50 protein-coding genes and 1 pseudogene (1 of these 51 cut by a window edge) are annotated in these 56,965 nt (G+C 70.3%); 16 read left to right on the top strand and 35 right to left on the bottom strand.

Annotated features, from left to right (window positions below):
- Positions 1 to 716, bottom strand: the 5' portion of a protein-coding gene (locus ACFT7S_RS29330) for an amino acid ABC transporter permease (protein ID WP_382736999.1). The gene continues 160 nt to the left of window position 1, outside the view; only the first 716 of its 876 coding nucleotides appear in the window; the start codon lies at positions 714 to 716; the stop codon falls past the left edge of the window.
- A 461-nt stretch (positions 717 to 1,177) separates the two neighbouring features.
- Between ACFT7S_RS29330 and ACFT7S_RS29325 the strand changes: the two genes are divergently transcribed.
- Complete coding sequence (locus ACFT7S_RS29325) at positions 1,178 to 2,119, top strand: ABC transporter substrate-binding protein (protein ID WP_382736998.1); 942 nt, start codon at positions 1,178 to 1,180, stop codon at positions 2,117 to 2,119.
- 15 nt (positions 2,120 to 2,134) lie between these two features.
- Here ACFT7S_RS29325 and ACFT7S_RS29320 read toward each other — a convergent pair whose 3' ends face one another.
- Positions 2,135 to 3,418 carry a DUF5685 family protein gene (locus tag ACFT7S_RS29320; RefSeq protein WP_382736996.1) on the bottom strand — a complete coding sequence of 428 codons (1,284 nt, stop codon included), beginning with the start codon at positions 3,416 to 3,418 and terminating at the stop codon, positions 2,135 to 2,137.
- Between the two features lie 308 nt (positions 3,419 to 3,726).
- Between ACFT7S_RS29320 and ACFT7S_RS29315 the strand changes: the two genes are divergently transcribed.
- The gene (locus ACFT7S_RS29315; RefSeq protein ID WP_382736994.1) at positions 3,727 to 4,167 is read left to right on the top strand and encodes a cell division protein SepF; all 441 of its coding nucleotides are present in this window, start codon (positions 3,727 to 3,729) and stop codon (positions 4,165 to 4,167) included.
- Positions 4,168 to 4,210: 43 nt separating this feature from the next.
- On the opposite strand, the gene ACFT7S_RS29310 is transcribed toward ACFT7S_RS29315, so the two are convergent.
- Both ACFT7S_RS29310 and ACFT7S_RS29305 read right to left on the bottom strand, forming a co-directional pair.
- Positions 4,211 to 5,431 carry an acyl-CoA dehydrogenase family protein gene (locus ACFT7S_RS29310; protein WP_382736992.1) on the bottom strand — a complete coding sequence of 407 codons (1,221 nt, stop codon included), beginning with the start codon at positions 5,429 to 5,431 and terminating at the stop codon, positions 4,211 to 4,213.
- 74 nt (positions 5,432 to 5,505) lie between these two features.
- A complete protein-coding gene (locus ACFT7S_RS29305) occupies positions 5,506 to 7,191 on the bottom strand; it encodes an MFS transporter (protein ID WP_382736990.1) in 1,686 nt (561 codons plus the stop codon).
- A 535-nt stretch (positions 7,192 to 7,726) separates the two neighbouring features.
- On the opposite strand from ACFT7S_RS29305, the gene ACFT7S_RS29300 reads away from it, so the two are divergent.
- Positions 7,727 to 8,719, top strand: coding sequence for a phosphatase PAP2 family protein (locus tag ACFT7S_RS29300; protein WP_382736988.1), 993 nt, complete (start codon positions 7,727 to 7,729; stop codon positions 8,717 to 8,719).
- A 110-nt stretch (positions 8,720 to 8,829) separates the two neighbouring features.
- Here the strand turns inward: ACFT7S_RS29300 and ACFT7S_RS29295 are convergent, their stop codons facing one another.
- From ACFT7S_RS29295 to ACFT7S_RS29280, 4 genes are all read right to left on the bottom strand, one after another.
- Positions 8,830 to 9,045: an I78 family peptidase inhibitor gene (locus ACFT7S_RS29295; protein WP_382736986.1), complete on the bottom strand. Its 216-nt coding sequence runs from the start codon at positions 9,043 to 9,045 to the stop codon at positions 8,830 to 8,832.
- Positions 9,046 to 9,438: 393 nt separating this feature from the next.
- Positions 9,439 to 10,398: a helix-turn-helix transcriptional regulator gene (locus ACFT7S_RS29290; RefSeq protein ID WP_382736984.1), complete on the bottom strand. Its 960-nt coding sequence runs from the start codon at positions 10,396 to 10,398 to the stop codon at positions 9,439 to 9,441.
- A gap of 101 nt (positions 10,399 to 10,499) precedes the next feature.
- A complete protein-coding gene (locus ACFT7S_RS29285) occupies positions 10,500 to 11,783 on the bottom strand; it encodes a glycosyltransferase family 4 protein (RefSeq protein ID WP_382736982.1) in 1,284 nt (427 codons plus the stop codon).
- A gap of 105 nt (positions 11,784 to 11,888) precedes the next feature.
- Positions 11,889 to 12,491, bottom strand: a complete 603-nt coding sequence (locus ACFT7S_RS29280) for a transglycosylase family protein (RefSeq protein ID WP_382736981.1) — start codon at positions 12,489 to 12,491, stop codon at positions 11,889 to 11,891.
- A 266-nt stretch (positions 12,492 to 12,757) separates the two neighbouring features.
- On the opposite strand from ACFT7S_RS29280, the gene ACFT7S_RS29275 reads away from it, so the two are divergent.
- Positions 12,758 to 13,540, top strand: a complete 783-nt coding sequence (locus tag ACFT7S_RS29275) for a hypothetical protein (RefSeq protein ID WP_382736979.1) — start codon at positions 12,758 to 12,760, stop codon at positions 13,538 to 13,540.
- Positions 13,541 to 13,677: 137 nt separating this feature from the next.
- Positions 13,678 to 13,974 (top strand): hypothetical protein, encoded by a 297-nt coding sequence (locus ACFT7S_RS29270; protein WP_382736977.1) that lies wholly within the window; start codon positions 13,678 to 13,680, stop codon positions 13,972 to 13,974.
- Positions 13,975 to 14,046: 72 nt separating this feature from the next.
- On the opposite strand, the gene der is transcribed toward ACFT7S_RS29270, so the two are convergent.
- The 5 genes from der to aroH all read right to left on the bottom strand — a co-directional run bounded on the left by der (position 14,047) and on the right by aroH (position 18,545).
- Positions 14,047 to 15,516, bottom strand: coding sequence for a ribosome biogenesis GTPase Der (der, locus tag ACFT7S_RS29265; protein WP_382736975.1), 1,470 nt, complete (start codon positions 15,514 to 15,516; stop codon positions 14,047 to 14,049).
- Between the two features lie 68 nt (positions 15,517 to 15,584).
- Positions 15,585 to 16,286 (bottom strand): lysophospholipid acyltransferase family protein, encoded by a 702-nt coding sequence (locus tag ACFT7S_RS29260; protein WP_382736973.1) that lies wholly within the window; start codon positions 16,284 to 16,286, stop codon positions 15,585 to 15,587.
- Positions 16,283 to 16,999 carry a (d)CMP kinase gene (gene cmk, locus ACFT7S_RS29255; RefSeq protein ID WP_382736971.1) on the bottom strand — a complete coding sequence of 239 codons (717 nt, stop codon included), beginning with the start codon at positions 16,997 to 16,999 and terminating at the stop codon, positions 16,283 to 16,285. The genes ACFT7S_RS29260 and cmk overlap by 4 nt, the downstream gene beginning before the upstream one ends.
- 101 nt (positions 17,000 to 17,100) lie before the next feature.
- Entirely contained in the window at positions 17,101 to 18,186 is a 1,086-nt protein-coding gene (locus tag ACFT7S_RS29250; protein ID WP_382736969.1) for a prephenate dehydrogenase, read from the bottom strand.
- Positions 18,183 to 18,545 (bottom strand): chorismate mutase, encoded by a 363-nt coding sequence (gene aroH, locus ACFT7S_RS29245; RefSeq protein ID WP_382737064.1) that lies wholly within the window; start codon positions 18,543 to 18,545, stop codon positions 18,183 to 18,185. Before aroH ends, ACFT7S_RS29250 begins: the two co-directional genes overlap by 4 nt.
- Before the next feature lie 213 nt (positions 18,546 to 18,758).
- On the opposite strand from aroH, the gene ACFT7S_RS29240 reads away from it, so the two are divergent.
- Positions 18,759 to 19,184 (top strand): Rieske (2Fe-2S) protein, encoded by a 426-nt coding sequence (locus tag ACFT7S_RS29240; protein WP_382736967.1) that lies wholly within the window; start codon positions 18,759 to 18,761, stop codon positions 19,182 to 19,184.
- 42 nt (positions 19,185 to 19,226) lie between these two features.
- A complete protein-coding gene (locus tag ACFT7S_RS29235) occupies positions 19,227 to 19,925 on the top strand; it encodes a DNA polymerase beta superfamily protein (protein ID WP_382736966.1) in 699 nt (232 codons plus the stop codon).
- 203 nt (positions 19,926 to 20,128) lie between these two features.
- Here the strand turns inward: ACFT7S_RS29235 and ACFT7S_RS29230 are convergent, their stop codons facing one another.
- The 13 genes from ACFT7S_RS29230 to ACFT7S_RS29170 form a co-directional block, all read right to left on the bottom strand.
- Positions 20,129 to 21,151, bottom strand: coding sequence for an ADP-ribosylglycohydrolase family protein (locus tag ACFT7S_RS29230; RefSeq protein WP_382736964.1), 1,023 nt, complete (start codon positions 21,149 to 21,151; stop codon positions 20,129 to 20,131).
- Positions 21,148 to 21,879, bottom strand: a complete 732-nt coding sequence (locus ACFT7S_RS29225; protein ID WP_382736962.1) for an NUDIX domain-containing protein — start codon at positions 21,877 to 21,879, stop codon at positions 21,148 to 21,150. The genes ACFT7S_RS29230 and ACFT7S_RS29225 overlap by 4 nt, the downstream gene beginning before the upstream one ends.
- Positions 21,876 to 22,955: an AAA family ATPase gene (locus ACFT7S_RS29220; RefSeq protein WP_382736960.1), complete on the bottom strand. Its 1,080-nt coding sequence runs from the start codon at positions 22,953 to 22,955 to the stop codon at positions 21,876 to 21,878. The genes ACFT7S_RS29225 and ACFT7S_RS29220 overlap by 4 nt, the downstream gene beginning before the upstream one ends.
- Positions 22,952 to 23,605 carry a nicotinamide riboside transporter PnuC gene (gene pnuC, locus ACFT7S_RS29215; RefSeq protein ID WP_382736958.1) on the bottom strand — a complete coding sequence of 218 codons (654 nt, stop codon included), beginning with the start codon at positions 23,603 to 23,605 and terminating at the stop codon, positions 22,952 to 22,954. The genes ACFT7S_RS29220 and pnuC overlap by 4 nt, the downstream gene beginning before the upstream one ends.
- Positions 23,606 to 23,726: 121 nt before the next feature.
- Positions 23,727 to 24,941 carry a pseudouridine synthase gene (locus ACFT7S_RS29210; RefSeq protein WP_382736956.1) on the bottom strand — a complete coding sequence of 405 codons (1,215 nt, stop codon included), beginning with the start codon at positions 24,939 to 24,941 and terminating at the stop codon, positions 23,727 to 23,729.
- Entirely contained in the window at positions 24,941 to 25,597 is a 657-nt protein-coding gene (gene scpB / locus ACFT7S_RS29205; protein WP_382736954.1) for an SMC-Scp complex subunit ScpB, read from the bottom strand. Before scpB ends, ACFT7S_RS29210 begins: the two co-directional genes overlap by 1 nt.
- Positions 25,594 to 26,640 carry a segregation and condensation protein A gene (locus ACFT7S_RS29200; RefSeq protein WP_382736952.1) on the bottom strand — a complete coding sequence of 349 codons (1,047 nt, stop codon included), beginning with the start codon at positions 26,638 to 26,640 and terminating at the stop codon, positions 25,594 to 25,596. The genes scpB and ACFT7S_RS29200 overlap by 4 nt, the downstream gene beginning before the upstream one ends.
- 106 nt (positions 26,641 to 26,746) lie before the next feature.
- Positions 26,747 to 27,337 (bottom strand): hypothetical protein, encoded by a 591-nt coding sequence (locus tag ACFT7S_RS29195; RefSeq protein ID WP_382737062.1) that lies wholly within the window; start codon positions 27,335 to 27,337, stop codon positions 26,747 to 26,749.
- The gene (locus ACFT7S_RS29190; protein ID WP_382736950.1) at positions 27,334 to 28,452 is read right to left on the bottom strand and encodes a ParA family protein; all 1,119 of its coding nucleotides are present in this window, start codon (positions 28,450 to 28,452) and stop codon (positions 27,334 to 27,336) included. The genes ACFT7S_RS29195 and ACFT7S_RS29190 overlap by 4 nt, the downstream gene beginning before the upstream one ends.
- A gap of 401 nt (positions 28,453 to 28,853) precedes the next feature.
- Entirely contained in the window at positions 28,854 to 29,969 is a 1,116-nt protein-coding gene (gene ald, locus ACFT7S_RS29185) for an alanine dehydrogenase (protein ID WP_382737060.1), read from the bottom strand.
- A 143-nt stretch (positions 29,970 to 30,112) separates the two neighbouring features.
- Positions 30,113 to 32,251, bottom strand: a complete 2,139-nt coding sequence (locus ACFT7S_RS29180; protein ID WP_382736948.1) for a tetratricopeptide repeat protein — start codon at positions 32,249 to 32,251, stop codon at positions 30,113 to 30,115.
- Between the two features lie 183 nt (positions 32,252 to 32,434).
- Entirely contained in the window at positions 32,435 to 33,061 is a 627-nt protein-coding gene (locus ACFT7S_RS29175; protein WP_382736946.1) for an NUDIX domain-containing protein, read from the bottom strand.
- A gap of 81 nt (positions 33,062 to 33,142) precedes the next feature.
- Positions 33,143 to 34,792 carry a CTP synthase gene (locus ACFT7S_RS29170; RefSeq protein ID WP_382736944.1) on the bottom strand — a complete coding sequence of 550 codons (1,650 nt, stop codon included), beginning with the start codon at positions 34,790 to 34,792 and terminating at the stop codon, positions 33,143 to 33,145.
- A 429-nt stretch (positions 34,793 to 35,221) separates the two neighbouring features.
- On the opposite strand from ACFT7S_RS29170, the gene ACFT7S_RS29165 reads away from it, so the two are divergent.
- The 7 genes from ACFT7S_RS29165 (at position 35,222) to ACFT7S_RS29135 (ending at position 46,437) form a co-directional block, all read left to right on the top strand.
- Positions 35,222 to 37,024 (top strand): glycoside hydrolase family 15 protein, encoded by a 1,803-nt coding sequence (locus ACFT7S_RS29165; protein WP_382737058.1) that lies wholly within the window; start codon positions 35,222 to 35,224, stop codon positions 37,022 to 37,024.
- Between the two features lie 218 nt (positions 37,025 to 37,242).
- Positions 37,243 to 37,971 carry a TnsA-like heteromeric transposase endonuclease subunit gene (locus tag ACFT7S_RS29160; protein ID WP_382736942.1) on the top strand — a complete coding sequence of 243 codons (729 nt, stop codon included), beginning with the start codon at positions 37,243 to 37,245 and terminating at the stop codon, positions 37,969 to 37,971.
- Positions 37,968 to 40,118, top strand: a complete 2,151-nt coding sequence (locus tag ACFT7S_RS29155; RefSeq protein ID WP_382736940.1) for a transposase — start codon at positions 37,968 to 37,970, stop codon at positions 40,116 to 40,118. The genes ACFT7S_RS29160 and ACFT7S_RS29155 overlap by 4 nt, the downstream gene beginning before the upstream one ends.
- Positions 40,105 to 41,247, top strand: a complete 1,143-nt coding sequence (locus ACFT7S_RS29150) for an ATP-binding protein (protein WP_382736938.1) — start codon at positions 40,105 to 40,107, stop codon at positions 41,245 to 41,247. The genes ACFT7S_RS29155 and ACFT7S_RS29150 overlap by 14 nt, the downstream gene beginning before the upstream one ends.
- A complete protein-coding gene (locus ACFT7S_RS29145; protein ID WP_382736936.1) occupies positions 41,244 to 43,127 on the top strand; it encodes a TniQ family protein in 1,884 nt (627 codons plus the stop codon). The genes ACFT7S_RS29150 and ACFT7S_RS29145 overlap by 4 nt, the downstream gene beginning before the upstream one ends.
- A 110-nt stretch (positions 43,128 to 43,237) precedes the next feature.
- Positions 43,238 to 44,629, top strand: coding sequence for an FAD-binding oxidoreductase (locus ACFT7S_RS29140; RefSeq protein WP_382736934.1), 1,392 nt, complete (start codon positions 43,238 to 43,240; stop codon positions 44,627 to 44,629).
- Positions 44,630 to 44,811: 182 nt separating this feature from the next.
- The gene (locus ACFT7S_RS29135) at positions 44,812 to 46,437 is read left to right on the top strand and encodes a PucR family transcriptional regulator (RefSeq protein WP_382737056.1); all 1,626 of its coding nucleotides are present in this window, start codon (positions 44,812 to 44,814) and stop codon (positions 46,435 to 46,437) included.
- Positions 46,438 to 46,458: 21 nt separating this feature from the next.
- Here ACFT7S_RS29135 and ACFT7S_RS29130 read toward each other — a convergent pair whose 3' ends face one another.
- The 5 genes from ACFT7S_RS29130 to ACFT7S_RS29110 form a co-directional block, all read right to left on the bottom strand.
- Positions 46,459 to 47,553, bottom strand: coding sequence for a glycosyltransferase family 4 protein (locus ACFT7S_RS29130; protein WP_382736932.1), 1,095 nt, complete (start codon positions 47,551 to 47,553; stop codon positions 46,459 to 46,461).
- A 307-nt stretch (positions 47,554 to 47,860) separates the two neighbouring features.
- Positions 47,861 to 49,606, bottom strand: coding sequence for a DNA repair protein RecN (recN, locus tag ACFT7S_RS29125; protein WP_382736931.1), 1,746 nt, complete (start codon positions 49,604 to 49,606; stop codon positions 47,861 to 47,863).
- Between the two features lie 96 nt (positions 49,607 to 49,702).
- Entirely contained in the window at positions 49,703 to 50,608 is a 906-nt protein-coding gene (locus ACFT7S_RS29120; RefSeq protein WP_382736929.1) for an NAD kinase, read from the bottom strand.
- On the bottom strand, positions 50,605 to 51,420 hold the full coding sequence (locus ACFT7S_RS29115) for a TlyA family RNA methyltransferase (protein WP_382736927.1): 816 nt from the start codon (positions 51,418 to 51,420) through the stop codon (positions 50,605 to 50,607). Before ACFT7S_RS29115 ends, ACFT7S_RS29120 begins: the two co-directional genes overlap by 4 nt.
- A 7-nt stretch (positions 51,421 to 51,427) precedes the next feature.
- Complete coding sequence (locus tag ACFT7S_RS29110) at positions 51,428 to 51,730, bottom strand: hypothetical protein (protein WP_382736925.1); 303 nt, start codon at positions 51,728 to 51,730, stop codon at positions 51,428 to 51,430.
- Positions 51,731 to 51,774: 44 nt separating this feature from the next.
- On the opposite strand from ACFT7S_RS29110, the gene ACFT7S_RS29105 reads away from it, so the two are divergent.
- Complete coding sequence (locus tag ACFT7S_RS29105; RefSeq protein WP_382736923.1) at positions 51,775 to 52,122, top strand: SCP2 sterol-binding domain-containing protein; 348 nt, start codon at positions 51,775 to 51,777, stop codon at positions 52,120 to 52,122.
- Between the two features lie 9 nt (positions 52,123 to 52,131).
- On the opposite strand, the gene ACFT7S_RS29100 is transcribed toward ACFT7S_RS29105, so the two are convergent.
- Positions 52,132 to 52,935, bottom strand: a complete 804-nt coding sequence (locus tag ACFT7S_RS29100) for an ABC transporter ATP-binding protein (RefSeq protein ID WP_382736921.1) — start codon at positions 52,933 to 52,935, stop codon at positions 52,132 to 52,134.
- Between the two features lie 152 nt (positions 52,936 to 53,087).
- On the bottom strand, positions 53,088 to 54,116 hold the full coding sequence (locus ACFT7S_RS29095) for an HAD hydrolase-like protein (RefSeq protein WP_382736919.1): 1,029 nt from the start codon (positions 54,114 to 54,116) through the stop codon (positions 53,088 to 53,090).
- Positions 54,117 to 54,187: 71 nt separating this feature from the next.
- On the opposite strand from ACFT7S_RS29095, the gene ACFT7S_RS29090 reads away from it, so the two are divergent.
- Entirely contained in the window at positions 54,188 to 55,465 is a 1,278-nt protein-coding gene (locus ACFT7S_RS29090; RefSeq protein WP_382736917.1) for a DUF1015 family protein, read from the top strand.
- A gap of 60 nt (positions 55,466 to 55,525) precedes the next feature.
- On the opposite strand, the gene ACFT7S_RS29085 is transcribed toward ACFT7S_RS29090, so the two are convergent.
- On the bottom strand, positions 55,526 to 56,290 hold the full coding sequence (locus tag ACFT7S_RS29085; RefSeq protein WP_382736915.1) for a hypothetical protein: 765 nt from the start codon (positions 56,288 to 56,290) through the stop codon (positions 55,526 to 55,528).
- A pseudogene (locus ACFT7S_RS29080) lies at positions 56,287 to 56,965 on the bottom strand (hypothetical protein); the annotation flags it as partial. The gene ACFT7S_RS29085 and the pseudogene ACFT7S_RS29080, both read right to left, overlap by 4 nt.

Here is a 56,965-nt window from a genome sequence, read left to right as displayed (position 1 = left end):
TCCTGCACGGCGATGATGCTGACGATCGAGGTGCCCTTGAGCGTGCCGATCAGCATGTTCCCGGCGGGCGGGACGATGGAGCGCATCGCCTGCGGCAGCACGATCCGGCGGAGCCGGCGCCAGGGTCCGAGGCCGAGCGAATGGGCGGCCTCCAGCTGGCCACGCTCGACGGAGAGGATGCCGCCGCGGACGACTTCGGCGGCGTACGCGGCCTCGTGCAGCGTGAGCCCGATGACGGCGACGGTGACGGGGCCGAGCAGGTTCACCGTGCTGACGCCGAGGATCTGTGGGTACAGCGAACCGATGTTGAACCAGAAGAGCAGCTGGACCAGGATCGGCGTGGACCTGAACAGCCAGACGTACCCCCAACTGACTGCCTGGAGCACACGGTTGGCGGAGAGTCTGAGCACGGCGAGGACGGTGCCGAGAGCGAAGCCGAGCACCATGACGAGCGCCGTGAGCCACAGCGTGAGGCCGAGTCCGCGCAGGACGGCTGCGGTCGTGAAGTAGGCGCCGACGACCTCCCACTGGAAGGCGTCGTTGCGGACGACGGAGCTCAGCGCCAGGGCGAGGAGGATCAGTACGGCAACAGCCGCTGCCCACTGTCCCGTTCGGCGCACCGGGACGATCCGCAGGGCAGGGGTGTCGGCGTCCTTGCCAAGTGGGCGGGGCACGGCGGGCGGTGGGGAAGGGAGGGTATCCGGCTGCGCAGACATGCGAAGGCTCCGTGGATGCAGAGATCGAACACGGGACGTGCCTTCACAGCAAAGAATCACAACGTGGACCGGGCCCCTCAGCGCCGGTCCACTTCCGAGACAAGCGCTGTACGTGGCCTGTTGTCAAGCTTGTCCACACTGTGAGTCGTACGTCTCGGCTCAGTTGACGTGCACACAGATGCCTGTTCCACTGGGGCCATGTATGCGCAGCAATGGCTGGTCACCCGCTCCCACATCGACTTCGGTCGCGTGTGGTCCTCTTCCTGTTGAGCTGACCCCTTGCGTTTCCGCTTCACCCGCTCGCGCCCTTTCGCGCTCCTGAGCCTTTCTCCCCGCGTGCCTTCACGTACACGACGTCGCGTCACCCTCCCCTCGCACAGCTGATCTCCCGCCCCGTGCTCCGCGCTGCCCACGCACCGGAACACGGCCGGCTTCCTCGACGAACCTGGAGTCGCACCGCCATGCTCCGAACCCGGCACACCGCTGTCTTCGTCCTGATCACCGTCACCGCGCTCACGCTCACCGCATGCGGATCGGCGGACCCGGCACCGGCCGGTGGCGCACGGCCCGCCGCCGCGGCCCAGGGGAAGATCCCGACGACCGATGTGGTCTCGGCCGTACGGAAGAACGAGGCCGCGGCCAAGCTGCTGCCCCCGGACGTCCGTGCCTCCGGCGCCCTCAGTCTCGCCTCCAGTGTCGGCACTCCGCCGGGGGCCTTCTACCTGGAGGACGGCAGGACACCGGCCGGCGCCGACATCGACTTCGCGGACGCCGTGGCCAAGGCGCTCGGAGTGAAGCTGAAGCGCGAGGTCGCGTCCTTCGACGCGATCCTGCCCGCGCTCGGCAGCGGAAAGTACGACGTGGGCACAGGGAACTTCGGGGTCACCGACGAGCGTCGCAGGACCATCGACTTCGTGACGTACATCAATGACGGCCAGGGCTTCGCGGTCCGCGAGGACAGCCCGCTGAAGAAGGTCACCGACCTCACCCGGCTCTGCGGCCTGACCGTGGCCACCGGAGCCGGCACCACCTTCGAGGTCACCCTGGAGGAGAACAAACACCGGTGCGCCGACGCGGGCAAGAAGCCGTACGACGTGCGGACGTACGCCGACCAGGCCGCCCTCTGGATCTCGCTCCAGCAGGGCCGCAGCGATGTCGTGATGTCCACGATCAACGGGCTGCGCTACGCGGTGACGCAGCAGGAGGGACTGCGTTTCCTCAACGAGTTCAAGCGGCTCGACGTCGGCTTCGCCTTCAAGAAGGGCACCCCGCTGGCGCCCGCGTTCCAGGCCGCCGTCAACAGCATCAAGGCGGACGGCACCTACGACCGCATCCTGAAGAAGTGGGGCACCACCGATTCGGCGATCGAGACCTCGCAGATCTCGCCGCCCGAGCTCAGGTGACCGCCACCGGCCGGCTCAGCAGTCGCAGTCGCAGCAGCCGCCCTCGCCGTCACCACCGCAACTGCTGCAGCAGTTGCACACGTCGCAGCAGGAGCCGCAGTCGCACTGGCTGCAGAGGCCTCCGCGCTCCTCGCGGCTCCACGGGCCCTGGTACGTCCCGCAGCACATCTGGCCGGTGCAGGCGAGGCCCGTCCACACCAGACAGCCTGCGATGAGCCCGCGCCGGTCGCGCGGCGGCCGGGGCGGCGGCGGGGAGGGCGGACCGTACGGCCCGCCGGGCGTCGGGGTGTACGGGGAGCCCGGCGGCGGCCCGAACGCTCCGGCCGGTCGTCCGTCCGGCTGCTGACGATCCGTCCGCTGCCCGCCGTCCAGCAGCACGGCCCCTGGGAAGGCGTCACCGAGGTGCTCGCCGCCCTGAGCCTGGGTCTGCTGGTGCGAGCAGGCGGCCGAGCCGAACGCCCGGTCCACCGAGCGCCGCAGTTCGTGTACGAGCAGGACGTGCGCCAGCTTGCTGTCGGTGAACTCCGCGTCGCCCATCGCCAGCCGTACGCCGTGCAGCGCGTCGTCGCACAGGCGCCGCGCCTCGGCGAGCGAGGTGCCGGTCGCGGTGAGCGGGTTCCAGGCACCCGACGCGGCGTCAGCTTCTCTGTCCTCCACGGCATCCAGCAGATGCGCGAGCCGCCCGAAGAGCCGGCCGGCCTCGGCGAGCGGCGCCGCGTTCTGCGGCTTGCCCGCGAGTACGGCGGTGTACGCGAAGGCCGCGGCGGTCGCCGTCTCGGTGGGCTCGGTGACCGTCAGCAGCGGGGTTCCAAGGCCGGCGAGCGACTCGATCCCGGTCTGCCGGTCCACCGCGTCGACCAGCACCGCCGTATCGAAGCCGAGCTCGGCTCCCGTGCGCGCCCCGGCCCGGTCCCAGCCCGCGGCGACCCGGCGCGCCGCCGCCGCGACCGGGCGCCGCGCCAACAGGCCGTCCCGGTCGGCCACGTGGTCGCGTACCTTCGCCGAGGCCAGGACGAGCGAGACGGCGGCGGCGAGCCGTGCCCCCTCGCCGCGGGCGACCGGCGCGGTGCGCATGGAGCGCAGCGGACAGGGCCCTGCGGTGCGGCGCTGCCCGGACTCGCGTTTCGTCTGAGCCTCCGTCAGGACCGAGACGATCAGGCCGTCATAGTTCGTGACAATCCGGGCGAACTGCCCGTGGTCCGAGCGCAGCGCGAGGCAGAGTCCGCAGAGATGAGCCATCCACTCCGTCTTCAGCCGCTCCGACAGGCGGTGCGTGCAGGGCCTGACGATTCCGAACACGACGGTCCCCCCGGTAGTCGTTCATGGACTGCGCCGGGCTCGTGCACCTGCGCGGCGTGCATCTTATCGAGTGATCCGTTCACCCGTACGCCTCCATGTCACCCGTACGGCCCGGAGCTCATATTTTCCTACTGCCAGCTGCCTTATGCAGGAGGAATCTTGACGAACCGCCACATCTTCTGCACCAGTACCGTCACGAATCCCCTGCGCGTCGACTATCTACTTGGCGCGGCATCCGCATCATGGACGACCATAGGGATACGAAAGAGATGCGGAACGCCAAGGAACCGCGGTGAGAGGAGGCGTCCATGGGATCGGTGCGCAAGGCGAGTGCCTGGCTGGGCCTCGTAGAGGACAACGACGAGCGGTACTACGACGACGAGTACTCCGAGGGTGCAGAGACCGGTACGGGCCAGGCGTGGGTGACCGACCCGCGTGTGCAGGTGGCCTCCGAGACGGCCGAGGAGAAGGGCCGCCGGATCGCGACCATCACCCCGGACAGCTTCCGGGACGCACGGGGCATCGGTGAGCTCTACCGGGACGGCGTCCCGGTGATCGTCAACCTGACGGCCATGGACCCCACCGACGCCAAGCGCGTCGTGGACTTCGCCGCGGGGCTGACCTTCGGACTGCGCGGCGCGATCGAGCGCGTGGCGACCCGGGTCTTCCTGCTGACCCCTGCCGACACCCAGGTAGTCAACGGCGAAGCCGCCGGCCGGCCGGCCGACGGCTTCTTCAACCAGAGCTGAGCAGGGCGCTCGCCGGAATGGTCCGGCCGGAGCCCCGGCTGCTTTACCGGAAGGCATCCAGACCGGTGAGCGCCTTGCCCAGCACCAGCTGGTGCATCTCCACGGTTCCCTCGTAGGTGAGCACCGACTCCAGATTCGTCGCGTGGCGCATCACCGGGTATTCGAGCGAGATCCCGTTGGCGCCGAGGATCGTGCGCGAGGTGCGGCAGATCTCGATGGCCTCGCGCACATTGTTGAGCTTTCCGAAACTGACCTGCTCCGGGCGGAGCGTGCCCGCGTCCATCCGCCGGCCCAGATGGTGGGCGAGCAGGATGCCCTTGTACAGCTCGACGGCCATGTCCGCGAGCTTGGCCTGGGTGAGCTGGAAGCCGCCGATCGGCTTGCCGAACTGCTCCCGGGTCTTCGCGTAGTCGACCGCGGCCTCGAAGCTGGCGCGCGCCGCGCCCATCGCCCCCCAGACGATCCCGTACCGGGCATGGCTGAGGCAGCTGAGCGGGCCCCGCAGACCGGTGACCCCGGGCAGGACCGCGTCCGCGGGCAGCCGTACGCCGTCGAGGACCAGCTCGCTGGTGACGGAGGCCCGCAGCGACCACTTGTGCTTGATCTCGGGTGCGGAGAAGCCCGGGGTGTCGGTCGGCACGACGAATCCGCGGATTCCGGTGCCGGCCGTTCCCTCGTCGGTCTGCGCCCAGACGACGGCTACCCCGGCGACCGAGCCGTTGGTGATCCACATCTTGCGGCCGTCGAGGACCCAGTCCTCGCCGTCGCGCTTGGCGTACGTGCGCATCCCGGCCGGGTCGGAGCCGTGGTCCGGCTCGGTGAGCCCGAAGCAGCCGATGATCTCGCCCGCCGCCATGCCGGGCAGCCACTGCTGCTTCTGTTCCTCGGAGCCGAAGCGGTGGATCGCGTACATGGCGAGGGAACCCTGCACGGAGACCAGGGAGCGGATTCCGGAGTCGGCCGCCTCCAGTTCCAGGCAGGCCAGCCCGTACTGGACGGCGGTGGCGCCCGCGCAGCCGTATCCCTCCATGGACATGCCGAGGGCGCCGAGCGAGCCCAGCTCCCTGGCGAGCTCGCGGATACCGGGCAGCTCACCGTTCTCGTACCACTCGGCGATGTGCGGCAGTACGCGGTCGGCGGCCCAGGCCCGGACGGTGTCACGGATCGCGAGGTCCTCGGGGCCGAGCAGATCGTCGATGCCGATCGGGTCGGCGGGGTCGAACGGCGGAAGCTTCGACGGCTTCGAGGGCGGCGTGGTGGACATGAGGGTGCCTCCGGCGGCTCGCACGGAACGAAAACTAGCAGTGGTAGTTATGACGTCCGTGCCGACATTACGGCTCAGTGTGCCGCTCGTCCAGAGCCGGTCACCTCGGCGGGTTCACGCCGCGACGGCAGCGAAAGCTTCGGCTTGGGACGCTCCTCGACGCTCACTGCCCGGGGCTCGGCGACGTGCTGTTCACGGGGTCGGCAGGACTCCGCCGGCGTGCAGTCCATGACCTTCGGCAGCCGCAGCGCGGCCAGCGCCCCGAGCAGCAGGAGACCGGCACTGACCAGCAGCGTGAGGTGGAGGCCGTTCATGAAGGCGTGCCGGGCGGTGGTCCGCAGCAGGGCGCCCATCGGGCCGCCGAGCTGCCCCGCCACCTGATACGCCTCGCCCAGCGAGTTCGAGGCCGCCGTTCCGGCCTCGGCGGGCACGCCCCGGCTGTGCAGCCCGGACAGACCCGGAGCGTAGGCGGCGTTCATGACGCTGCCGAGCAGCGCGATCCCCATCCCCGCGCCCAGCTGGTAGGACGTCTCACCGATCGCCGCCGCACCGCCCGCCCGCTCGGCGGGGACCTCGCTCAGCATCGATTCGTACGCGCCGAAGAGCGTGGACTGCAGCCCGAAGCCGAGCAGCACGAAACCGACGGTCAGGAGGACGGGCCGGTCGTGCTGCCCCATCAGGGTCAGCAGCAGCACCGCGACCGCAGTCAGCACGAAACCCCAGCCGACCATCCGGCGGGGGCCGACGCGGCGCAGGGTGTACGAGCCGGTGGCGCCCGCCGCCATCGCGGCGAAGGTCAGAGGCAGCAGCCGCAGACCGGTCTCCAGCGGGCTGAGATCCAGGACCAGCTGGAGGTACTGGACGGCGATCAGTTCCAGGCCGACCAGGGCGAGCATGGCGAGGACGATGCAGCCCACCGCGGTGGTGAACGCGGGGCGGGAGAACATCGCTATGTCGATCAAGGGATGCGTACGGCGCTTCTGCCGGCGTACGAAGAGGACGAGCAGCGCGACACCGATCACCAGCGGGGCGAGGGTGGCGACGCTCAGTACGCCCTCGTCGCCGCCCAGCCGCTTCACCCCCAGGACGACGCCGAGCACACCGGCCGCGGCCAGCAGCGCGCCGAGCACGTCCCACGGGCCGTCGTCGGCGCCGCGGGATTCCGGAAGCAGCCGGCGGCCGAGCGGCAGCATGACCGCCATCAGCGGGATGTTGATCAGGAAGACCGAGCCCCACCAGAAGTGCTCGACCAGGAAACCGCCGATCACCGGCCCGGTGGCGGCACCGACCGCGGCGACGGCCGTCCACACCCCGATGGCGAGGGCCCGCTCGCGACGGTCGGGGAAGACCTGGCGGAGGATCGACAGCGTCGCCGGCATGATCATCGCGCCGCCGACGCCGAGCAGGGCACGGGCCGCTATGAGTACGGCGGGGGTGTCCGCCATCGCGGCGAGCGCCGAGGCGACGCCGAAGAGCCCGTAGCCGAACAGCAGGACCCGGCGTCGGCCGATCCGGTCACCGAGCGTGCCGAAGAGAATCAGCAGCGAGGCGCAGACCAACGGGTAGGCGTCCACGATCCAGAGCAGACCCACGGCGCTGGGACGCAGATCCTCGGTGACCGCGGGTACCGCGACATGGAGCACCGTCGCGTCGAGGGCGACGAGAAGGAGACTGAGACAGAGGACGACCAGCACGACCCAGCGGTTGGCGCCGGTGCCTGCTTCACGCAGCCGGTTTCCGGCCGTGGTCGTCCCAGACATGTACGTACCTCCCAGTGAGTCCCTCACGCTCGGCAGACCAACGGGGACCCCGCGTGCGGCATCCCTCAGGCCCGGCATCGATGGGCGAGTGATCCGTCAGCGTACGCGAGTCCGGCGTGGTCAGACGTGGTCCACCTCATACCCCGGTGCGCCACGGAGTGTGGCGTACGCCACGCCGACCCGCCGCACCGGGCCCCTTCCCGGGACCGTGCCGGGAGCCGTGCAGGGGCGTGGGAGCGGTGCAGACAGCGGACTGCGGACACATGGGCAGCACCTCCGGGACACCCTTCGGTCACCTCCCGGACACGCGCCACGAATGGGCCTGAGAATTTCATACAAGATCCGTGCGGCACTATTTCCCCGGCACCCAAACACACTTACGAGGCGGCCGTGGAACCAATTGGACGAAAGGTCATCGGGATTCTCCGTGCCGTTCGGAATTGAGGCCTTGCTGAGACAAAGTCCACATCACATCGTCATCACAAAGCGGCCGGAACGGCCTGCTCTCACACTCACTCGCTGTAACGTCGATTGGGTGCGTACCGACATCTTTGCCCGTCTGGACCGGGAGCCGGAACCGCCGAAGATAGAGATCCCGCGGATGAGTCGCCACCGCATCGCTCTCTTCGGCGGGACTTTGGCGTTCTATCTCGCCATCGTCATCGCCGTGCTGGTCTCGTCCTGGCTGGTGGCCCTCGACTGGAAGGTCATGCTGTTCCGGCCGTACCAGCAGTGGCCCGAACTCCACGCCTTCCTCGACTACTACGTCGTACTGGGGCAGCGAGGCCCGACGGCCGTGATGGTCGCCTGCTGGCTGGGCTGGCGGTCCTGGCGCCAGCACACCCTGCGTCCGCTGCTCACCCTCGGCGCCTCCCTGCTGCTGCTCAACGTGACGGTCGGCGCCGTAAAGATCGGCCTCGGGCGGCTCGGACCGCACTACGCGACACAGATCGGCTCGGCCGAGATGTTCGCGGGCGGCGATATATTTCCTTCGGGACACACCGCCAATGCCGTCGTGACCTGGGGAATCCTCGCCTATCTGGCCACCACGCCGCGGGCCAGGCGCTACCTGTCCGCCGTGTCGGCGACGGTCTCGCTGGGCGTTGGGCTCACCACCGTCTACATCGGGACGCACTGGCTCAGCGATGTCCTGCTGGGCTGGGCGGCGGGCCTGCTGATCATGCTGGGCCTGCCGTGGTTCGAGCCGGTGATCACCCGTGCCGAGGCATGGATCTTCGCGGCGCGCGAGAAGTGGCGCGCACGCAGGCGCCTCGCTCCGCTCGTACCGGTCGCCGTCGGCGGGCCGCAGCCCGTACTGCTCCCCCAGTCGCTCGGCGCCGGGGACGCCGGGGAGCCGAGTCCGTCCCTCGGTACGGCCGGTCACCCGGCGGCGAGCGCCAGGCCGCGCGCGCACCCCGTGCGCTCCGAGCGGACCCCGGTCACGCCGGCCGGCCCCCGCCGCCCGCCGCACGCGGACCGCACCCCTCGGGCCAACACCACGCCGGCCCGGCCCATGGGTGGCAGCTGAACCACCCCCTGAACTGCGGGGACGGTACGCACAGCCTCTCCTCCGCACGCGAAGGCCCCGACTCCGGTCGGGGCCTTCGCTCGTTCGGGTGCGGCTTCCGGGCCGCCCGTTCAGCCCACCCAGCAGCGGGTCACGGCGGACCCGTCGACTTCGAAGTTGATCCGCCCCCTCATGAACTCCATGGTGATGATCGCGCCCGGCGGCAGCGCCCTGACGGTCTTCCAGCCGCGGGCCCTCGCCTGCCTCTCGGCGGCTGCGGCATCGAGGCCGACGTACGACTGCGGGCTGTCGTCCGGCTGTGCGGGAGGGGTCGGTGTAGGTGCCATACCCACCACCGTAGGCGGCCCAGGACCGTGACGGAAGGCGGGAAACCGGGGCTCCGCACTGCATCCCCACATGCCGTACCGGTCACGCTTGTGTCACAGAATCCCCACGCCCGTTTACATCGAACAGCTTCACTCGAACGGGCCGTTCAGAACTACTCAGGGGTTATGCGCGGACAACTGAGAATGATCCGCGCGGCGAGCGCGGCAGAGAATTACCACGGGTCAAATCTCCGGGTGACCTGCTATTTCTCCGCACACGAGGGACTACGGAAACGTCCGCGCCACCTGAAATTCATGCTTCCTTATGTAGGACTTATAATTTCGCATTCCAGCTGCCCGATCCCGTCCCGCTGTCCGGAATCCGCTGCTCCGGACAACCCCGAACCGGGCCGTTCAGCCCAGTGCCCGGGAGAGACGGTCCCTGGCCGTCCTGATCGCGTCCGTGAGCTCCTGGGGTTCCACCACCTCGAAGTCGAAGCCCATGAGCATCACGTGAATCACGAGCACATCCAGGCTCGCCGCCCCCGTACGCAACAGAGAACTGTGCTCGTCGACCGCCTCCAGCACCCCTGCGGACGGCGAGATCCGCTCGGCCGCCCGTTCGAGCGGGACCTTCAGCCGGATGACCGCCCGCACCGCGTACACCGCGGAGGAGACGCCCTTGGAGACGTACGCCGCCAGGTCCTCCGCGGGGGCGGCGCGCGGCTCGAAGCGGGGGCCGTGCGGCGGGGTGAGCGTGATCCGGTCCGCGCGGAACGTACGCCAGTCGGCGCGGTCCACGTCCCAGCCGACCAGATACCAGCGGCGTTCCGTGCACACCAACCGGTGCGGCTCGACCGTCCTGCGCGATGACGAGCCACTGTGGTCGCGGTAGGCGAACCGCAGCCGCTCACTGTCCCGGCAGGCCGCGGCGAGCTCGGTGAGTACGCCGGGGTCGACCGTGGACGTCTCCGGGCCGCGCAGCATGGGCACCGTGAAGGCGCCGAGCGCGCTCACCCGGCGCCGCAGCCGGTTCGGCAGCACCTGTTCGAGCTTGGCGAGCGCCCGGACGGAGGTCTCGCCGATGCCCTCGACGCCATGTCCCGCCGCCGTGCGCAGCCCCACGGCGACCGCCACCGCCTCCTCGTCGTCCAGGAGCAGTGGCGGCAGCTCGGCACCGGCGCCGAGCTGATAGCCACCGCCCGTGCCCGGACTCGCTTGGACCGGATAGCCGAGTTCGCGCAGCTTGTCGACGTCGCGGCGGACGGTACGGGGGGTCACGCCGAGGCGGTCCGCCAGGTCGGCGCCCGACCAGTCCCGGTGGGCCTGCAACAGCGAGAGCAGGCGCAGCAGTCGTGCCGAGGTCTCCAACATGGGGAGAGTCTGCCAGCGGTTGCGGACAACGAGTGTCCGCAACCGCCGACGTGCTCCCCGCGCGACAGGGCGGCCGGGCGGCCGTCAGACGGCGCCGGGCCTCAAGCGGCTTTCCCCTTGCGGATCACATCGGCCGCCTTGTAGCGCAGCGCGTACGCCCCGTCCAGCACGGTGCCGCGGGACCGGTGCAGTACGGTGCGCAGCGCGCTCTGCGAGCGCCCCCGCGCACCCCGTGCGGCCAGCTCGGTGAAGAGGCTCAGGTGGCGTTCCGCGATGGGCGCCGGGTCGAACCGCGCGGAGGAGGCCAGCGCGGCGCGGCCCATGCGGCGGCGCAACTCCTCGTCCTCCATCAGGCCGAGCAGGGCGGCGGAGAGCGCGGCCTTGTCGCCTATCGGCACCAGCCGCCCGTCGGTGCCGTCGTCGATGATCTCGGCCGGGCCGTAGGGGCAGTCGGTGGCCACGACCGGCAGCCCGCAGCGCATCGCCTCGACGATGGTCATACCGAAGGACTCGCGGTCCGAACTCACCGCCGCGATGGACCCCTTGGGCCACTCGGCCTCCATCGGGTGCACCGCACCCATCAGGAACACCTGTTCCTGAAGGCCGAGTTCGCCTATGAGCCGGCGCAGTGCCTCCTGCTCGTTGCCGGTCGCGTCACCGCTGCCGTAGATCCGCAGCCGCCAGTCCGGCCGGACGGCCGCCACCTCCGCGAAGGCCCCGATCAGCAGGTCGTACCGTTTGACCCGGTGCAGCCGGCCCGCCGCGACGACCCATTTCTCGTCGCAGTCCGCGGGCCGGCCGGCCGGCGCCGGGACACTGTTCGCGATGGCCTCGATCCGGACTCCCGGCAGCCGCAGGCGAGTCCGGTAGTCCTCGGCATCGGCCTCCGTCACGGTCGTGACGGCGTCGAGCAGCCCGTAGCGGTGGCCGAGCTCGCGGCGCAGCCGGTACGGGTGGCTGCCGAGCGTCAGGTGCTCCTGCGCGACGCGCACCGGTCCGCGCCTCGCCTGCCGGCTGATGTGGACGTTGAGACCGGGCCGGGTGCCGACGACGACGTCGGCCTCCAGCGACTGCAGATGGTCCGCGATCCGGGCGTCGGTGAGCCTGCTGTACTGCTTGTGCCTGCTGTCCCCGCGCGGGAACACCGTGGCGGGCCTGGCGTGTTCGGGCGCATCGCCGTCGTAGGACGGACTCTTCTTGCGCAGGTCGACGAGATGCCTCAGCCGTACGCCCGCGGGAGCCCCCAGCGCGGGTGCGTCACGGTGCCGGAAGACCGAGACGATCTCGATGTCGTGGTGCTCGGCCAACTGGCCGGCCAGATTGAACGTCGTACGGATCGTTCCCCCGATGCCGTACGCATTGTGGAGCAGAAATGAAATGTGCATTGCGTCGCCGTATCCCCCTGGTCGACTGGTCTGCTGGGAACTGTACTTGTCGTCCGGTCAGCCCACAGAATTCACACAGAAGTTCCACTGCGGGTCACGGACCGGTCACAGCAAGCCGATGACCAGCACTGTTCCCGGAATCAGTCGGTCCGGATCTTTGCCGATCTTCTTCGAGTTGGCGCTGTACAACGCCCGCCAGCCGCCCTCGATCCCGTAGTCGGCGGCGATGGAACTGAGCGTCTCGCCCGCCCTGACCGTATGCACCCGGCCGAGGCTGCGGTACGGAGCGCCGCAGTGCGGCCAGGCACCCCAGCCCTGGGTCCCCAGCACCTCCTCGGCGACCTGGATCTGTTCCTCACGGGTGGCCAGGTCGGCGCGCGGAGCGTGATCCAGGCCACCGTGCTCCTCCCAGGTCGACTGCCGGAACTGGAGCCCGCCGTAGTAGCCGTTGCCCGTATTGGCGTGCCAGTCGCCACCGCTCTCGCAGGCGGCGACACAGTCCCACGGGCCCTCGCTCGCGTCGCAGGCGTATCCACCGGGCCGGAATCCGCCCGGCGGGCCGCTCGCCGGCGCCCCCGGGGAAGGCACCGGGGGCGGTGGAGCGGCCAGCGCGGCCGACGGCGCGAACAGCAGCGTAAGAGAGAGGAGAACCGCCGCCACCGGCACGGACGGGGGTGGAGCTGCGGGCCTGGAGCGCGGTTGCGGCATCGGGTCACGGTAAGCGGCCGGGACCGCGCGGGAACCGGGCCACGCGGCGCACCGGCGAGCCGCACCCGGTCGGCCCCGTGCGTCCCCCCGGCGGCCGTGCGCTCCGGCCGGGGGTCACTACCCGAATTCCGGATAGGCCGACCCCGCCGCGCGCGGAGTTCCGCACTTCGGTGCCCCTTCGCGCGTGACCCAGGCGGTGGGTCTTCCGTTGTCCTTTCATGAGCCGGGAACAGCCCGGCCAACGCACCGAGTTCGAGGAGCCACCCGTGCCGCGCATGCTCGACGTCAGCGAGGACGTACGCGCCGAGATCGGCGATGCCGAAGCCGACCGGCTGCTCGTCGGCGACAGCGCCCCAGGCAATTACGACTGCACCTCCTGCCGGACCCCCGGCGACTCCGAGCAGGAACGCACCAGCACGGTGCTGTTCGTCGGCGAGGAGACCGCCGTGCTCGCGTTCGCCCACGCGACCTGCATCCCCTCGCAGGTCGTCCAGGTGGCGGAGGACCAGCTCCAGGGGGCGGTGCGGTCCATCACCGGCAGCGAGCCGGAGAACCCGGAGGGTCTCATGCCCGAACAGGCTGTCCTCGGCATCACCAGCGGTCTCGTCCTGATCGAGGACGATCTCCGGCCGGCCCTGGTGGTCGAACCGACCGGCCCCATCGCCCGGCCCGGCACCGACGGCAGCGGGGGCGACGAGTTCCTCCAGTTGCTGCTGGAGCAGGGATTCCAGCCCACCCCCGACGTGAGCAGGCTGCCGGCCGTACTTCCCGGCTGGTCGGTGCTCCTCGCCATGGGGCAGCTGCACGCCGTGCTGCAGCCGGGCTCCGGCGGCGGCACCCCCGTCGCCTGGTGGCAGGCCCACCGGCCGCTCCAGGTCACCGAGGGCTGGCGCACCGCGGCCAACAAGGCGCGGAGTGTCCTGGTCTTCGCGGCCCCGGCCGGTTCGATCGGCCAGCAGCCGCGAGAGGATCTGCTCCGCGACGCCCTGGAGAAGGCCGCCGTCAACGGTCTCCTGGTGGCCGCCACGATGCCGCTGGCCGGTACCTGACCGTGCCGGTACGTCCTTCGTACCCCCGCCGAACAGGGATTTCTCCGTCGGGCCCGCATCCGACCGGCGGTGAGGTCGTTGGCACATACGTGCACTCATACGACCCGTCCCGCCAGCACCAGAGTCAGATTCCTGCCATGCGTCCGTCGCAGGACCCATCGGGCGGGAAGTCGCCGACTCCGATCTACGACGCGCTGTACTCCGAGTACCGGCGATCGTTCCGTGCCCTGCCGGGCGACCGGAGCGACGAGGAGAATTTCTCCTACCCGGGCTTCGGCGCCGGGCTGTTCGGCAGCCGGCCCCCGCTGAGCGGCCAGCAGGCCACCGGCGGGCAGACCACGCACCCCGGGAACCTCGGTTCCTGGCAGCGGGTCGGCCGGCACGCGGGACGCGCCCAGCCCGCCGCTCTGCCGCCGGGATCGCGGGAGCACTGACGGTACGACGAAGCCCCGGATCACTCGCTTTCCGCGAGCGGTCCGGGGCCTTTTCGTGCGAACCCTACGAGGTCACTTCTTGCGGCCGCGCTTCTCACGGACGCGGACCGAGATGTGGATCGGGGTGCCTTCGAAGCCGAATTCCTCGCGCAGGCGGCGCTCGACGAAGCGGCGGTAGCCGTGCTCCAGGAAGCCGGAGGCGAAGAGCACGAACCGCGGCGGCTTGACGCCCGCCTGCGTGCCGAAGAGGATGCGGGGCTGCTTGCCGCCCCGGACCGGGTGCGGGTGCGAGGCGACGATCTCACCGAGGAAGGCGTTCAGCCGGCCGGTGGGAATGCGGGTCTCCCAGCCGGCGATCGCGGTCTCGATCGCCGGGACCAGACGCTCCATGTGCCGGCCGGTGACGGCCGAGACATTGACGCGGGGCGCCCAGGCGACCTGCGCGAGCTCCGTCTCGATGTCCCGCTCCAGGTAGTAGCGGCGCTCCTCGTCGAGGGTGTCCCACTTGTTGAAGGCGAGCACGATCGCGCGGCCCGCCTCCACGGCCATGGTGACGATGCGCTGGTCCTGGACGCTGATGGACTCGCTCGCGTCGATCAGGATGACGGCGACCTCGGCCTTTTCCACGGCGGCCGCGGTACGCAGCGAGGCGTAGTAGTCCGCACCCTCCTGGAGGTGGACCTTGCGGCGGATGCCGGCCGTGTCGATGAACTTCCAGGTGATGCCGCCGAGCTCGATCAGCTCGTCGACCGGGTCACGGGTGGTGCCGGCCATGGCGTTGACCACGACACGGTCCTCGTTGGCGACCTTGTTCAGGAGCGAGGACTTGCCGACGTTCGGGCGGCCGATCAGCGCGATGCGGCGCGGGCCGCCGAGGGCGGTGCCGAAGGTCTGCGCGGGGGCCTCGGGGAGCGCCTCCAGCACGGCGTCGAGCATGTCGCCGGTGCCGCGGCCGTGCAGCGAGGAGACCGGGTGGGGCTGGCCGAGGCCGAGCGACCAGAGCGCGGTGGCGTCGGCCTCGCCGCTCTGTCCGTCGACCTTGTTGGCGCACAGGACGACGGGCTTCTTCGCCTTGCGCAGCAACCTGACGACGGCCTCGTCGGTGTCGGTCGCACCGACGGTCGCGTCGACGACGAACACGACGGCGTCGGCCGTCGAGATCGCGTACTCGGCCTGGGCCGCGACCGAGGCGTCGAGCCCCAGCACGTCCTGCTCCCAGCCGCCGGTGTCGACGAGCTTGAAGCGGCGCCCGGCCCATTCGGCCTCGTAACTGACGCGGTCACGGGTGACACCCGGCTTGTCCTGCACGACGGCCTCGCGACGGCCGAGGATGCGGTTCACCAGGGTCGACTTGCCGACATTCGGGCGGCCGACGACGGCGAGGACGGGAAGCGGTCCGTGACCGGCCTCACCGATCGCGCCCTCGACCTCCTCTGGGTCGAACCCTTCCTGCGCGGCGAGCTCCATGAACTCCGCGTACTCGGCATCGCCAAGTGCTCCGTGCTCGTGGTCCGAGCCGTCGGAGTGAATCTGGTCGTTCATGAAGTCCGTTCCTCTTTGCATCATCATCGATGGGCCACTGTCAGCGCGACCCACTACTCAAGTCTTACCTAGCGCCCGGTGAGGCGCCTGGCGTTTTCCAGGTGGGCGGTCAGCCGGCCCTGGATTCGTACGGTCGCCTCGTCCAGCGCCGCACGGGTCCGGCGCCCGCTTCCGCCCACCCGTCGCCCACCACCACCCTTGACCGGGCTTCGCACCCCTTCTTGGGCCTGGAAGGCATCGCCGAAGACGACATCGACCCGGCTGCGCAGCGGAGGCAACGCAGATATCAACCGTCCCCGGCGCTCCGTGCTTCCCAGAACGGCCACCGGGACGATCGGCGCCCCACCGCGTACCGCGAAGTACGCGAGCCCGGCACGCAGGGAAGCGAAGTCGCCCTCGCCCCTCGTGCCCTCGGGGAAGATCCCGAGAACCCCGCCGTTCTCCAGTACGCCGACGGCGTGGGTGATGGCGGTGCGGTCGACGGTCGTACGGTCCACTTTCAGCTGACCGATTCCGCGCAGGAACGGGTCGAGCGGGCCGACGAACGCCTCCTTCTTGATCAAGAAGTGGACGGGCCGGGGCGCGGTGCCCATCAGCATCGGTCCGTCGATGTTGTGCGCATGGTTCACCGCGAGTATGACGGGTCCGGCGGCGGGGACCCGCCACGCGCCGAGTACACGGGGCTTGAACAGCCCGTACATCAGCCCGATGCCGATCCCTCGCCCGACGGCCGCTCCGCGCAGCGTGGGCGCCCCCGTGGCGTCGGTCACTTCGCGGCCCGCTTCTCCTCGACGAGGGTGACGACGCACTCGATGACCTGCTGAAGGGTCAGCTCGGTGGTGTCCACCTCGCACGCGTCGTCCGCCTTGGCCAGCGGCGAGGTCTTACGACCGGAGTCGGCCGCGTCGCGCTTGATCAGCGCCTCCTTGGTGGAGGCGAGATCCGAGCCCTTCACCTCACCGCTGCGGCGGGCGGCGCGTGCCTCCGGGGAAGCGGTCAGGAAAATCTTGAGGTCGGCGTCCGGCAGGACGGTGGTGCCGATGTCACGGCCCTCGACCACGATGCCCCGCTCCGCTTCCGCGGCGATGGTCCGCTGCAGCTCGGTGATCCGGCTGCGCACCTCGGGGACCGCGCTGACGGCGCTGACCTTGGAGGTGACCTCCTGGGTACGGATCGGGCCCGCGGCGTCCTCGCCGTCGACGGTGATCGTGGGCGCGGCCGGGTCGGTGCCGGAGACGATGACCGGCTTGGCGGCGGCCGTCGCGACCTCCGCCGCGTCCTGCACGTCGATGCCGTTGTTCAGCATCCACCAGGTGATCGCCCGGTACTGGGCGCCGGTGTCCAGGTAGCTGAGCCCGAGCTCGGCGGCGACGGCCTTGGACGTGCTCGACTTGCCGGTGCCGGAGGGCCCGTCGATGGCGACGATCACCGCGGCCGGGGCGGTCGGGGCGGCGGCTGCTGCGGTTTCCACGGTGGTGGACACCTTCCTGGTACACGGGGTGGGCGGAGTCGGGCCTTCAGGCGGCCTCCCCCAAGGTTACCGAGTGCCGGGCGGGCCCTTGTACCCCGTGCGGTCCGGGCCGCTCACTGCCGGATCGACCAGCCCCTGTCCTTCAGCGTCGCGGCGAGCGCCGGCGCCGAGCTCGGTGCGACCATCAGCTGCACCAGGCCCGCCTGCTGGCCGGTGGCGTGCTCGATGCGGACGTCCTCGATATTGACCCCGGCCAGCCCGGCGTCCGCGAAGATCCGGGCGAGCTCGCCCGGCCGGTCGCTGATGAGCACGGCCACGATCTCGTACGCGGCGGGGGCCGCCCCGTGCTTGCCCGGCACCCGGACCCGGCCCGCGTTGCCCCGGCGCAGGACGTCCTCGATGCCTTCGGTGCCCGCCCGGCGCTTGTCCTCGTCGCCCGACTGGAGGCCGCGCAACGCCCGGACCGTCTCGTCCAGGTCGTCGGCGACCCCGGCCAGCACATCGGCGACCGGACCCGGGTTGGCGGAAAGGATCTCCACCCACATCCGGGGATCGGATGCCGCGATCCGGGTGACGTCCCTGATCCCCTGCCCACAGAGGCGTACGGCCGTCTCGTCGGCCTCCTCCAGACGGGCGGCGACCATCGACGAGATCAGCTGCGGGGTGTGGGAGACCAGGGCGACGGCGCGGTCGTGGGCGTCCGCGTCCATGACGACCGGGACGGCGCGGCAGAGCGCGACCAGTTCCAGGGCCAGGTTGAGCACCTCGGTGTCGGTGTCCCGGGTGGGGGTGAGGACCCAGGGGCGGCCCTCGAACAGGTCGCCGGTGGCCGCGAGCGGGCCCGAGCGCTCCTTGCCCGCCATGGGGTGCGTCCCTATGTAGGGCGTGAGATCGACCCCGAGCGCTTCCAGCTCGCGGCGCGGGCCGCCCTTGACGCTCGCCACGTCGAGGTACCCCCGGGCCACGCCGTCGCGCATGGCGGTGGCCAGCACGGAAGCGGTGTGCGCCGGCGGCACGGCGATGATCGCCAGGTCCACGCGGCCCTCGGGGGCCTCGTCCGTACCGGCGCCGAGCGACGCCGCGGTGCGGACCGACGACGGGTCCCGGTCGACCAGGTGGACATGGACGCCGCGCCCGGCGAGGGCGAGGGCCGCGGACGTGCCGACGAGGCCGGTCCCGATGACGACGGCTGTTCTCACTGGGCGATGTCCTTGCGGAGGGCGCCGGTCGCGCCGAGGTAGACATGGCTGATTCCGGCTTTGGAGAGACCGGTCTCGACATGGGCGAGGATACGGACCACGCGGGGCATGGCCCCCTTGATGTCGAGCTCCTGCGCGCAGATCAGCGGTACGTCGACGATGCCGAGGCCGCGGGCGGCGGCTGCCGGGAAGTCGCTGTGCAGATCCGGGGTGGCCGTGAACCAGACGCTGATCAGGTCGTCGGCGACGAGGCTGTTGCGCTCCAGGATGGCGGTGAGCAGGGCACCGACCTGCTCGTCCATGTGCCCGGCCTCGTCCCGCTCCAGCTGGACGGCTCCGCGGACCGCTCGTACCGCCACGTCGTACTCCTCGCTTCTTTCACCGGGCACGCTCGACGTGCGCCTCTGCATTTCAGCGTAGAGGGGCGGCGGGGCCCGTGGTCACGCCGCTCTGTCCGTGAGACAACGAGGTGGCCCGAATCGCGCGGAGAACACACCCGCCGGGTTGCTTCGCCATTCCGGTCCACCGCGCCACGATCGTCGCCACAGGGAGTCCCCCACACGAGGAGAACCATGAACGCACGGCGAAGGACAGTCCTGACCGCGGGCGCGGCCGCACTGGCGACGGGCTGCGGGTCGTCCGGGGACGGCGGCGGGGACAGCAGTACCCCGCCGCCCAGCGCCTCCGCGTCCGGGACGCAGGCCCCGGGCGGCGAGGAACTCGCGAAGACCTCCGGCATCCCGGTCGGCGGCGGCACGATCTTCAAGGAGCAGAAGGTGGTGGTGACCCAGCCGAAGGCCGGCGAGTTCAAGGCCTTCTCCGCGATCTGTACGCATGCCGGGTGCACGGTCTCGACGGTCGACGACGGCACGATCAATTGCGCGTGCCACGGCAGCAAGTACAGCATCGTGAACGCCGCCGTCGAAGCCGGACCCGCGCCGCGTCCGCTGCCCGCCGAGCAGATCACCGTCTCCGGAGGGAGCATCCGGCTCGCGTAAACCACTGGCGCCGGCCACCCCCGTCGCGCGTACCCTCGCGGCATGATCACCCCCGAAGCCGAGGTTCTCGTCCGCGATCACACGATCTATTCGTGTGTGATGGGCTCCCGCGCCTTCGGGCTCGCGACGGCCGGCAGCGATACGGACCGGCGGGGTGTCTTTCTGGCCCCCACCCCGCTGTTCTGGCGCTTCGACAAGCCGCCGACCCATATCGAAGGCCCGTCGGAGGAGCAGTTCTCCTGGGAACTGGAACGCTTCTGCACGCTTGCCCTGCGGGCCAATCCCAATGTGCTGGAGTGCCTGCACTCGCCGCTCGTCGAGCGGGTCGACGCCACCGGCCGGGAGCTCCTCTACCTGCGCGGGGCGTTCCTGTCCCGGCTCGCGCACCAGAGTTTCGCCGGCTACGCGCTGGGCCAGCGCCGAAAACTGGACGCGGACCTACGGCTGCACGGGGCGCCGCGCTGGAAGCACGCCATGCATCTGTTGCGCCTGCTGATGAGCAGCCGCGATCTGCTGCGCACGGGCCGGCTGACGATCGAGGCCGGCGACGCCCGCGAGGACCTGCTCGCGGTCAGACGGGGCGAGGTCCCGTGGGCCGAGGTGGAACACCGGATGACCCGCCTGTCCGAGGAGAACGAGGCGGCGGCGTCGACCACGCCTCTGCCGGCCACCCCGGACCGCGCCCGGGTGGAGGATTTCCTGATCCGCACCCGCCGGGCGTCGGCGTCCACGTCCGCCTGACCGGTGGGTGGTTGGGTGGGGCCCCTCCTGCACGGCCCCACCCACGTATCGCGGCTGTCTGCACCCCGGTGGCACGGCCCGCACCGAACCACCGGCCAACCCCGGACGGGCAACCAAGGACCGGGGCACCACAACACAGCCCGTCCTGCGCTTGAGGACGGAACCCTCACGAAGGACCCGGGCACCAAAAACCCGGCTAATGATCACGCATCCCAGAGCGCCCCCAACGACAGCAAGTCGCTCCGGTACTCGATCCGCTCCGACCACTCCTTCGGCCACACCCCCGCCCCCAGATGCGCTCCCGACAGCGCCCCCGTCAGGCAGGCCAGCGAGTCGGAGTCCCCTCGGGTGCAGGCCGCCCGGCGCAGGGCGGTCAGCGGTTCCTCGGGGAAGAGGAGGAAGCAGTGCAGGGCCGTGGCCAGGGCCTCCTCCGCGATCCACCCGTCGCCGGTCACCTCGCACGGGTCGGTCTCGGGAGACGGGTCCCGCAGCGCGTCCTGCACCTTCGCCAGCGCGGTCAGGCACTCGTCCCAGCCGCGCCGGATATACGCCTCGGGCGAGGCATCGCCCGCGTACCGCCACAGGTCACCGAGCCAGCGCGTGAGGTAGCGGCCACTGTTCTCGTACGCGTAGCTGCGCAACTGCCCGACGAGGCCCAGCGGTTCCGCCCCCTGGGCCAGCAGGAACACCGCGCGGGCCATCAGGTCGGAGGCGGCCAGCGCCGTGGGGTGGCCGTGCGTCAGCGCGGCCTGGAGCTGCGCGGCGCCGGCGCGCTGTTCCTCACTGAGCCCCGGTACGAGTCCGACCGGCGCGACCCGCATGTTCGCCCCGCAGCCCTTGGAGCGGGTCTGGCTGGCCTCCTGCCAGGCCCGGTCGCTGTCGAGCAGGCGGCAGGCCTGAAGGCAGGTGTTGCCGGGGGCCCGGTTGTTGTCCGGGTGGTGGTACCAGGAGACGAACTCCTCGCGCACCGGCCCGACCAGCCGCAGGGGCGTCAGCAGCCCGCTGTCCATGGCGGTGCGGATGCCCCGGCCGAGGGCCAGCGTCATCTGGGTGTCGTCGCTGACGAACGCCGGCGTCGCAAGGGCCATCTGCCGCCACGGCCCGCACTTCGCGAGGATGGACGGCACGTCGTTGAACTCGGTCGGGAAGCCCAGCGCGTCCCCGAGCGCGAGCCCGGTCAGGGCCCCCGTGGCAGCCTGTTTGGTCATCGTCCTCGTCACGATCATTCGGTTCGTCCTTCCGGGCGCAGGAGTGGAGGGTGCAGGGCGGCAGCGGCACCCGCCCGGTACAGGGCGGCCGGTTTCCCCCGTCCGCCGGTGCGGCGCGGCGATCCTTCGACGGCTTCGACGAAGCCGGGTGTGGCCAGGACCTTGCGCCGGAAGTTGGGGCGGTCGAGCTCGACGCCCCAGACCGTTTCGTAGACCTGCTGGAGCTCGCCGAGCGTGAATTCGGCGGTGCAGAACGCGGTGGCCAGGCAGGTGTACTCGAGTTTGGCGCCGATCCGGTCGTACGCGTCGGCGAGGATGCGCTCGTGGTCGAAGGCGAGGTCGCCGAGGTCCCTGGCCTCCCACCACTGGGCGCGGGCCGCGTCCCCGCCGCCGCGCGGTTCGGGCAGGTCGGGCAGGAGCGCGGCGTACGCGACGGAGACGACCCGCATCCGGGGGTCGCGGTCCGGTTCGGTGTAGGTGCGGAGCTGTTCCAGATGGAGCCCGCCGACGGCGGGCTGGGTGAGGCCGGTCTCCTCGGCGAGTTCGCGGCGGGCGGCCTCCTCCGCGGACTCCCTGGGCAGGATGAAGCCGCCGGGCAGCGCCCATTGGCCCTTGTACGGCTCCCCGCCCCGTTCCACGAGCAGGACGTGGAGCCGGGCCTCGCGGACCGTGAAGACGGCGAGGTCGACGGTGACCGCGAAGGGGACGAAGGCGTGTGGGTCGTACCCCTCGGGGGCAGTGTTCATCGTTGCTCCGGGAGGGGCGCGGCGAAGTCCCAGCCTCTGGCGAGCAGGGCGTCCACGGCAGCGACAGCCGTCTTGATGCGTTCGGGGTGGGGGCCGGTCAGTTCGACGAACTCGCGGCCCGTACGGGTGAGTTCGGCGCGGAACCGGTCCGTCATCCAGGGCCGCAGCTCCTCGCCGTCGCGCAGCCCGTCGTCCTCGAAGGCGACCCCTTCGTGGTCGGTGAGCAGCCAGAGGTGGTGGGTGACCAGGTCGGCGGCGTGCTCGACGAGCGGGTTGCGCCCGCCGACGTACCGCTCGTGCCAGACGGTGGTGGCGAAGGAGTCCGTGTCGCAGAAGAGGACCGGGGAGCCCCTGGCAGCGGCTGCCTCCTCCCGCGCGTTCTGGGCAGCGGCGATGCGCGGGAAGTCGTCCGTGGTGAAGAGCACGTCCTCCCATTGCGCGCCCGGGTCACGGCGGCGCAGGCCGGCCAGTTTCTGTTCGCTGAACTCGCGTCCGTACTCGTCGACGCAGCCTGTCCGCGCCCAGACGCCACCGCGCCCGCGGTAGTGCTCGGCGAGGGCCCGGGCCATGGTCGTGGTGCCGGTGGATTCGGCGCCGAGGACGACGACCCGGCGGGTGAGCGCGGCCCGTACGGGCGGTTCGAGGAAGTCCCAGCAGCCGACCGGGTCCTTGCGCACCGCCGTGCCGGAGACGGGGAACACAGTGCGGTCGGGGTCGACGCAGACGGATTCGGCGCCGAAGCGGCGGGCCAGTTCGTCCCCGTACGACTCCGAGGTGAAGACGGCGTCGACGCGCTCCGGGACGGCTTCGGTGAACACGGCCATGTGGGCGTCCCAGATCGCCGGGTCGTGGAGGTCCATGCGGGTGTCGTCGACGGCGCCCACCACGGTCACTTCGGGGTGCACCTCCCGCATCCAGGCGACTCGGTCGGCGAGGGGGACGGACTCCACGGAGGCGGCGCAGACGAGGACGGTCAGCCGTTCGCAGCGGTCCTGGGCGGTGCGGACGAGGTGGTGGTGGCCGGCGTGGGGCGGATAGAACTTGCCGAGCACCAGGCCGTGTTCGTAACGCTTCATGCCGATACCCCTGTCAACTGGGGTTCACTGGATGTCAGTTCGCGGTTCCAGTTGCGCAGGCCGACCAGACAGAGCGTCAGGAAGCCCACGTACAGGAGCGAGGTGAGGTAGAGCTCCTTGTACGCGTACAGCGGGATGTACACGATGTCGGCGGCGATCCACAGCCACCAGGACTCGACCCGCTTGCGGCACTGTCCGTACGTCGCCATGAGCGAGAGCGACGTGGTCAGTGCGTCCCAGAACGGCACCGTCGAGTCGGTGGCACGGGAGAGCAGAAGGGTCAGGGCGAGTGTCCCCACCGCCCCCGCCGTGAGCAGCCAGGTCCATTCGGTGCGGGTGGTGCTGCGCACCGGCAGGACGGACGCACCTGGTCCACCCCCGTGGGTCCAGGTCCACCAGCCGTACGCGGCGAGGGCGATGAAGACGATCTGGAGGCCGGCGTCGGCGTACAGACCGGCCTGGGTGAACAGCAGGATGAAGAAGAGGTTGTTGGCGATGCCGATCGGCCAGTTGGCGAGGTGCTGGCGGGCCACGAGCCAGACGCAGAGCGCTCCGCTGCCGAAGCCCAGGACCTCGGTCCAGCTGACCGGCGTGCCGAGGACCGTCACCAGGGGTTGCTGCAGGGGATCGAGAAGATCTGCGAGACTCACGCCCGCCTCCTTAATGGTCACTCTGACTATAAAGGGCGGACGGCGGCAGCAAAAGGCCCGCGGCCGATTTCCTGTTCGAAAACGAACAGGAGCCGGACGCGGGCCCTTTGGCGGAGTGCGGTTACAGACCGACCTCGCGCATCAGCATGCCCACCTCGGTGTTGGTGAGCCGGCGCAGCCAGCCGGACTTCTGGTCGCCCAGCGGGATCGGCCCGAAGGACGTGCGCACGAGCCGCTCGACCGGGTAGCCGGCCTCGGCCAGCATCCGGCGGACGATGTGCTTGCGGCCCTCGTGGAGGGTCACCTCGACCAGGTAGTTCTTGCCGGTGTTCTCGACGACACGGAAGTGGTCGGCGCGGGCGTACCCGTCCTCCAGCTGGATGCCGTCCTTGAGCCGCTTGCCGAGGTCGCGCGGCAGCGGGCCCTGGATGGCGGCCAGGTAGGTCTTCTTCACGCCGTACTTGGGGTGCGTCAGACGGTGGGCCAGCTCGCCGTGGTTGGTGAGCAGGATGATGCCCTCGGTCTCGGTGTCGAGCCGGCCGACGTGGAACAGCCGCGTCTCGCGGTTGTTGACGTAGTCACCGAGGTTCTGACGGCCGTCCGGGTCACCCATGGTGGAGACGACGCCGGCCGGCTTGTTCAGCGCGAAGAACAGGTGCGACTGGGTCGCGACGGTCAGACCGTCGACCTTGATCTCGTCCCTCGTCGGGTCGACGCGCTTGCCCTGCTCGAGGACGATCTCGCCGTTGACCTCGACCCTGGCCTGCTCGATGAGCTCCTCGCACGCACGGCGCGAACCCATGCCTGCGCGGGCGAGGATCTTCTGCAGCCGCTCGCCCTCCTGCTCGGCGCCCGGGTTCGTCCTGGGGGTCTTGATCTCGGGCTTGTCCGCGTACCTGTCGCGGTTGCGCTGCTCGATCTTGGCGTCGAGCTCGCGCGGGCGGGACGGGGCGCCCACACGGCGTCCGCCCTTGCTCACGTGCTGTGCGGCCTTCGGGCCGCCCTTGGCACCGCCGCGTGCCGCCGTGCCGCGCCCCTTGCGGGGGCCGCCGTCGCCGCCCGGCTTGTCGGAGCCCACGTCGTAGCGGCGCTCCTCGGGACGGGGCCGGCGGGGACGCTGCTCCTCCTGCTTGTCGTCGCGCCCGCCACCGGTCCTCGGCTGGGAGCCGCGGTCGTCGCGCCCGCCACCGGTCCTCGGCTGGGAGCCTCGGTCGTCGCGCCCGCCACCGGTCCTCGGCTGGGAGCCTCGGCCGGCGCCGGCACCCCGGTTGTCCCGGTTGCCGCCGCTCTTGCCGCTGCCGCTGCCGCTTCCGCTGTTCCTGCCACTGCTTCGCATCAAAATTCCGTCTTGTCGTCTGCGTGAGTATCCGGGGTGTCCGGTGCGTCCGGATCGAACGACGGCACACCCTCTAGCGTCTCAGCCTCGATCGCGTCCGCCTCGGGGAGGAAGGGCGCGAGCTCCGGGAGCTCGTCCAGGCCTCGCAGGCCCATACGCTCCAGAAAGTAGTTCGTCGTCCTGTACAGGATCGCACCTGTTTCGGGTTCCGCGCCCGCCTCCTCCACCAGGCCCCTCTGCAGGAGGGTCCGCATCACGCCGTCGCAGTTCACTCCGCGCACCGCGGAGACCCTGGACCGGCTCACCGGCTGGCGGTACGCGACGACGGCGAGCGTCTCCAGAGCCGCCTGGGTGAGGCGGGCGTGCTGGCCGTCCAGGACGAAGCCCTCGACGGCCTCGGCGTACTCGGGGCGGGTGTAGAAGCGCCAGCCGCCCGCGACGAGCCTCAGATCGAATCCACGGCGCTGCACGGTGTACTCGTCGGCCAGTTCCCGCAGGGCGTCCGCGACGGCCCTGCGGGGGCGCTGCAGCACCTTGGCGAGGTGTTCCTCGGTGGCGGGCTCGTCGACGACCATGAGGACCGCCTCCAGGGCGGGCTTGAGGTCGAGGCGGGCGACGGCGGTCCCCTGCCCCTCCTCGTGGCTCTGCTCGCTCATGCCGGTACGTCCTCTGCTTCCTCGTGCGTCTTGTGGATCTCCTGGTCGAACTCGTCCGTCACGGTGGGTGCCGCGTCCTCGCCGCCGGACCAGCGCACGACGAGCTCACCGAGCGCTTCCTCCTGGTCGAGAGTGACGACCTTCTCCCGGTACAGCTCCAGCAGGGCGAGGAAGCGTGCGACGACGGTGAGGGTGTCCGGTGCGTCCTCGGTGAGGGCACGGAAATTCAGCTCGCCCGCCTCGCGCAGCCGCAGGACCACGATCCCGGCCTGTTCCCGCACGCTGACCAGCGGCGCGTGGATGTGGTCGATGTACACCTGCGGCTTGGCCCTGGGCTGCATCGCCTTCACGGCCAGCCGGGCGAAGCCCTCGGGTCCGATGCTGATGACGACCTCGGGCAGCAGCTCCGCGTGGTGCGGTTCGAGGCCGACGGTACGGGGGTAACGGCGGGACTCGGCCTCCAGCCTGGTCTGGAAGATCTCGGCGATCTGTTTGTACGCGCGGTACTGCAGCAGCCGGGCGAAAAGCAGGTCCCGCGCTTCCAGGAGTGCGAGGTCCGCCTCGTCCTCCACCTCGGCGGTGGGGAGCAGCCGGGCGGCCTTGAGGTCCAGGAGGGTCGCGGCGACGACGAGGAATTCGGTGGTCTGGTCGAGGTCCCAGTCCGGGCCCATGGCGCGGATGTGCGCCATGAACTCGTCGGTGACCTTGGACAGGGCAACCTCGGTCACATCGAGCTTGTGCTTGGAGATCAGCTGGAGGAGGAGATCGAAGGGCCCCTCGAAGTTCGCCAGCCGGACGGTGAACCGCTTGTTGTCGGGCCCGCCGGGCTCCGCCGGGGCCGCTTCGCGCGGCGCTTCGGGTACGGGAGTGGGTACGGCGACGGGGACGGCTGCGGTCGTCTCGGCAACGGCCGGTGCGGCCGGGGCCCGTACGGCGGCGTCCTCCGGTGGTCCGGAAGGTGACGGGGCCGACGTGGGTGCGACGCCCGGCCCGCGGCCGAGGGTTCGGCGGGGCGGGCGGGCGGCGTCGTCGGTCGTCGGCATCGCGGTCCAGGGGTGCGGCGGGGAGACGGGCGGGCGGTGGCCCGTACCCGAGGGCCGGGCCACCCGGTCGGCGGCCCTCCCGGGCAGGCTACCGGCGCCGTTCCGCTCAGCGGCCGCGCAGGCGCCGTACGAGGATGCTCGCGTCGCCCCGCGACTCCAGGTCCGCGAGGACCACCGCGACGGCCTCTCGGACTATGCGCCCGCGGTCGACCGCGAGCCCGTGCTCGCCGCGCAGGACCAGCCGGGCGTGTTCGAGGTCCATCAGTTCCTCGGCCGACACATAGACCGTGATCTTCTCGTCGTGGCGCTCCCGGCCGCTGGGCCTGCGGTTCGCACCGCGTCCGCCGCCACGCCTGCGCTGCTGCTGGACGGCGGGGACGGGCTCCTGCGAGGACGGGGGCCGGGACCCGGAACCGGCCGGCGCGGCACGGTCGGCCTCGCCGCCGCGGCTGCGCGACTCGCTCCCGTCGGCGTCGGCCGCCGCGTGCTCCTCGCGGGACGGGGCGGCCTGACCGCTGCCCGCCCCTGCCGGTCCCCCGCTCTGTCCCGGCGTGTCCGTCCGGGAGTCGCTCTCCCCGGCCGGCGCCGGCACGCGTGCCTCACCGTTCGCCTTGCGTCGCCGCTCCGCGGGTGAAGAGCCCTGGAGGCCCATCCCCCCGGTCGTACGGAACAGTTCGTCGGCCCCCGGAAGACTCACTCGGCGTGACACCGGGCGAGCACCTCCCTGGCGAGCTGACGGTAGGCGGCCGCACCGACCGAGTTGGAGGCGTACGTGGTGATGGGCTCACCGGCGACCGTGGTCTCCGGGAAGCGCACCGTGCGTCCGATGACCGTGTGGTAGACGTGCTCGTCGAATGCCTCGACGACGCGCGCGAGCACCTCGCGGCTGTGCACCGTGCGGGAGTCGTACATGGTGGCGAGGATGCCGTCGAGCTCCAGTTCCGGGTTGAGCCGCTCCTGGACCTTCTCGATGGTCTCGGTGAGCAGTGCCACACCTCGCAGCGCGAAGAACTCGCACTCGAGCGGCACTATCACCTTGTGAGCCGCCGTCAGGGCGTTCACGGTGAGCAGGCCGAGCGAGGGCTGACAGTCGATCACGATGTAGTCGTAGTCGGCCATCAGCGGCTTGAGAGCACGCTGCAGGGTGGACTCGCGGGCCACCTCGCTGACCAGCTGCACTTCCGCGGCCGAGAGGTCGATATTGCTCGGGAGCAGGTCCATGTTGGGCACTGCGGTCTTCAGCAGGACCTCGTCGGCCGTCATGCCCCGCTCCATGAGCAGGTTGTAGACGGTGAGGTCGAGCTCCATCGGGTTGACCCCGAGGCCGACCGACAGGGCACCCTGCGGGTCGAAGTCGACGAGCAGGACGCGTCGTCCGTACTCCGCGAGCGCGGCACCCAGGTTGATGGTCGACGTGGTCTTGCCGACGCCGCCCTTCTGGTTGCACATCGCGATGATCTTCGCGGGGCCGTGATCGGTCAGCGGGCCCGGGATCGGGAAGTATGGCAGCGGTCGGCCCGTCGGGCCGATCCGTTCGCGGCGCTGGCGTGCGGCGTCGGGTGCGAGCGTGGCCGCGTACTCCGGATCGGGCTCGTACTCGGCATCGGGGTCGTAGAAGTGCCCCTCGGGCACCTCGGCGAAGTCGGCGAAGTGGTCGGACTTGCGACCACTCTCGTTGCCGGCCGTGGCGTTCACGTGTAGGCCGTCCATCATCTGGGGGGCTGTCGTCATGTGCTGGTGAGTGGCGAAGGTGCGGACAGCGACGGAGCCGACAGCTTCGAGCCCGATCGGGCTCAGACCCCGTGCGGGCATCCCTGGTTGACCACCCCCAGGAGTAAATGTCGACTCATTCACAAGTCGTCTTACCTCCTTGGACGGGACCAGGAAACTTATCGATAGGTCAGCGTGGCACCATGCCGACGATTGGCGACTCTATGGCGTGTCACCGGTCCGCAGCAACACAATCCGCCGGACCCGGCCCGATGTGTCGGCAATCGAACACCCCTCTGTCAAGGGTGCACGGAGAACAAGCCGCACATTTCGCGGGGGCACGAAACGGGTAAAGGGTTACGTTCGAGGCGAGTTGAGCGGACGCCACACGGGGCCCGGACATGCCTCCGGCCGGACCTTGCTGAGCAAGGTCCGGCCGGACGCGTGAGGTTGACGAGAGGTGGAGGAGGCCCCTCCCACGCCCTTTGGGCCGTGGGGGACCGTCAGCCGAGAAGCGTGCTCAGCTCGACGTGATCGAGGCCGTGCGACTCTGCCACCTCGCGGTAAACGACCTGCCCGTCATGGGTGTTGAGCCCCTTGGCGAGCGCGGCGTCACGGCGCAGAGCCTCGACCCAGCCCCGGTTCGCGAGCTCCACGATGTACGGGAGCGTGGCGTTGGTGAGCGCGTACGTGGAGGTGTTCGGCACCGCGCCCGGCATGTTGGCGACGCAGTAGAAGACCGAGTTGTGGACCGTGAAGGTCGGCTCGGCGTGCGTCGTCGGGTGCGAGTCCTCGAAGCAACCACCCTGATCGATTGCAATGTCGACAAGTACACTTCCGGGCTTCATCTTGGCGACGAGCTCGTTGGTGACCAGCTTCGGGGCCTTCGCTCCAGGGATCAGAACGGCGCCGATGACGAGGTCGGCCTCGACGACCGCCTTCTCCAGTTCGAAGGCGTTGGAGACGACCGTCTGCACCTTGGTGCCGAAGATCTTGTCGGCCTCGCGGAGCTTGTTGACGTCGCGGTCGAGCAGCGTGACGTGGAAGCCCAGGCCGACGGCGATCTGGGTGGCGTTCCAGCCGGAGACACCGCCGCCGATGACGACGGCCCTGCCCGCTGCCGTGCCGGGAACGCCGCCCGGCAGCACACCACGGCCGCCGACCGAGCGCATCAGGTGGTAGGCGCCGACCTGCGGGGCCAGCCGGCCCGCGACCTCGGACATCGGGGCGAGCAGCGGCAGCGCGCGGTTGGCGGTCTCGACCGTCTCGTACGCGATGGCCGTGGTGCCCGACTCGAGCAGCGCGTCGGTGCACTCGCGGGAGGCGGCGAGGTGCAGGTAGGTGAAGAGCGTCTGGCCCTTGCGAAGGCGGTGGTACTCCTCGGCGACAGGCTCCTTGACCTTGAGCAGGAGGTCGGCGGCGGCCCAGACCTCGTCGGCCGTGGCCAGGATCTGCGCTCCGGCGGCGACGTACTCCTCGTCCGTGATGGACGAACCGGCGCCGGCGTTCTGCTCGACCAGGACCTGGTGGCCATAACGGGCGAGCTCATGCACTCCGGCGGGGGTGATCGCCACCCGGAACTCGTTGTTCTTGACTTCGCGGGGGATGCCGACCTTCACGTCGATCACGGTCCTTGGCTCGGAGGGGGTACGGGCATAACGGTGGATACCCGGATATACCCAGCATAAATGGAGACACCGCAGTGACACGCGGCAGGAGCCAGTCTAATGAAGGACTTCGCGCTGTCTAGCCTTACAAAGCATTAACTTTCAGCCGAAGCACTACGGATTTCGTAGGTAGAACCCTCCTCGCCCAGCAATCTGTCGGCCGCACCCCGGTGCAGCCCGGCCGCTGCGGGGTCTCCCAGCCGGTCCAGCGTGTCGGCCAGCCTGAGCTGGAGCGCCGCCTGGAGCCGCACGTCCTGCGCCTGCCGTGCCAGCTCCACCGCTTCCCGGCAGGTGTGGAGCGACTCCTGCGGGCGGCCCGCGTACTCCTGCACCCGTGCGGCCTCGCTGAGCGCCCGCGCCTGGGCGGGCACGTCGCCGAGCCTGCGGTGCCCGGCCGCGGCGGCCCGCCAGTTCCGCAGGGCCTCGCCGTACCGACCGGCATAGGTGTGGACGGCACCCAGCCGCCCGTACAGCCGCGCCTCGTCGGCCCGCTCCCCCTGGGTGAGCCGCTGCGCGAGCGCCCGGCCGTACCAGTCGGAGGCCCGGTGGAAGTCCCCGAGCTCGGCGTACGCCCCGCCTACGGATTCCATCGCGCGGCCGGTCGCGTACAGGTCTTTTGCCTCGCGTCCGGCGTCCAGCGCGGCCCGGTAGCGGGTCAGCGCGTCCTGCGTACGGCCGGTTCCGGCGTCCAGATCGGCGAGGTTCAGCAGGGCTGCGGCCTTTTCGCGCGGCAGATCGCGGCGCTCGGCGACATCGAGGACCAGCTGATGCAGTCCGTAGAGCTCCGGCGCCGCCTCCTCGGTCCCCCGGTGCACCGCCAGCGCCCGTACAAGTGCGGCCACCAGCCTCCTGGCCAGGGTGTCCAGCTCACCGTCCTCGACCGCGATCCTGGCCGAAGCCAGCAGGGCGGGCTGGCGCATCCGCAGCCAGGCGGCGGCCGACGCGGCATGCGAGAACCGCAGGGACCGCGGCAGTCCCGCCAGCTTCCGCTGGGACGGGGAGTCCTCCGGGTCGGTGACCGCCCGGCAGGACTGGAGCTGCCGCACGGTCCGCTCCAGCATCCGGGCCCTGGCCAGCTGGATCTCGGCCGGCCTGTCCCGGTCCTCCAGGAGCGCGCGCAGCATCGGGGCCAGGCAGCCGGGTACCTCGTACTGCGGCAGAGCGGTGCCGTTCGTATGCAGCAGGCCGAGGCCTACGAAGCTGTCCAGCGTCGACTGGGCCGCCGACACGGAACAGCCGGCCAGCGCGGAGGCGGTGTGGGCATCGGCGAGTCCGGCGGGCGCGAGGGCGAGCAGTCGCAGTATCCGGGCGGCGGCCTGCGGCAGGGAGTCGTAGACCAGGCGGAACGCGCGGGCCAGCGGCCGGGCGCCGGTGGACTGCTCCAGGTCGTCCGGCAGTTCGTGCACCTGCTTGGTGACATCGGCCACGGACGCATGGGGATGGGCGGCGAGCCAGCCGCCGACCAGGACCAGTGCGGCGGGCTGCCCGCCGCACTCCTCGGCGAGTGTCTCGGCGGTGCGCGGGTCGACGGTGATGCGGACCTGGCCGATGATCCGGCCGAGCAGCTGCACGGCGGAGCCCGCGTCCAGGCCGCCGATGGTGCAGGGGCGGACGCCCGGGATTCCGGTGAGCGGGCCGGTCGAGGTGGCGACGACCAGGCAGTCCGGGTTGTCGGGCAGGAGCGGGTCGACCTGTTCGGCGTCCACGGCGTCGTCGAGCAGAAGCAGGACGCGGCGTACGGCGAGGGCCTCGCGGACCATCTCGGAGAGTTCGTCCTCGTCGGCGCCGGGCGGGCCGGTCACACCGAGCAGGTTCAGGATGTCGCGGGCGGTACGTTCGGCGGGAACCCGGTGGCCGTCCGGGTCGGTGAGGCCGACCCGCAGCACACCGTCGGGATAGTCACCCGAAAGGGCCGGACCGGAACCCGAAGCGGAGCCTGAACCCGAAGCGGAACCGGAAGCGGAACCCGGAGCGGAAGCGGAACCGGCGAGTCGTCGGGCGAGCTCGGTGGCCAGTGCGCTGCGGCCCGAACCCGGCCGGCCCGCGATCAGCAGCACCCTCGCACGAGCGCCCCCCCGCCCCGCGAGAGTGTCCAGCCCGGCCCGCTCGATATCGGCCCGGAGCTCCTTCAACTCGCGTTCCCGCCCGAAGAATTGGGGTGGGACTGCACCGGACGGCTGCTCGGTCCCCGCCGCTCCGGCCGGGCCGCTGGTGTCCACCGCCTGATCGGTCACGAGCCACGCTCCACTTCGCTGCACGCGGTGCCCGCCGGAACTCCGGTCGGGGCTTCCCGAGCGTAGTTCAGGGCTGTGGACGATCACGGTGGAGCGCGGCGGACAGGTCCCCCGATCGGATCAGCGTATTTTACGATCATCCGACCGGAAGTGGGGCCACGGCGAGGCGTGGCGGACGGGCCGTCAGACCTCGAACGGCCTGGCCGGCCACGGAGCTTCGGCCGGACGCAGCGAGTCCACGCCCTCGCCACCGAGCACGGCGGTGAGCGAGAGGACTCCCACGACCAGACAGTTGTTGTGCAGATTCCCGGCGAGTACCCCTCGTACGAGGTCCTGGAGCGGCACCCGTGCCAGCTCCATGTCGGCCTCCTCCTCGGCGACCTCGAAGCGTTCGCCCACCGCCTCGGAGAGGTCCCGGGCCAGGAAGATGCGTACGGCTTCGTCGCAGCCGCCCGGAGTGGTGTAGACGTCGGTCAGCACCCGCCAGTCCTCGGCCTTGACGTGCGCCTCCTCGTACAGCTCGCGCTGGGCGGCGTGCAGGGGGTTCTCACCGGGGATGTCGAGCAGCCCGGCCGGGATCTCCCAGAGCTTGTGGCGCACGGGGTGCCGGTACTGCCGCAGGACGAGGACCCTGCCCTCCTCGTCGAGCGCGAGGACGGCGACGGAGCCGGGGTGGACCTGGTAGTCGCGCCGGGCGACGCTGCCGTCGGGCATGACGACGTCGTCGGCCCGGATGCTGGTCTTCTTGCCGGTGAAGGGCGTTGCGGTCGCGGTGACCTGCCACTCCTCGGGCGTGTCCTGGAAACCCATGTACGTCCTCCCACGAACAAACAGAAACCGGGGTACGCATCCGTGCGGATGCGTACCCCGGCCAACCGTATCTCCTGCTGACTACTTCGCCGTCTTGCGCTCCACGGCCGCCTTCACCAGGCCCGCGAAGAGCGGGTGCGGGCGGGTCGGGCGGGACATGAGCTCCGGGTGCGCCTGAGTGGCGACCAGGTAGGGGTGGATCTCGCGCGGGTACTCGACGAACTCGACGAGCTTGTTGTCCGGGGAGGTGCCGGAGAAGACCAGACCGGCCTTCTTCTCCAGCTCGGCGCGGTAGGCGTTGTTGACCTCGTAGCGGTGGCGGTGACGCTCCTCCACGTACGGCTGGTCGGCGTACGCCTCACGGACGACCGAACCCTCGGCGAGCTTCGCCGGGTACAGGCCGAGGCGCATCGTGCCGCCCAGGTCGCCCGCGCCCTCGACGTAGGCGAGCTGCTCCTCCATCGTCGAGATGACGGGGTGGGAGGTGGCGGCGTCGAACTCGGTGGAGTTGGCGTCGGGGATCTCGGCGAGGTTGCGCGCCGCCTCGATCACGATGCACTGGAGGCCGAGGCAGAGGCCGAGCAGCGGCACCTTGTTCTCGCGGGCGTACTGGATGGCGCCGATCTTGCCGTTGACACCGCGGTCGCCGAAGCCGCCGGGGACACAGACCGCGTCGACGTCGGCGAGCTGCTTCGCAGCGCCGGCCGGGGTCTTGCACTCGTCGGAAGCGACCCACTTGACCTGGACGCGGGCCTTGTTCGCGAAGCCGCCGGCCCGGATGGCCTCGGTGACGGAGAGGTACGCGTCGGGCAGGTCGATGTACTTGCCGACGAGCGCGACGGTGACCTCGTGGTCGGGGTTGTGGACGCGGTCCAGCAGGTCGTCCCACGTGGTCCAGTCGACATCGCGGAACGGCAGGTCGAGCTTGCGCACGACGTAGGCGTCCAGACCCTCGGTGTGCAGCACCTTGGGGATGTCGTAGATCGAACGGGCGTCCGGGCAGGCCACCACGGCGGTCTCGTCGACGTCGCACATCAGCGAGATCTTGCGCTTGATGGCGGTCGGGACCTCACGGTCGGCGCGCAGCACGATGGCGTCCGGCTGGATACCGATGTTGCGCAGCGCCGCGACCGAGTGCTGGGTGGGCTTGGTCTTCAGCTCGCCGGACGGCCCGATGTAGGGCAGCAGCGAGATGTGGACCACGAAGACGTTGTCCCGGCCGACCTCGTGGCGGACCTGACGGACGGTCTCCAGGAACGGCAGCGACTCGATGTCGCCGACCGTGCCGCCGACCTCGGTGATGACGACGTCGACGTCGTCGGTCGCCATGCGGCGGATGCGGTGCTTGATCTCGTTGGTGATGTGCGGGATGACCTGGACGGTGTCGCCGAGGTACTCACCCCGCCGCTCCTTGGCGATGACCTGCGAGTAGACCTGGCCGGTCGTGACGTTGGCCGAGCCGTCGAGGTCGACGTCGAGGAAGCGCTCGTAGTGGCCGATGTCCAGGTCGGTCTCGGCGCCGTCGTTGGTGACGAACACCTCTCCGTGCTGGAAGGGGTTCATCGTGCCCGGGTCGACATTGAGGTAGGGGTCGAGCTTCTGCATGGTGACCCGCAGGCCCCGTGCCTTGAGCAGGGCACCCAGGCTGGAGGCAGTCAGACCCTTGCCGAGGGAGGAGGCGACACCCCCGGTGACGAAGATGTGCTTGGTCGTCGTGGATGTGGGCTGCATAGCCAAAGGGGGCTCCCGTGGTCGCGATCGTGAGGTGCGTACCGGCGTGCCGTACCGGGGATTCCGGAGGTGCCGTCGCTGCGGTTCGGGGGCCTCGTCCACTGTCGGGAACGACCACCGGTCCACGGGCTACCAGGGTAACAGCGACAGCGAGAGGCTGCTTCCGGCCACACTCCCTCACACCGGCCCCACAGGATGACCGCACTCGTTTCACGTCCCACCCGTTCGGCTCAGGGGTGTTGTCAAGACGGTCGCGCGGATCATCCTTCTGCGTCGTATCCTGCTCGGACACTCGCTGCCGAGTTGACCGGCCAGCGGCACCACCCCCGCCCGCTCAGCCGGTGCGAGAACTCATCGGTTCTTCTACAAGACCCTTGACCCGCAGTAAGCGCCCTTCGGGGCGACATGGCCGTTCGACTGGAGACGCACGTGGCCGGGCGCATCGAGGATTACGCACTCATCGGAGACATGCAGACCGCTGCCCTGGTCTGCCGGGACGGCACGGCCGACTGGCTGTGCCTGCCCCGCTTCGATTCACACGCCGTCTTCGCAGGACTGCTGGGCACGGAGGAGCACGGCTTCTGGCGTCTGGCTCCGACGACCGGCGCGGAGACGCCACCGCCCTACGCGGACCGTCGCCGCTACCGAGGGGATTCCCTCATCCTGGAATCGGAGTGGGACACACCGCGCGGCACCGTCCGCGTGACCGATTTCATGCCGCCGCGTGACGGCGCGCCGCAACTGATCCGGATCGTGGAGGGTGTGAGCGGCCGGGTGCCGATGCGTTCGGAACTGCGCATGCGGTTCAGCTACGGACGGGTGACGCCCTGGGTGCACAAGGTCGACGGACGTACGGTCGCGGTCGCCGGTCCCGACTCGGTCTGGCTGGACACTCCGGCCGAGACCTACGGCAAGAACCTGACGACGTACTCCGACTTCACCGTGGGACCGGGTGACCGGGTCGCGCTCACGATCAGCTGGCAGCCCTCGCACCGTGAGCCCCCCGCCCTGCCCGACCCGGAAGGGTCGCTGGAGGCGACGGAGCAGTTCTGGCGCGAGTGGGTCGACCAGTGCACGTACCACGGGCCCTACCGGGAGGCCGTGGTCCGCTCCCTGATCACGCTCAAGGCCCTGACGTACGCGCCCACCGGCGGCATCGTGGCGGCCCCGACGACCTCCCTGCCGGAGGAGATCGGGGGCGTACGGAACTGGGACTACCGCTACACCTGGCTGCGTGACGCGGCGATCACCCTGTCCTCGCTGCTGCGCACCGGCTACCGCGAGGAGGCCCGGGCCTGGCGCGAATGGCTGCTGCGGGCCGTTGCGGGCGACCCGGAGAACCTGCAGATCATGTACGGGATCGCGGGCGAGCGGGAGCTGGGCGAGGCCGAGCTGGACTGGCTGCCCGGTTACGAGAACTCCGGCCCGGTCCGCGTCGGCAACGGCGCGGCGGGCCAGCTCCAGCTCGATGTGTACGGCGAGGTCACCGAGGCGCTGCACCTGGCGCACATGACCGGCCTGACCCGCAACGACTACGCGGTGGGGCTCCAGCTCAAGCTGATCGAGTACCTGGAGAAGCACTGGGACGAGCCCGACGAGGGCATCTGGGAGGTGCGCGGCCCGCGCCGCCACTTCGTGCACTCCAAGGTGATGGCCTGGGTCGCGGTCGACCGCACCATCAAGCTGATCGAGTCCGGGGACACGGACGGGCCGCTGGAGCGCTGGCGCGAGCTGCGCGACGAGATCCACCGCGATGTCTGCGAGCGGGGCTACGACCCGGAACGCAACACCTTCACGCAGTCCTACGGCTCCAAGGAACTGGACGCGTCCCTGCTGCTGATTCCGCAGATGGGCTTCCTGCCGCCGGACGACAAGCGGGTCATCGGCACGATCGAGGCGATCCAGCGGGAGCTGTCCACGGAGGACGGTTTCGTGCTGCGCTACCCGACCGCGGGCGAGAACGCGGGCGTGGACGGCCTGGAGGGCGACGAAGGCGCTTTCCTGGCGTGTTCGTTCTGGCTGGCGGACGACCTCGCCATGATCGGGCGGGTCGACGAGGCACGTCGGCTCTTCGAGAAGCTGCTCTCGCTCCGCAACGATCTGGGGCTGCTCGCGGAGGAGTGGGACCCCCGGCTCCAGCGCCAGGTGGGCAACTTCCCGCAGGCGTTCAGCCACGTGCCGCTGATCGACACGGCCCTGCGACTGACGGCGAGCGGGGCGTACGTCGGCTGAGCGCATGTGGGATCCCAGATCCCCTGTCCTTTTCCCACCGGCGATGTCCACCGCGTGGCCAATAGGACAGGGGGATGGGATTCATGCCTCGTGATCGAGTAGTTCCCCTCTTTGTGTACAGGACCGCCCCGGTCGTCGTCGGTGTACGTGGCCGGGGCAGGACCCCAGCGTTCGGCGGCCGACGGGGCCGCCTCAGTGAACGTAGGGTTGGTGGTCCGATGGGTACAGCGGTGGCCACGCCGGTACAGCTGAGTGTCCGGCATGGTGACGAGGGTGTGGTGGAGGACCTCGAGTGGCCGTCAGTGCCGCTCGGGCTCCTGCAGGAGGCCGAGCCGTGGCGGACGTTCCGCTGGTACAAGGGGCAGCAGCACTACTCGGGCACATATTGGTCGGCCACCGTCGGCGATCACGTGATCTACGAGTCGCGGCTGGAACTGGGGCGGCTGCTGTTCGCCGACTTCGCCCCAGAGGTGCGGCACATCGTTGCCCAGCCGTTCCTGCTCAAGGCCCACATCGGCAGTAAGGTCCGCAAGCACATCCCGGACTATCTGCTGCTGACGGACGACGGCCCAGTGGTCGTGGACGTCAAGCCGCGCCGCCGGGTTGAGAAGCCCGAGGTCGCCTTCACCTTCGCCTGGACGCGTGAGGCGGTCACATCGCGCGGGTGGCAGTACGAGGTCTGGAGCGAGCCGGACCCGCACGTGCTGGAGAACGTCCGGTTCCTCGCCGGCTACCGCCGCGACTGGCTGTTCGACCCTGACCTGGTAGTCGCGCTGCAGGCCGTGGACCTGGACGGGATGTCGCTGGGCGATGCCTTCCGGCTGCTGCCCAAGCGCCCCCGGCCGCTGGTGAAGTCGGCGATGTTGCACCTGCTGTGGTCCGGATACGTGACGACCGCGTTGGACCGGCCGCTGAGCTCAGGGCACGTGCTGCGGAGGGCCGCATGAGCGGGGTGGGGACGAGGCTGGGGGTTGGGACGCACTTCCGGCTGGACGGCGAGACGGCCAAGGTCGTGGACTTCGCCATCCTGGCCACGGGCATGGAGGTTGTCCTTAGGGACGGACGTGACCGGCTGTCCCGGATGTCGCTGCGCGAGCTGCTGACTTCCGATCGCGCCGAGCTGATCCATGACCGGTCGGGTCCGTCTTCCACCGACGACGAGGACCTCGCGGCCGTCGTGCTGAACCGGCTGAGCAAGGACGAGAAGAAGGACGTCCTGAAGCGGGCCGAGCATGTCCGGGAGATGCTGACCGGCTACCGCTCCGGAAGCGAGGACCTCCCGCGGCCGGACGAACCGCGCCCTCAATTCGCCCCGGGCTTGCCTCTGCAGAGCCGGTATGAGGCCAAGGCCACCGAGCTGGGGGTGACCGCGCGCACGGTGCGCCGGTGGGCACGGGCCTTCCGCGAGCTGGGCGAGGCCGGGCTGGTGCCGAAGACCGCACAGGCCGACAGCGGGCTGGGCAACGCCGATCCGCGCTGGGTCGAGGCCGCGGTGGAAGTGCTGAAGGAGTACGAGGAGGAGTCGCGGCCCTCGGTGAAGGTGGTGCTGGAGGAGGTCGAGGCCCGCGTCAGGACCAAGTACAAGCTGGTCAAGGTGCCGGTGCCGTCGCGGACGACTGCCTATCGGTGGATGCAGGAGCTCGAGCGGCGCCACCCGACGTTCCGGCTGAGTACGCAGCGCAACCGGGACATCGCCGACCGCCCGAAGAAGGTCTACGGAAAGCTGAGGCCTACGCGGCCGGGTGAGTACGTGCTGATGGACACCACGCGGATGGACGTATTCGCGTTGGATCCGGTGACGCTGCGGTGGATGCAGGCGGAGTTGACCGTCGCAATGGACTGGTACACCCGCTGCATCGTCGGTCTGCGGGTGACGCCTGTGTCCACGAAGGCTATCGACGCTGCGGCCGTCCTCTTCCAGGCATACCGTCCCCAGTCGGTTCCCGAGAGTTGGCCGAGGGAGGCGGCCTGGCCCGAGCACGGCATTCCGCGCGGGGTGCTGGTGGAGGCCGAGGCCGTCCACGGGCCCGTCACCGGTGTCTGGGGGCCGAAGTTGGCACCGGAGACGTTGATTGTCGATCACGGCAAGATCTACCTGTCGGCGCATCTGACCAGCGTCTGCCGCCGGATGGGGGTCTCGGTGCAGCCGGCGAGGCTGCGCACGGGCCGGGACAAGGGGCCGGTGGAGCGGTACTTCCGCACGCTGCGAGAAGACCTGCTGCAGCGATTGCCCGGCTACAAGGGACCGGACATCCACTCGCGGGGACTGAACCCGGAGAAGGACGCCTTCTTCTTCCACCACGAGCTGGAGGCGATCATCCGTGAGTGGACTGCGGTGACGTATCACCGCAGGCCACATGAGGGACTCGTCGATCCGCACTTGCCGAAGGTTGAGCTGTCACCGGCGGCGATGTTCGAGCACGGTCTCGCGCGGGCGGGCTACATCGAGGTGCCTCGCGACCCCTATCTCGCCTTTGAGTTCCTCGACTCCACGATGCGCACGGTCCAGCACTACGGCGTCGAGATCAACGGCCGCCGCTACAACGGCGACTGCCTGGACGGGCTGCGGGACATGGCCGGCTCCGACATCGACCTGGACAAACGGCGGCTGCCGTTCTTCTCAGACCCCGACGACGCCACCCGGATCCACTTCCGCGATCACGACTGCGTCTGGCACACCCTTCAGTGGGAACACGCGCCCGGCCTGGACATGCCGCTGAGCGAGGAAGCCCTCCAGTTCGCCCGGCTCCTGGCGGCGAAGCAGTACACCTATCCCGACGACCGGCTCGCCATCGCCCTGCTGCTGAAGCGGTGGAACCTCGGGCTGGGCACCTCCCTGGTCGAACGGCGGATGGCCCTGCGGCTCTCCCGCGAACAGGTCGCCCTGGATCTGCCCGGGCAACAGGCCGACGACGTCAGGTCGCTGCCATCGGTCGCCCGCGTGCTGTCCCTCCCCGAGCAGCCAGGGTCCCCAACCATCGAGACCGTCCAGGAGCCAGAGACGGGCGATGACGACGCCGACAGCCTTGAGGAACTGGAAGAGGAACTCGAGTTCTACGCCACGGCCTTGAAGGACATCGATGACGACGAGTAAGCCGACCCGCGCCCAGGCCGAGGAAACCGATCTGCGCTCCCGGCTGGATCACCTCACGCTGTCCCGCAAGGAAGGTTTCGGACGCCTGGCGGACGCTCCGCGGAGGGAGCGTCCGGAGCGTCTGTCCCGCCGCCAGTTGAAGAAGCTGGGCGAGGAGGCGCTTGCCGAATACAACCGCGCCCGCCGCAAGTGGCATGCCAATCTCGGGCCGTTGCGGACCCCGCAGATGGATGCCCTGCACGAAGACCTCTGGGACATCTTCGACAGCAACGACCAGGACAGCGACAAGGTGAAAGGTGGCATCGCCCTCGACGCCTTTCCAGGTCTGGGCAAGACCACAGCCGTGCTTGCCTTCGCCCGCAAACTCCATCGCCGCATCATCCAGGAAGAAGGAAAGTACACCGACGACGGCCACGAGCGATGGCCTATCTGCAGGGTCGGACTGACCAGTAACACTGGTATGCGTGATTTGAACCGCGCTCTTCTGGAGTACTACGGCCATCCCGGACGGTTCAAAGGAACAGCGGCAGAGTTCGGCTATCGCGCTCTGGACTCGGTCCTGTCCGCCGAAACAAGACTGTTGATCGTGGACGATCTGCACTTTCTTCGCTGGAGGAACAAAACCGGCATCGAGGTGAGCAATCACTTCAAATACATCGCCAACGAGTTTCCCGTCACCTTGCTGATGATCGGTGTCGGCCTGGAGAAGCGAGGGCTTTTCACTGAGGGTTCCAGCTACGAGGACTCGGTCCTTGCTCAGACGGGACGCCGCACCACTCGGCTGGGCATGGAGCCGTTCACGATCTCCTCGGAGGATGGCCGCGGGAACTGGCGGAACATCCTCCTCGCGATCGAAGAACGCGTCGTTCTCGCCGACAAGCACCCGGGCATGCTTGCGGACGACCTGTCCGACTACCTCTTCGCCCGCAGCACCGGGCACATCGGCTCCCTGATGACGCTCATCAACCGCGGCTGCCAACGAGCTGTCCGCACCGGCGTCGAGCGCCTGAACGCGGACCTCCTCGACAAGGTGAAGAACGACGCCGCATCCGAGCGGGCCCGAGACGAGCTTCACCAGGCCCTCGCATCGGGTCGGCTCAACAGCCGTCCAGGAAAGAGGGCGGCATGAGCCAACCGCGCACCCTGGCGATCCGCCTGCTCCCCGAGCCCGGTGAGAGCATCGACAGCTGGCTGGAGGCCCTGGCCCGACGTTCCTGGACACCGCTTTCGTCGCTGCTGGACGCGTTGAGCCTTCCGACACCTGAACGAACCAGTCCTCTCCTCACCGGACTGCCGGCCCCATTGCTGCGGGTGCTGGAAGAGCAGCTCGCGCTGCCAGCCGGCCACCTCGACCAGTCTGTCTTCTCCCCGGGCATCTTCAGCCACCGCAGTGCGCCTCACTGGCGGTTCTGCCCGACATGCCTGCACCAGTCACAAGGGCGATCACCGATCCGCTGGTGGCTGCCTTGGACGTTTGCCTGCACCGAACACCAAACGCTGCTGCAAAGCCTCTGCCCGCGCTGTCTCAAGCCACCGCGTGAGTTCCTTCCCCGGCCGGTCCACCTACACCCGCCAGGCCACTGCATGCGGCGATCAACCGAAAGAACCGTCTGCGGAGCCGACCTGACCACCGCCGTTCCGATCCCGCTTGTCCCGTCCCATGCCGTGCTGGAAACCCAAAAGTCACTCGACATAATTCGCGTCGACAGGAAGGCAAATCCCGACTCCGTTTTCACGGCCGTCGAAAAAGAACTCGCCCAACGGGCGCGTTCCTTGCCGGACGATCTCGAAGCCATGAGCAGTGCTGCCCGAGACGTGTGGTCCCACATGCTGCGCAGCGCGACAAGTGCCGCCACTGAATTTGGGGCTTGGCGCATCAAAAAAGTAGGACAGGAGATCTTGACACTCGACTTCCTGCGACAGGAATACGAGGAGAGCGGCAGACCTCTTCACGAGATCGCCGATGGCCTGTCTGTCCCTCGTGCCTTCGTCATCCAGAGAGCCAAGGACCTCGGTGTCCCCATTTACAGAGGAACCCGGCCGGTTGCCTTCGACGATGAATGGCTGAAGGATCAGTACATCAACCGGGTCCGTTCCGCGGAAGACATCGGAGCAGAAGTCGGGGTCTGCGGCGGTGTCGTTCTTCGCAGACTTGAACGGCTCGATATCCCTCGACGCCCATTCGGCGTTCAAAGCTCGACTGAGCTGAACCGGAAACTCGATGAATCGGCGCCCCGTGACATCCGGGCAGCAGTGGAAGGGACCCTCGGCGGCTGGCTCCGCCTGCGCCGCTTCCAAATCCACATGCAGTTCCCCACGCTCCTGGGCACAGCCCACTACCTGGGCGTCGCACCCGGCCGACTCGCCATGCAGTTCGGTCGCCTGGAGGAGGCCACCGGAGCAGAACTGTTCCACCGCTCAGTCCGCCACGAACCCCAGCGGCCCACAGCCCGAGGCACGTCACTACTGAACGACCTCGACGGCCCCAACGTCCAACAGCTCATGCGTAACGACCTCGGTCCGCAGATCGAGGCTCTGCCGGATCAAGCGTCCATCGACGCCGCCATCGCACTCGCCGATGGTGAACGCGCAGCACTGACGACCCTGGACCCACACACTCCGCCGCCCACCCGCGTCCGTATTCCTCCGCCGATACTGCCCCTTCTGCAATATCTGGTCGAACACGCAGACCAGGTCACCTACTCCGCTCAAATTCGCGCCCGCACAGAAATTCCGTTCACCACCATTTACAAACAGCTCAAGCACTTCGAAGAAGCCGGCTGGCTCACCAGCCGCCGCGAAACTGCGCACGAGCGACGCCCCCGCGGCGGGCGCGGCCGCACCTACTACACCCTCTCGCCCGCCGCACGACTCCTGCCACTCCGCAGCCTGATCGACGACCCCGGAAAGCTGAGGAAATGGACAGCAGCCTGGGACGGAAAAGCGGACACCGCGATGGGACAACGCCTTGAACTCGCAGGTCAGACCACTCCCAAAGGACACAGCTGATGGGAACCTACAGCGCACGCTGCGGTGGCGGGACAGAGGCCGAACGGCCGGGACGAGCGAGCGGTAATAGGCTTGATCTGTCCTGTCACGCCTCCGGAAGGGGGCCCTTGATGGCGCCCCGCAGCACAGCCGAAGCCGACCTCACCGGCCTTCGTGAGGATTTCGCGGGAGACGCGCTCACACCCGCCGACGCGGGCTACGACGAAGCGCGCACCGTCTTCAACAGCATGATCGACCGCCGTCCCTCGGTCATCGCCCAGTGCGAGTCCCCTGCCGATGTGGCGCACGCCGTGCGCTTCGCCCGCGCGCACGGCCTGGAGATCGCCGTGCGCGGCGGCGGCCACAGCGTCGCCGGCATGGCGTTGAGCGAAGGCGGTCTCGTCGTCGACCTGCGCCGCATGAACGAGGTGGCGGTCGACCCGGCTTCCCGGGCGGCGCGGGTCGGCGGCGGCGCCACCATGAGCGACCTGGACCGGGCCACCCAGCCGTACGGCCTGGCGACGACCGGCGGCCGGGCCTCCACCACCGGCGTCGGGGGCTTCACTCTCGGCGGCGGCTCCGGCTGGCTCGAGCGGAAGTTCGGCCTCGCCTGCGACAACCTGCTGGCCGTCGAGCTGATCACCGCGGACGGCGGGACGGTGCACGCGAGTGTCGACGAGAACCCCGAACTGTTCTGGGCCCTGCACGGCGGCGGCGGCAACTTCGGCGTCGCCACCTCCCTCACCCTGGAGCTGCACGAACTGCCCGCGATGAGCATCGTCATGCTGCTCCACCGCCCCGAGAACGGCCGCCGCGTCGTAGAAACGTTCCGCGACGTGATGGCGTCGGCGCCGGACGAGGCGGGCGGCGGCTGCCTCTACTTCACCGCGCCGCCGGAGGACTTCGTACCGGAGCACCTGGTCGGCACGACGGTCTGCGCGACGCTGATCACCTTCGCGGGAACGGAGGAACGGGCCCGCGCCGTGGCGGCCCCGCTGCTCACGCTCGGCCACGGCGCGGAAGTCGTCGGCGAACTGCCGTATGCGGATCTCCAGTGCATGCTGGACGACCCGCCGGGCATGCGGAACTACTGGTCCGCCGAGTATCTCGACAGCCTCCCGGACGAGGCGGTGGAGGTCTTCTGCGCCCGCGCCTCGGACATGCCGATGCCCTCGGCGACCCAGCACGTGCTGTTCCCGATGGGCGGCGCGGTGTCCAGGAACACCTCCGGATACCCACTGCCGTGGCGCTCCGCCCCCTGGGCGGTCCACCCCTTCGGCGTCTGGGAGAACCCGTCGGACGATGCGCGCGGCACACAGTGGGTACGCGATGTGCGCGCCGATATGCGTCCCTGGTCCGGTGGCGCCGTGTATCTGAACTTCATCGGGAACGAGGGGTCGGCCCGGGTCGTCGAGGGCGTCGGCGCCGAGAACTACGCGCGGCTGGCCGCGGTAAAGGCCCAGTACGACCCCGACAACGTGTTCCGCCTCAACCACAACATCCTGCCCGCCGCACAGATGTGACGCACGCCATGCCGACAGAACGGCGGGCAAACCGCCCGTGCACGCGACGAGTTGTCCAGCCGGTGCGCGCCCCACATCCGGGCGGACCCGCCCCGTCGATGTTCACGGCCCCATTCGCCCGGTAACTTCCTGGTCAGGACGACAGCCCGTCGGAAACGAGTGGAAGCGTGAGGCCGCAGTCAGTGGAGACCCAAGGCGGAATAACCGTCCAGCGCGCGCTGGAGCTCCCCGGGCTGCGCAGCGGGCTCCCGGAGGTCGTGGCCGGGGCGGACAAGCTGAACCGTACGGTGCGCTGGGTGCACGCCGGTGAGGTGCCGAACATCGCCTCGCTCCTCAAGGGCGGCGAACTGCTGCTCACCACCGGCCTGGGGCTCGGTACCCGCCCCGCCGAGCAGCGGGCCTTCGTCCGCCGTCTCGCCGACCGCGGGATAGCCGCTCTGGTCGTGGAGCTCGGGCCGCGTTTCAGCCGGCTTCCGGCGTCCATCGTGGACGCCGCGCGGGCGGCCGGGCTGCCGCTCGTGCAGCTGCACCGCGAGGTGCCGTTCGTGGCGGTGACCGAGGAGGTCCACACCGAGATCGTCAACGGGCACTACGCGCTGCTCCAGCAGGCCGAGGAAGTGCACAGACGCTGCACGCACGCGCTGCTGGGCGGCGGCGGGGTCCCGCAGGTGCTCGGCATCCTGGCTGACTTCACCGCCAACCCGGTCTTTCTGGAGACCGCCGACGGCCAGTTGCTGTACGCGGCGGGCACCGCGGCCCGCCCGGGGAGCGCGGACCCGCTCCAGGTCTGGGACGGGATGCGCGGCGGGCGGGCGGCCCGCGAGACCCCGCCCACCGGTGCCTTGCTGGTGGACGTGCCCGGTGGTGGCGCGGGGGCCGGGTCGGTGCGGGCCAGGCTGGTGCTGCTGGCCGTGGACGGGCCGCTGGTGCCGGTGCACCGGATGGCGGCCGAACGGGCCGCAGGCCTCATCGCCGTCGTCCTGATGCAGGCGCGCCAGGAGGAGGAGCTGGCGGCACGCGGCCGGGGGGACTTCCTCACCGACCTCGCCGAGGGCCGGATCACCGCCGAGGACGCGCCTGCCCAGGCGAGAGTCCTCGGCTTCAAGCCGGGCGAGGCTCCACTGCTGCCCGTGGTGATGCGACTGGCACCCGAACTCTCGCCCTCGGGCAACTGGGCGCTGCTCGCCCGCGCGGTCCTGGAGGAGCTGTCGTCGGTCGGCGTGCCCGTGCTGCTCGGCGTCCGGCCGGTGGAGGGCAGGGTTCCGCTGCTGCTGGGGCTGCGCTCGGAGACCGAACGCACGGCGGTGGCCGACCGGGTCGCGGCGGCCCTGCGGGCGGGCGTGGCACGCGCCGGCCTGGAGCGCGCCGGATCGCATCCGCCGGTCGTGGTGGTCGGTGTGGCGGGCGGCTGGGCGGCGGCCGGAGCGGGACTGCGGCACGCGGCGGAGACGGCGGCCGCGGCGCAGGGGCTCAGCGACCGTCCGTGGTACGACGCCCGGCGCCTCGACATCGATCTGCTGCTGTGGCGGCTGCGGGACCATCCGGATCTGGCGGCTTTCGTGGACCGGGCCATCGGCCCGCTGCGGGACCACGACCGCACCTCGCGGCCTGCGCTGCTGCCGACCCTGGAGGCGTATCTCGCCCATGCGGGCCGCAAGGCGGAGACGGCCCGCGAACTGCATCTGAACCGGCAGACGCTCTACAACAGGCTGGCCCGTATCGGTGAGTTGCTCGGCACCGATTTGGACGATCCTCAGACGGTGCTGGCCCTGAGCCTGGCCCTGCGCGCCCGCCGCCACGCCTCGTAACGACCCGCCCCGGGCCGCGATTCAGTGCGGGCGGACCAGCTGCGGCTGCGCCAACTCGTCGTACACGGCGAGCACTTGCGCGATCGTGTCGTCCTCGGTCGGCCAGCCGGCGGCCTGTACGGGCCCCGCGGCCGCGAGCCGCTCCCGCTGCTCCGGGTCGCCGAGCAGGCGGCTCACCACGCGGGCGAGCGCTTCGGCGTTCCCGTACGGGACCAGTTCGGCGGCGTCACCCACGAGTTCGGGTACTCCGCCGACCTCGGTGGCGACCAGCGGAACGCCGAGCCGCAACGCCTCCTGGGCCAGCAGCGAACGGGCCTCCCAACGGCTGGACAGAATCGCCAGATCGGCGGCGGCGAGGAGTTCACCGACATCCTCCCGGCAGCCGATGAGGCTGACGGGCAGCTGCTCGTCCCGGATCCGGCGCTGCAGGGCGGCCCTGCACGGCCCCTCCCCCGCGATGACCAGCAGGGGTACGGGGTCGAGTTCACGCCACATGCGTGCGGCGTCCAGCAGCGTGTCGTACCCGTGGGCCGGCACGAGACTGCCCACGGACATCAGCAACGGCCGCTCCACCGCGCCCAGTTCGGCCCTCGCCTTGCCGTCGTGCACGACAGGCGGGAACCGGGCGAGCGGCACCGCGACCGGCGCGAGCCGGGCGTCGCGCGCGCCGCACCTGCGGGCACGATCGACCAGATCCGACGACGTACCGAGGACAACGGCCGCCGCACGGGCGGCCCTTCGCTCCACCAGACGCAGCAGCCTGCGCCGGGCTCCCTCGGCATGGGACCGGGTGTGCCAGGTCAGGACCAGTGGGGTGCGCCGCCCGCTGAGCGCGAGCCCGGCCCGTACCGCCGCATGCAGCCCATGGGCGTGCACGACGTCGGCGTCCGCGCAGGCGGCACGCAGCGCGGCGACGGCGGAGGGATCACTGCGCCTGGGCACCGGCGCGAAATGTGCTCCGGTGGCGGGGAAGTCGTAGGCGCGGTCCAGCTCGGCCGGCGCGCAGACCGTGACCCGCACGCCCCTGGCCACGAGCCCCGCGGACAGCGAGCTGACATGCGCGCTGCTGCCCGCACTGCCCCCGCCCAGGACTTGGACCGTATGCAGCTGTGACACGTTGGATGGCTCCCGGGGCTACCGAGTCGACGGTACGTACAGCGCCAAGGATGCCAGTCCGTACGCACGTTCCGGGACCGCCGGTACGTTGTTGCCGTGTGCCTGATGACAACGAGGCGGGCCGCCCCACCCGAACGGGTGAGACGGGTGGTCCACTATTGCCGCCCCGTACACCGGCGCCAGGACCCGGCAGACAGCCCGTCGGCGCCTGCCCCGGGGCCGTACGACCACACGGGACCGTACGACTCCCCGGCCCGTACGACCACCCGGGCGCGTCGGCCGACGCGGCCCGGCCCCGGTACCCGCACTATCTGTCCGCCCGTGCCGAGGCCAGCAGCTCCTCGGCGTGGGCGCGGGCGGTCTCCGAGTCCTCCTGGCCCGCGAGCATCCGCGAGAGCTCCCTGACCCGGTCCTCGCCCTCCAGGACCGTGACGCCACTCCTCGTCACGGAACCGTCGACCGTCTTCTCGACCAGCAGCTGCCGGTCCGCGAACGCGGCCACCTGGGGCAGATGGGTCACGACCACGACCTGCGCGGAGCGCGCGAGCTTCGCGAGGCGCCGACCGACCTCGACGGCGGCCTTGCCGCCGACACCCGCGTCGACCTCGTCGAAGAGGTACGTCGGTACGGGGGCGGACCCCGCGAACACCACCTCGACGGCCAGCATCACGCGGGACAGCTCACCACCCGAGGCTCCCTTGGCGATCGGCCGGGGCTGGGCGCCGGGGTGCGGCGCCAGCAGCAGTTCGACCTCGTCGGCGCCGGAGGGACCGTAGACGACGCTCCGCCCGCCGATGTCGATGCCGGATGCCTCGTCCGGCGCCTCCGTCTGCCTGATCTCGAACGAGACCCGGGCGTGCGGCATCGCGAGCGACGCCAGCTCCTCGGTCACGGCCTCGGCGAAACGCTCCGCTGCCTCCGTACGCGCGTCGGTCAACGCCTGCCCGAGTCCGGAGAGTTCGCCCCGCAGCGCGTCGCGTTCCGCCGTCAGCTCGCCGATCCGGTCGTCGTCGCCCTCCAGCTCGGTGAGCCGGGCGACTCCGTCCTCGGCCCAGGCAAGCACCGCGGCGATGTCCTCGCCGTATTTGCGGGTGAGCGTACTGAGCGCCGCGCGCCGCTCCTCGACCGCGGCGAGCCGCAGCGGATCGGATTCCAGCTGGTCGGCGTACCCGGCCAGCTCCCCGGCCACATCGGCCAGCAGGATGGAGATCTCACCGATCCGGTCCGCGAGCCCGGCCAGCGCCGGATCGTGGGCCCGTACGGCCTCCAGGGACCGGCCCGCCGCCGCGACCACGGTCGTCGCGTCGACACCTTCCTGGTCCTCCGGATTGCCCGCGAGGGCTCCGTGTGCGAGGGCCGCTGCGGAGGCGAGCGCGTCGGCATGACCGAGCCGTTCCGCTTCGGCGGCCAGTTCGATGTCCTCGCCCGGCCGCGGTTCGACTGCGGCGACCTCGTTGAGACCAAAGCGCAGCAGGTCCGCTTCCTGGGCCCGTTCGCGGGCACGCGTGGTCAGCTCGTCGAGCTCCGTGGCGACCGTGCGCAGCCGGCGGTAGGCGGACGCGTATTTGGCATGGGGCACGTCGACGTTGTCGCCCGCGTAGCGGTCGAGGGCCTGGCGCTGGCGGGCGGGCTTCAGAAGCCCCTGCTGATCGGTCTGGCCGTGGACGGCGACGAGTTCGTCGGCGAGCTCGGCCAGCACCCCGACGGGCACGGATCTGCCGCCGAGATGGGCGCGGGAACGCCCCTCCGCCGAAACGGTACGGCTGATGAGCAGCACACCGTCGTCGAGCTCGGCCCCGGCCTCCTCGGCACGCAGCGCCGCCGCGTCGCCATCGGCGACCGTGATCCGCCCCTCGACGACCGCGGCCTTGGCACCGATCCGCACAAGGGCGGGGTCGGCGCGCCCGCCGAGCAGCAGCGCCAGGCTGGTGACGACCATGGTCTTGCCCGCGCCGGTCTCGCCCGTCACCGCGGTGAAACCGGGTGACAGCTCCACCACCGCGTCGTCGATGACTCCGAGCGACCGTATCCGCATCTCCTCCAACACGGACACGACCTTACGAGGTCCGGACCCCCGAATGCGACGGGGCCCGGTCCCCGGTTCACGATCCGGTGCGCGGGACGGTCACGATCCCGGGCATCCGGGCGATCAGTGGGGCGCTCCCCGCCACCCCGAAACGGGCAGCGCGAACTTGGCGACGAGCCGGTCCGTGAACGATGCCTGGTGCAGCCGGGCCAGCCGTACGGGCACCGCCCCGCGCCGGACCTCGACCCGTGCGCCCGCGGGCAGCTCCACGGTCCTGCGCCCGTCGCACCACAGCACCCCGTGCGGCGTGTGCGGCTGGACCTCGACGGCGAGCACCGAGGTCGGGGAGGTCACGAGCGGCTTGGCGAACAGCGCGTGGGCGCTGATCGGCACCATCAGCAGGGCCTCGACCTCCGGCCAGACCACGGGTCCGCCCGCCGAGAACGCGTACGCGGTCGAACCGGTCGGGGTCGCGCAGACGATCCCGTCGCAGCCGAACCCGGTGACCGGCCGGCCGTCGATCTCCAGGACGACTTCGAGCATCCGGTCCGGCGACACCTTCTGCACGGCCGCCTCGTTGAGCGCCCAGTCGGTGTGCACGATGTCGCCGTTGCTGTGCACGACGACGTCGAGCGTCATGCGCTCCTCGACCTGGTAGGCGCGAGTGACGACCCGCTCGACCACCTGGTCCAGGTCGTCCCGCTCGGCCTCGGCGAGAAAGCCGACCCGGCCGAGGTTGACGCCGAGCATCGGCACCCCGGAGGCCCGGGAGATCTCGGCGCCGCGCAGCAGGGTGCCGTCCCCGCCGAGGACGACCAGCAGTTCGCAGCCGTCCACCGCGGCGGGGCCGGTCTCGCTGACGATCTCGACGGCCGGCGGCAGCGGCAGATCGGCCGCCTCATGGGCCAGCACCCGCACACCGAGGCCGCTGCGCAGCAGCCCCTGCACGACGAGTTCGGCGCTGCGGATCGCGGCCGGCCGGCCGGTGTGCGCGAGAAGAAATACTGTTCGTGCCGTATTCGTCGTCAACGAGGTCCCTCCGCCACTGCACGGTCGACATCCGCGGGATCGAGCTCAGGTGCTCCGGCCCGCAGCCACAGAAAGTACTCGACATTCCCCGAGGGGCCGGGCAGCGGACTTGCCGTCACACCGCGCACCCCCAGGCCCAGCAGACCGGCCCGGCGCGCCACCTCCCGTACCGCCTCGGCCCGCAGTTCGGGGCTGCGGACCACCCCACCGCTACCGAGCCGTTCCTTGCCCACCTCGAACTGCGGCTTGACCATGAGGACCAGGTCCGCGTCGGGAGCCGCGCAGCGCGCGAGAGCGGGCAGCACGAGTCCCAGCGGGATGAACGACAGATCGCCGACCACCAGGTCGACCGGCGTCCCTTCGATCTGTTCCAACGTCAGTTCGCGTACGTTGGTACGGTCCTTGACGATGACGCGTTCATCGGACTGCAACGACCAGGCGAGCTGTCCGTAGCCGACGTCGACGGCGACGACCTGGTCGGCTCCGGCCCGCAGCAGTACGTCGGTGAAGCCACCGGTCGACGCCCCGGCATCCAGTGCCCGCCGCCCCTCCACCGTCAGCCCCAGGGGTACGAAGGCGGCGAGGGCGCCGGCCAGTTTGTGTCCGCCGCGCGAGACGTACTCCGGATCGCTGTCGTCCTTCGTGACGACGACCGCGGCGCTGGTCTCGACCTGGGTGGCGGGTTTGGTCGCGGTGTTGCCGCCGACGGTCACCCGCCCCGCTGCGATCAGCTGGCTCGCGTGCTCGCGAGAGCGGGCGAGACTACGGCGTACCAGCTCGGCGTCGAGGCGGCGACGTGCCACTCCTGCCACGTTCGGTTCAGCTCCTGTTGTTGTACGGGGCCATCGGCGCGGGTGCGGGCCGGGCGTCCAGTGCGGTCAGCGCGTCGCGCAGCCCACGGTGTACATCCTCGTACACCTCGGTGTGCCCGTCCGCCGTGAGGTGGTCCGCGTCGGCCAGACGCTCCAGCCGCGCGTCCACCTCGGCGTTCCCCGTGGGGGTGCGCACGACGCCCAGGGGTGTGGGCGCCGCGGGCTCGAAAGAGGGCGGGGCAGCCGGTTCCGGTTCCTCGGGAGTGCTCCCGGGAGCCGTCTCCGGGCCCGGCATCCAGTCGTCGCTCATGCCGGAACGCTACCTCGAAGGGCTGAGGTAGCGTCGACGGCGATATGGCGACCATGGCGGAGTGCCGCAGCGCACTCGACAGACTTTCCGACAACCTCACCGGGGCCGAGGGAGACGTGCGCTCCGCCGCCGACCTCGACCGGTCACTGAGCTGTCACATCAAGGATCTCGATGTGACCTTCACCGGACGGCTGAAGGATGGCCGGATCCAGGTTCACGACACGGTCGAGGGGCCACCCCGGGAGAAGGCCCAGATCCGCTTGGCGATGACAGGCGACGATCTGGTGGCCATGGTGGACGGCGAGCTGAACTTCGCGAAGGCGTGGGGCTCGGGCCGGGTCCGTCTGGAGGCCGGCTTCCGGGACCTCCTGAAGCTCAGATCACTGCTGTAGGACGCCCGCTCAGGCCTTGAGCTCCGCCCGTGCCTTCCGCGCGGCCGGGACCACCAGGGGTGTGCCCGTCTCGGGGTCGTCGATGACCTGGCAGCGCATCCCGAAAACCTCCTCGACGAGTTCCGCCGTGACGATCTCGGCGGGCGGCCCCTCGGCGACGATCCGGCCCCCGCGCATCGCGATGAGGTGAGTGGCGTACCGCGCGGCATGGTTCAGGTCGTGCAGGACCGCGACGAGCGTGCGCCCTCGGGTCTCGTGCAGTTCCGCGCACAGGTCGAGCACGTCGATCTGGTGCTGGATGTCGAGGTACGTCGTCGGCTCGTCCAGCAGCAGCAGCGGGGTCTGCTGGGCGAGCGCCATCGCGATCCAGACACGCTGACGCTGCCCGCCGGACAATTCGTCGACATAGCGACCGGCCAGCTCACCGACGCCCGTGGACTCCATGGACTCCACGACGACGCGCTCGTCCTCGGGCGACCACTGCCGCAGCAGACCCTGGTGCGGGTAGCGACCGCGCCCGACGAGGTCGGAGACGGTGATGCCGTCCGGTGCGATCGAGGTCTGGGGCAGCAGCCCGAGCAGCTTCGCGACCTTCTTGGCGGGCATCGCGTGGATGGACTGCCCGTCCAGGAGGACCTGCCCCCGACTCGGCTTCAGCATCCGGGACAGCGCGCGCAGCAGGGTCGACTTCCCGCAGGCGTTGGGGCCGACGATCACCGTGAAGGAGTTGTCGGGTATCTCGACCGAGAGGTCCTCGGCGATGACCCGCTGGTCGTAGCCGAGGGTCACCGAGTCTGCGGTGAGGCGCTGCATGGTCGTACTCCCGGAGTTGGTGGGCGTCATGTGCGGGGCGACCGGCCCCGTGGCCGGGCGGGAGCCATGTCGACCAACGAAAAGTTAGGTTAGCCTACCCTCCTACCCTGTGGGCTCCCCCCGGTCACGGGCCCTACTGCAGCCCTACGCCCCTACAGCCCCAGCCTCGCGAGCACCTTCCCCGCGTCCAGGCCGCACGATCCCTCGCCGGCGTACGTCCAGGCCGCCCCGCAGAGCGCCCGCAGCCCGTCGAGTTCGTCGCCCTCGCCCTCCAGTACCAGCTCGTCCCCGCGCACGGAGGCACTCCAGCCACCGCAGCGCACCGCGTCGCCCTCCGCCGCCACCTCGGGCTGCCCGGTGAGCAGTCCGCGCAGATCCCGGTCCACATACGTCGGCCGGTACCGCGGCTCGGCGGCCAGGAGCTGAGCGGTGTCCGTCACCCCGGTGAGAACGAGGAGCGAGTCGACGCCCCCGTTGAACGCCCCCTCGATGTCCGTGTCCAGCCGGTCCCCCACGACCAACGGCCGCTCGGCCCCGGTCCGCAGCACGGTCTCGCGGTGCATCGGCGGCAACGGCTTCCCCGCGACCTGCGGCTCGGCGCCCGTCGCGATCCGTACGACCTCCACCGCGGCGCCATTGCCGGGCGCGATGCCACGGGCACTCGGGATCGTCAGGTCGGTGTTGGACGCGAACCATGGCAGCCCGCGCGCGACCGCGTAACTCGCCTCGGCCAGACGCCCCCAGGGCATGTCCGGGCCTCCGTACCCCTGTGCCACCGCCACCGGCTCGTCGTCCGCCGACTCCACGGGCACCAGACCGCGCTCGCGCAGCGCAACCCGCAGCCCTTCCCCGCCGATCACCAGCACCCGTGCCCCGGACGGCAGCTGATCCGCCATCAGCCGGGCGACCGCCTGTGCGGAAGTGATCACATCGGCGGCCTCGGCGGGCACACCCAGTTCGGTCAGATGCTCGGCCACCGCGTCCGGCGTCCGCAGCGCGTTGTTCGTCACATAGGCGAGATGCATCCCACCGTCCCGAGCGGTGCTCAGTGAGTCGACGGCATGGACGATGGCGTGGCCGCCCGCGTACACCACCCCGTCGAGATCGAGCAGGGCCGTGTCGTACGCCTCGTTCAGCGCCGCACTGCTTCCGAGCGGTCGGGACCTGTACTGCTGGCTCATATACCTACGCTCCTCATTCATGCCTCTCCCCCGATCATCGCGCATGTGCGGAGCGCACATACGATGCAGAAATGAACACATCAGGTCCCGCCGAACAGGGGCTGCGTCTGATCCCGTTCCGTGGACTTCGTTACGTCCCCGAGCGGGTGGGCAGCCTTGCCGCGGTGACCTCACCGCCGTACGACGTCGTCGTCAGGCCCGACGGTCTCCACCACCTGGAGTCCGCGGACCCGCACAACATCGTGCGGCTGATCCTGCCGCAGGCCGACACGGCCACGGCCCGCCATGAGCAGGCCGCCGCGACGCTCGGCGACTGGCTCGCGGAGGGCGTGCTCGCGCCGGACCCGGCCCCCGCGCTGTACGTCTACGAGCAGCGCAACAGCGAGATCCTGCAACGCGGTCTGATCGGCGCCCTGGCGCTCTCGCCCGCCGCCGACGGCATCGTGCTCCCGCACGAGGACGTCATGGCCCATGTCGTCGAGGACCGGGCCGACCTGATGCGTACGACGGCGGCCCATCTGGAACCGCTGCTGCTCACGTACCGGAGCGACGGGCGGCGCACCGGCACGACTGCCGTGATCGAACGGATGGTGGCGCGCCCACCGCTCCTGGCCACCACGACAGAGGACGGCTTCAGCCACCGCCTGTGGGCCGTCACGGACCCTGTGGAGAGGGGCGAGATCGAGTCGGATCTCTCCCGTTACCAGGCACTGATCGCCGACGGTCACCACCGATGGGCCACGTATCTCAGGCTCCAGCAGGAACAGACCCGTCCCGGCCCCTGGGACTTCGGCCTGGTCCTTCTCGTCGACACGGCCCGCTACCCGCTCCAGGTCCGCGCCATTCACAGGCTGCTGCACAAACTCCCGGTGGCCGACGCGCTCGCCGCCCTGAACGGCCTGTTCCGCGTCCGGGACGTCGAGGGACCGCTCCCTCACGCGCTCGACGCCCTCGCCGAGGCCAAGACCGAAGGCAACGCGTTCCTGCTCGCGGGCGACGGCCGCTTCCATCTGGTCGACCGCCCGGACAAGGCACTCCTGGCCCGTACGGTCCCGGCCGACCGCCCGGAGGCCTGGCAGACGCTTGACGCGACGGTCCTGCACTCCACGCTTCTCGACCATGTCTGGCAGATCCCCGACGCCCCGGAACACATCGCGTATATCCACGACACCGCCGCCGCCGTCGAACAGGCCGAACGCCACAACGCCACGGCGGTACTGCTCCATCCGGTACGGGAAGAGGTCGTCCGCGACCTGGCCAGGCAGGGCGTCACTATGCCGCGCAAGTCGACCTCGTTCGGCCCCAAGCCGGCCACCGGCATCGTGCTGCGCAGCCTCGACCTCGACTGACGGGGCCAAAAACAGAAGAGGGCGGCACCCCTTCCGGGGTGCCGCCCTCTTCACTACCGCTTACGCCTTCGGGGCCTCGTCCGAGTCCGAGTCCTCGTCGTCGTCCTCGTCCTCCTCGTCCTCCTCGTCCTCGTCGTCCTCGTCGTCGAGCTCGTCACCCGCAGCCTCGACTTCCACGACCTCGACGGCCTCGTGGTCGTCGCCCTCACCGAGAGCGTCGACGAACTCGACGCCGTCGAGCTCGGCCAGCCGGTCCGACGCGTCGGTCGAACCGTCCTTGTCGGCCTCCAGCGCCTTGCCGAACCACTCGCGCGCCTCATCCTCACGACCTGCCTCGAGCAGCGCGTCCGCATACGCGTAACGCAGTCGCGGAGTCCACGAGTGCACGGCGCTCGACGCCAGCTCGGGGCCCTGCAGCGTGACGATGGCGGCATCGATCTGCCCCATGTCCCTGCGGGCTCCGGCAGCCACCAGACGCATCTCGACCTGTCCGGCCTTGTCGAGCTTCTGCACCTCGGGCTCGCCGGCCATGGCCATCGCCCGCTCGGGGCGACCGAGGCCACGCTCGCAGTCGGCCATAACGGGCCACAGCTCCACGGACCCGGTCATCCGACGGGACGCCCGGAACTCGGCCAGCGCCTCGGCGTACTTCTGCGTGGCGTACGCGGCGAAGCCGGCGGCCTCACGCACGGCGGCCACACGCGACGCCAGCCGCAGCGCGATGCGCGAGTACGCGTATGCCTGCTCGGGGTCCTCGTCGAGCAGGTTGGCGACCATGACGAGGTTGCGTGCGACGTCCTCGGCAAGCGTCTTCGGCAGGCTCATGAGCTCCTGGCGAACGTCCTTGTCGATCTCGTGACCGGTGACGTCGTCAGGAATGGGGAGCCGCTTGATCGGCTCGCGATCCCGGTCGTCACGACGCTCGAAACCACCGGACCGGCCACCGCGGTCGTCGCGCTGACCACCGCGGTATCCACCACGGTCGTCGTCACGACGCGGTCCGCGGTCGCTGCCGCCACCACGGTTGTCGTCACGGCGGAAGCCGCTGCTGGGGCGGTCGTCATCGCGACGGGGGCCACGCGGCCGGTCGTCACGACGCTCGAAACCACCGCTCGGACGGCCACCACGATCGTCATCACGACGCGGAGCACGCTCATCACGACGGAAACCACCACCGGAACTACCGCCACCACGGCTGTCGTCCCGACGGAAACCACCACCGGAACTACCACCGGTGGGCCGGCTGTCATCACGACGCGGGGCACGGTCGTCCCGACGGAAACCGCCACCCGAACTGCCACCACCACGGCTGTCATCGCGACGGAAACCACCACCAGAGCCACCACCGGTGGGCCGGCTGTCATCACGACGGAAGCCGCTGCTGGGGCGGTCGTCATCGCGACGGGGGCCACGCGGCCGGTCGTCACGACGCTCGAAACCACCGCTCGGACGGCCACCACGATCGTCATCACGACGCGGAGCACGCTCATCACGACGGAA

The organism is Streptomyces sp. NPDC057136 (assembly GCF_042670885.1).
Taxonomy (GTDB): Bacteria; Actinomycetota; Actinomycetes; order Streptomycetales; family Streptomycetaceae; genus Streptomyces.
The sequence above is the reverse complement of the archived record's forward strand: the minus strand, read 5'-3'. Positions and strand labels throughout refer to the sequence as shown.

Excerpts from the sequence above, each read along its gene's own strand:
- ACFT7S_RS29325 (WP_382736998.1), top strand. The coding sequence starts at position 1,178 with ATGCTCCGAACCCGGCACACCGCTGTCTTCGTCCTGATCACCGTCACC.
- ACFT7S_RS29315 (WP_382736994.1), top strand. The coding sequence starts at position 3,727 with ATGGGATCGGTGCGCAAGGCGAGTGCCTGGCTGGGCCTCGTAGAGGAC.
- ACFT7S_RS29310 (WP_382736992.1), bottom strand. The coding sequence starts at position 5,431 with ATGTCCACCACGCCGCCCTCGAAGCCGTCGAAGCTTCCGCCGTTCGAC.
- ACFT7S_RS29305 (WP_382736990.1), bottom strand. The coding sequence starts at position 7,191 with ATGTCTGGGACGACCACGGCCGGAAACCGGCTGCGTGAAGCAGGCACC.
- ACFT7S_RS29295 (WP_382736986.1), bottom strand. The coding sequence starts at position 9,045 with ATGGCACCTACACCGACCCCTCCCGCACAGCCGGACGACAGCCCGCAG.
- ACFT7S_RS29290 (WP_382736984.1), bottom strand. The coding sequence starts at position 10,398 with ATGTTGGAGACCTCGGCACGACTGCTGCGCCTGCTCTCGCTGTTGCAG.
- ACFT7S_RS29285 (WP_382736982.1), bottom strand. The coding sequence starts at position 11,783 with ATGCACATTTCATTTCTGCTCCACAATGCGTACGGCATCGGGGGAACG.
- ACFT7S_RS29280 (WP_382736981.1), bottom strand. The coding sequence starts at position 12,491 with ATGCCGCAACCGCGCTCCAGGCCCGCAGCTCCACCCCCGTCCGTGCCG.
- ACFT7S_RS29270 (WP_382736977.1), top strand. The coding sequence starts at position 13,678 with ATGCGTCCGTCGCAGGACCCATCGGGCGGGAAGTCGCCGACTCCGATC.
- der (WP_382736975.1), bottom strand. The coding sequence starts at position 15,516 with ATGAACGACCAGATTCACTCCGACGGCTCGGACCACGAGCACGGAGCA.
- ACFT7S_RS29240 (WP_382736967.1), top strand. The coding sequence starts at position 18,759 with ATGAACGCACGGCGAAGGACAGTCCTGACCGCGGGCGCGGCCGCACTG.
- ACFT7S_RS29235 (WP_382736966.1), top strand. The coding sequence starts at position 19,227 with ATGATCACCCCCGAAGCCGAGGTTCTCGTCCGCGATCACACGATCTAT.
- ACFT7S_RS29230 (WP_382736964.1), bottom strand. The coding sequence starts at position 21,151 with ATGATCGTGACGAGGACGATGACCAAACAGGCTGCCACGGGGGCCCTG.
- ACFT7S_RS29225 (WP_382736962.1), bottom strand. The coding sequence starts at position 21,879 with ATGAACACTGCCCCCGAGGGGTACGACCCACACGCCTTCGTCCCCTTC.
- ACFT7S_RS29220 (WP_382736960.1), bottom strand. The coding sequence starts at position 22,955 with ATGAAGCGTTACGAACACGGCCTGGTGCTCGGCAAGTTCTATCCGCCC.
- ACFT7S_RS29210 (WP_382736956.1), bottom strand. The coding sequence starts at position 24,941 with ATGCGAAGCAGTGGCAGGAACAGCGGAAGCGGCAGCGGCAGCGGCAAG.
- scpB (WP_382736954.1), bottom strand. The coding sequence starts at position 25,597 with ATGAGCGAGCAGAGCCACGAGGAGGGGCAGGGGACCGCCGTCGCCCGC.
- ACFT7S_RS29200 (WP_382736952.1), bottom strand. The coding sequence starts at position 26,640 with ATGCCGACGACCGACGACGCCGCCCGCCCGCCCCGCCGAACCCTCGGC.
- ACFT7S_RS29190 (WP_382736950.1), bottom strand. The coding sequence starts at position 28,452 with ATGCCCGCACGGGGTCTGAGCCCGATCGGGCTCGAAGCTGTCGGCTCC.
- ACFT7S_RS29175 (WP_382736946.1), bottom strand. The coding sequence starts at position 33,061 with ATGGGTTTCCAGGACACGCCCGAGGAGTGGCAGGTCACCGCGACCGCA.
- ACFT7S_RS29170 (WP_382736944.1), bottom strand. The coding sequence starts at position 34,792 with ATGCAGCCCACATCCACGACGACCAAGCACATCTTCGTCACCGGGGGT.
- ACFT7S_RS29160 (WP_382736942.1), top strand. The coding sequence starts at position 37,243 with ATGGGTACAGCGGTGGCCACGCCGGTACAGCTGAGTGTCCGGCATGGT.
- ACFT7S_RS29155 (WP_382736940.1), top strand. The coding sequence starts at position 37,968 with ATGAGCGGGGTGGGGACGAGGCTGGGGGTTGGGACGCACTTCCGGCTG.
- ACFT7S_RS29150 (WP_382736938.1), top strand. The coding sequence starts at position 40,105 with ATGACGACGAGTAAGCCGACCCGCGCCCAGGCCGAGGAAACCGATCTG.
- ACFT7S_RS29145 (WP_382736936.1), top strand. The coding sequence starts at position 41,244 with ATGAGCCAACCGCGCACCCTGGCGATCCGCCTGCTCCCCGAGCCCGGT.
- ACFT7S_RS29140 (WP_382736934.1), top strand. The coding sequence starts at position 43,238 with ATGGCGCCCCGCAGCACAGCCGAAGCCGACCTCACCGGCCTTCGTGAG.
- ACFT7S_RS29110 (WP_382736925.1), bottom strand. The coding sequence starts at position 51,730 with ATGAGCGACGACTGGATGCCGGGCCCGGAGACGGCTCCCGGGAGCACT.
- ACFT7S_RS29105 (WP_382736923.1), top strand. The coding sequence starts at position 51,775 with ATGGCGACCATGGCGGAGTGCCGCAGCGCACTCGACAGACTTTCCGAC.
- ACFT7S_RS29100 (WP_382736921.1), bottom strand. The coding sequence starts at position 52,935 with ATGCAGCGCCTCACCGCAGACTCGGTGACCCTCGGCTACGACCAGCGG.
- ACFT7S_RS29095 (WP_382736919.1), bottom strand. The coding sequence starts at position 54,116 with ATGAGCCAGCAGTACAGGTCCCGACCGCTCGGAAGCAGTGCGGCGCTG.
- ACFT7S_RS29090 (WP_382736917.1), top strand. The coding sequence starts at position 54,188 with ATGAACACATCAGGTCCCGCCGAACAGGGGCTGCGTCTGATCCCGTTC.
- ACFT7S_RS29085 (WP_382736915.1), bottom strand. The coding sequence starts at position 56,290 with ATGAGCCTGCCGAAGACGCTTGCCGAGGACGTCGCACGCAACCTCGTC.